Annotated in this window: 53 protein-coding genes, 1 other RNA gene and 1 pseudogene (2 of these 55 only partly in view); 22 read left to right on the top strand and 33 right to left on the bottom strand. The window is 71.4% G+C overall.

What is annotated here, in order from left to right:
- From flhA to ssrA, 12 genes are all read right to left on the bottom strand, one after another.
- Positions 1 to 837 carry the beginning of a flagellar biosynthesis protein FlhA gene (gene flhA / locus ACFSC0_RS02490; protein ID WP_377280708.1) on the bottom strand. The gene continues 1,209 nt to the left of window position 1, outside the view, so the window shows 837 of its 2,046 coding nt (coding positions 1-837); the start codon lies at positions 835 to 837; its stop codon lies off the left edge, out of view.
- A gap of 47 nt (positions 838 to 884) precedes the next feature.
- Positions 885 to 1,742 carry a class A beta-lactamase gene (bla, locus tag ACFSC0_RS02485; protein ID WP_377280693.1) on the bottom strand — a complete coding sequence of 286 codons (858 nt, stop codon included), beginning with the start codon at positions 1,740 to 1,742 and terminating at the stop codon, positions 885 to 887.
- A 127-nt stretch (positions 1,743 to 1,869) separates the two neighbouring features.
- Positions 1,870 to 3,243, bottom strand: coding sequence for a sigma-54-dependent transcriptional regulator FlbD (gene flbD / locus ACFSC0_RS02480; RefSeq protein WP_377280694.1), 1,374 nt, complete (start codon positions 3,241 to 3,243; stop codon positions 1,870 to 1,872).
- A 30-nt stretch (positions 3,244 to 3,273) separates the two neighbouring features.
- Positions 3,274 to 3,609 carry a flagellar motor switch protein FliN gene (gene fliN, locus ACFSC0_RS02475; protein WP_377280695.1) on the bottom strand — a complete coding sequence of 112 codons (336 nt, stop codon included), beginning with the start codon at positions 3,607 to 3,609 and terminating at the stop codon, positions 3,274 to 3,276.
- Positions 3,610 to 3,614: 5 nt separating this feature from the next.
- Entirely contained in the window at positions 3,615 to 4,262 is a 648-nt protein-coding gene (locus ACFSC0_RS02470) for a FliH/SctL family protein (RefSeq protein WP_377280696.1), read from the bottom strand.
- Positions 4,262 to 5,293 (bottom strand): flagellar motor switch protein FliG, encoded by a 1,032-nt coding sequence (gene fliG, locus ACFSC0_RS02465; RefSeq protein ID WP_377280697.1) that lies wholly within the window; start codon positions 5,291 to 5,293, stop codon positions 4,262 to 4,264. The genes ACFSC0_RS02470 and fliG overlap by 1 nt, the downstream gene beginning before the upstream one ends.
- Positions 5,294 to 5,302: 9 nt before the next feature.
- Positions 5,303 to 6,931 (bottom strand): flagellar basal-body MS-ring/collar protein FliF, encoded by a 1,629-nt coding sequence (gene fliF, locus ACFSC0_RS02460; protein ID WP_377280698.1) that lies wholly within the window; start codon positions 6,929 to 6,931, stop codon positions 5,303 to 5,305.
- A gap of 389 nt (positions 6,932 to 7,320) precedes the next feature.
- Entirely contained in the window at positions 7,321 to 9,495 is a 2,175-nt protein-coding gene (locus ACFSC0_RS02455; RefSeq protein WP_377355057.1) for a serine hydrolase domain-containing protein, read from the bottom strand.
- Positions 9,496 to 9,564: 69 nt separating this feature from the next.
- Positions 9,565 to 10,320, bottom strand: a complete 756-nt coding sequence (locus ACFSC0_RS02450) for a C13 family peptidase (RefSeq protein WP_377280934.1) — start codon at positions 10,318 to 10,320, stop codon at positions 9,565 to 9,567.
- A gap of 5 nt (positions 10,321 to 10,325) precedes the next feature.
- Positions 10,326 to 10,796 (bottom strand): PaaI family thioesterase, encoded by a 471-nt coding sequence (locus ACFSC0_RS02445; RefSeq protein ID WP_377280935.1) that lies wholly within the window; start codon positions 10,794 to 10,796, stop codon positions 10,326 to 10,328.
- Between the two features lie 7 nt (positions 10,797 to 10,803).
- The gene (locus ACFSC0_RS02440) at positions 10,804 to 11,298 is read right to left on the bottom strand and encodes an SspB family protein (protein WP_377280936.1); all 495 of its coding nucleotides are present in this window, start codon (positions 11,296 to 11,298) and stop codon (positions 10,804 to 10,806) included.
- 129 nt (positions 11,299 to 11,427) lie between these two features.
- Positions 11,428 to 11,789, bottom strand: a transfer-messenger RNA (tmRNA) gene (gene ssrA / locus ACFSC0_RS02435).
- Between the two features lie 245 nt (positions 11,790 to 12,034).
- Here ssrA and ACFSC0_RS02430 point away from each other — a divergent pair.
- Positions 12,035 to 12,862: an SDR family NAD(P)-dependent oxidoreductase gene (locus ACFSC0_RS02430; RefSeq protein ID WP_377280937.1), complete on the top strand. Its 828-nt coding sequence runs from the start codon at positions 12,035 to 12,037 to the stop codon at positions 12,860 to 12,862.
- Between the two features lie 114 nt (positions 12,863 to 12,976).
- On the opposite strand, the gene ACFSC0_RS02425 is transcribed toward ACFSC0_RS02430, so the two are convergent.
- The 3 genes from ACFSC0_RS02425 to ACFSC0_RS02415 all read right to left on the bottom strand — a co-directional run bounded on the left by ACFSC0_RS02425 (position 12,977) and on the right by ACFSC0_RS02415 (position 15,225).
- Entirely contained in the window at positions 12,977 to 13,909 is a 933-nt protein-coding gene (locus ACFSC0_RS02425) for a hypothetical protein (protein ID WP_377280938.1), read from the bottom strand.
- 10 nt (positions 13,910 to 13,919) lie between these two features.
- A complete protein-coding gene (gene ilvN / locus ACFSC0_RS02420) occupies positions 13,920 to 14,468 on the bottom strand; it encodes an acetolactate synthase small subunit (protein WP_377280939.1) in 549 nt (182 codons plus the stop codon).
- Positions 14,469 to 14,643: 175 nt separating this feature from the next.
- A complete protein-coding gene (locus ACFSC0_RS02415; RefSeq protein ID WP_377280940.1) occupies positions 14,644 to 15,225 on the bottom strand; it encodes an alpha-ketoglutarate-dependent dioxygenase AlkB in 582 nt (193 codons plus the stop codon).
- Between the two features lie 221 nt (positions 15,226 to 15,446).
- On the opposite strand from ACFSC0_RS02415, the gene ACFSC0_RS02410 reads away from it, so the two are divergent.
- From ACFSC0_RS02410 to ACFSC0_RS02400, 3 genes are read left to right on the top strand one after another with little or no spacing between them, the layout of a single operon-like run.
- On the top strand, positions 15,447 to 16,886 hold the full coding sequence (locus ACFSC0_RS02410; RefSeq protein WP_377280941.1) for an amidase: 1,440 nt from the start codon (positions 15,447 to 15,449) through the stop codon (positions 16,884 to 16,886).
- Positions 16,879 to 18,138 carry a D-arabinono-1,4-lactone oxidase gene (locus ACFSC0_RS02405; protein WP_377280942.1) on the top strand — a complete coding sequence of 420 codons (1,260 nt, stop codon included), beginning with the start codon at positions 16,879 to 16,881 and terminating at the stop codon, positions 18,136 to 18,138. The genes ACFSC0_RS02410 and ACFSC0_RS02405 overlap by 8 nt, the downstream gene beginning before the upstream one ends.
- On the top strand, positions 18,135 to 19,292 hold the full coding sequence (locus ACFSC0_RS02400) for a DSD1 family PLP-dependent enzyme (protein WP_377280943.1): 1,158 nt from the start codon (positions 18,135 to 18,137) through the stop codon (positions 19,290 to 19,292). Before ACFSC0_RS02405 ends, ACFSC0_RS02400 begins: the two co-directional genes overlap by 4 nt.
- Before the next feature lie 120 nt (positions 19,293 to 19,412).
- Here ACFSC0_RS02400 and ppk2 read toward each other — a convergent pair whose 3' ends face one another.
- The 4 genes from ppk2 to miaA all read right to left on the bottom strand — a co-directional run bounded on the left by ppk2 (position 19,413) and on the right by miaA (position 24,489).
- The gene (ppk2, locus tag ACFSC0_RS02395) at positions 19,413 to 20,183 is read right to left on the bottom strand and encodes a polyphosphate kinase 2 (RefSeq protein ID WP_377280944.1); all 771 of its coding nucleotides are present in this window, start codon (positions 20,181 to 20,183) and stop codon (positions 19,413 to 19,415) included.
- Positions 20,184 to 20,384: 201 nt separating this feature from the next.
- Entirely contained in the window at positions 20,385 to 21,614 is a 1,230-nt protein-coding gene (locus tag ACFSC0_RS02390; RefSeq protein WP_377280945.1) for an aminotransferase-like domain-containing protein, read from the bottom strand.
- Positions 21,589 to 23,379 carry an acetolactate synthase 3 large subunit gene (locus tag ACFSC0_RS02385; RefSeq protein ID WP_377280946.1) on the bottom strand — a complete coding sequence of 597 codons (1,791 nt, stop codon included), beginning with the start codon at positions 23,377 to 23,379 and terminating at the stop codon, positions 21,589 to 21,591. Before ACFSC0_RS02385 ends, ACFSC0_RS02390 begins: the two co-directional genes overlap by 26 nt.
- 177 nt (positions 23,380 to 23,556) lie before the next feature.
- Entirely contained in the window at positions 23,557 to 24,489 is a 933-nt protein-coding gene (gene miaA / locus ACFSC0_RS02380; RefSeq protein ID WP_377280947.1) for a tRNA (adenosine(37)-N6)-dimethylallyltransferase MiaA, read from the bottom strand.
- Between miaA and serB the strand changes: the two genes are divergently transcribed.
- Both serB and ACFSC0_RS02370 read left to right on the top strand, forming a co-directional pair.
- Positions 24,488 to 25,381: a phosphoserine phosphatase SerB gene (gene serB, locus ACFSC0_RS02375; RefSeq protein WP_377280948.1), complete on the top strand. Its 894-nt coding sequence runs from the start codon at positions 24,488 to 24,490 to the stop codon at positions 25,379 to 25,381. The genes miaA and serB overlap by 2 nt on opposite strands.
- A 49-nt stretch (positions 25,382 to 25,430) precedes the next feature.
- Positions 25,431 to 26,087, top strand: a complete 657-nt coding sequence (locus ACFSC0_RS02370) for an HAD family hydrolase (protein ID WP_377280949.1) — start codon at positions 25,431 to 25,433, stop codon at positions 26,085 to 26,087.
- Positions 26,088 to 26,289: 202 nt separating this feature from the next.
- On the opposite strand, the gene hflC is transcribed toward ACFSC0_RS02370, so the two are convergent.
- Positions 26,290 to 27,180 (bottom strand): protease modulator HflC, encoded by an 891-nt coding sequence (gene hflC / locus ACFSC0_RS02365; protein WP_377280950.1) that lies wholly within the window; start codon positions 27,178 to 27,180, stop codon positions 26,290 to 26,292.
- Complete coding sequence (gene hflK, locus ACFSC0_RS02360) at positions 27,177 to 28,364, bottom strand: FtsH protease activity modulator HflK (RefSeq protein ID WP_377280951.1); 1,188 nt, start codon at positions 28,362 to 28,364, stop codon at positions 27,177 to 27,179. Before hflK ends, hflC begins: the two co-directional genes overlap by 4 nt.
- Positions 28,365 to 28,483: 119 nt before the next feature.
- Here hflK and ACFSC0_RS02355 point away from each other — a divergent pair, with 119 nt between their 5' ends.
- Positions 28,484 to 29,611 (top strand): Mrp/NBP35 family ATP-binding protein, encoded by a 1,128-nt coding sequence (locus ACFSC0_RS02355; RefSeq protein WP_377280952.1) that lies wholly within the window; start codon positions 28,484 to 28,486, stop codon positions 29,609 to 29,611.
- 141 nt (positions 29,612 to 29,752) lie between these two features.
- On the opposite strand, the gene ACFSC0_RS02350 is transcribed toward ACFSC0_RS02355, so the two are convergent.
- Positions 29,753 to 31,198: an MFS transporter gene (locus ACFSC0_RS02350; protein WP_377280953.1), complete on the bottom strand. Its 1,446-nt coding sequence runs from the start codon at positions 31,196 to 31,198 to the stop codon at positions 29,753 to 29,755.
- Positions 31,199 to 31,323: 125 nt separating this feature from the next.
- Positions 31,324 to 32,238, bottom strand: a complete 915-nt coding sequence (locus ACFSC0_RS02345) for an SDR family NAD(P)-dependent oxidoreductase (RefSeq protein ID WP_377280954.1) — start codon at positions 32,236 to 32,238, stop codon at positions 31,324 to 31,326.
- A gap of 348 nt (positions 32,239 to 32,586) precedes the next feature.
- Here ACFSC0_RS02345 and ACFSC0_RS02340 point away from each other — a divergent pair, with 348 nt between their 5' ends.
- From ACFSC0_RS02340 to ACFSC0_RS02325, 4 genes are all read left to right on the top strand, one after another.
- Positions 32,587 to 32,793, top strand: coding sequence for a cold-shock protein (locus ACFSC0_RS02340; protein WP_377280955.1), 207 nt, complete (start codon positions 32,587 to 32,589; stop codon positions 32,791 to 32,793).
- A 220-nt stretch (positions 32,794 to 33,013) separates the two neighbouring features.
- On the top strand, positions 33,014 to 33,211 hold the full coding sequence (locus ACFSC0_RS02335; protein WP_377280956.1) for a DUF2188 domain-containing protein: 198 nt from the start codon (positions 33,014 to 33,016) through the stop codon (positions 33,209 to 33,211).
- 22 nt (positions 33,212 to 33,233) lie between these two features.
- A complete protein-coding gene (locus ACFSC0_RS02330; RefSeq protein ID WP_377280957.1) occupies positions 33,234 to 33,551 on the top strand; it encodes a hypothetical protein in 318 nt (105 codons plus the stop codon).
- A gap of 23 nt (positions 33,552 to 33,574) precedes the next feature.
- Positions 33,575 to 33,853, top strand: coding sequence for a hypothetical protein (locus ACFSC0_RS02325; RefSeq protein WP_377280958.1), 279 nt, complete (start codon positions 33,575 to 33,577; stop codon positions 33,851 to 33,853).
- A 49-nt stretch (positions 33,854 to 33,902) separates the two neighbouring features.
- Here the strand turns inward: ACFSC0_RS02325 and ACFSC0_RS02320 are convergent, their stop codons facing one another.
- The 3 genes from ACFSC0_RS02320 to ACFSC0_RS02310 are packed head-to-tail and all read right to left on the bottom strand — an operon-like array spanning position 33,903 to position 36,738.
- Positions 33,903 to 34,856 carry an efflux RND transporter periplasmic adaptor subunit gene (locus ACFSC0_RS02320; RefSeq protein ID WP_377280959.1) on the bottom strand — a complete coding sequence of 318 codons (954 nt, stop codon included), beginning with the start codon at positions 34,854 to 34,856 and terminating at the stop codon, positions 33,903 to 33,905.
- Between the two features lie 2 nt (positions 34,857 to 34,858).
- Complete coding sequence (locus ACFSC0_RS02315; protein WP_377280960.1) at positions 34,859 to 35,590, bottom strand: ABC transporter ATP-binding protein; 732 nt, start codon at positions 35,588 to 35,590, stop codon at positions 34,859 to 34,861.
- Positions 35,587 to 36,738, bottom strand: coding sequence for an ABC transporter permease (locus ACFSC0_RS02310; protein WP_377280961.1), 1,152 nt, complete (start codon positions 36,736 to 36,738; stop codon positions 35,587 to 35,589). Before ACFSC0_RS02310 ends, ACFSC0_RS02315 begins: the two co-directional genes overlap by 4 nt.
- A 163-nt stretch (positions 36,739 to 36,901) precedes the next feature.
- On the opposite strand from ACFSC0_RS02310, the gene ACFSC0_RS02305 reads away from it, so the two are divergent.
- The 4 genes from ACFSC0_RS02305 (at position 36,902) to ACFSC0_RS02290 (ending at position 41,603) form a co-directional block, all read left to right on the top strand.
- A complete protein-coding gene (locus tag ACFSC0_RS02305) occupies positions 36,902 to 38,971 on the top strand; it encodes a S46 family peptidase (protein WP_377280962.1) in 2,070 nt (689 codons plus the stop codon).
- Between the two features lie 172 nt (positions 38,972 to 39,143).
- Positions 39,144 to 39,545 (top strand): cupin domain-containing protein, encoded by a 402-nt coding sequence (locus ACFSC0_RS02300; RefSeq protein ID WP_377280963.1) that lies wholly within the window; start codon positions 39,144 to 39,146, stop codon positions 39,543 to 39,545.
- Between the two features lie 310 nt (positions 39,546 to 39,855).
- Positions 39,856 to 41,127, top strand: coding sequence for a NupC/NupG family nucleoside CNT transporter (locus ACFSC0_RS02295; RefSeq protein WP_377280964.1), 1,272 nt, complete (start codon positions 39,856 to 39,858; stop codon positions 41,125 to 41,127).
- 11 nt (positions 41,128 to 41,138) lie between these two features.
- Positions 41,139 to 41,603 carry a hypothetical protein gene (locus ACFSC0_RS02290; protein WP_377280965.1) on the top strand — a complete coding sequence of 155 codons (465 nt, stop codon included), beginning with the start codon at positions 41,139 to 41,141 and terminating at the stop codon, positions 41,601 to 41,603.
- A gap of 29 nt (positions 41,604 to 41,632) precedes the next feature.
- On the opposite strand, the gene ACFSC0_RS02285 is transcribed toward ACFSC0_RS02290, so the two are convergent.
- The gene (locus ACFSC0_RS02285) at positions 41,633 to 42,625 is read right to left on the bottom strand and encodes an MsnO8 family LLM class oxidoreductase (RefSeq protein ID WP_377280966.1); all 993 of its coding nucleotides are present in this window, start codon (positions 42,623 to 42,625) and stop codon (positions 41,633 to 41,635) included.
- 332 nt (positions 42,626 to 42,957) lie between these two features.
- Positions 42,958 to 43,425, bottom strand: a complete 468-nt coding sequence (locus ACFSC0_RS02280) for a PaaI family thioesterase (protein WP_377280967.1) — start codon at positions 43,423 to 43,425, stop codon at positions 42,958 to 42,960.
- A 114-nt stretch (positions 43,426 to 43,539) separates the two neighbouring features.
- Between ACFSC0_RS02280 and pcaF the strand changes: the two genes are divergently transcribed.
- The 4 genes and pseudogenes from pcaF to ACFSC0_RS02260 all read left to right on the top strand — a co-directional run bounded on the left by pcaF (position 43,540) and on the right by ACFSC0_RS02260 (position 47,168).
- A complete protein-coding gene (pcaF, locus tag ACFSC0_RS02275) occupies positions 43,540 to 44,748 on the top strand; it encodes a 3-oxoadipyl-CoA thiolase (RefSeq protein WP_377280968.1) in 1,209 nt (402 codons plus the stop codon).
- Positions 44,749 to 44,788: 40 nt separating this feature from the next.
- Positions 44,789 to 45,697: pseudogene (locus ACFSC0_RS02270) on the top strand (DUF5996 family protein); the annotation flags it as partial.
- Positions 45,698 to 45,761: 64 nt separating this feature from the next.
- Positions 45,762 to 46,910, top strand: a complete 1,149-nt coding sequence (locus ACFSC0_RS02265; RefSeq protein ID WP_377280969.1) for an acyl-CoA dehydrogenase family protein — start codon at positions 45,762 to 45,764, stop codon at positions 46,908 to 46,910.
- Entirely contained in the window at positions 46,911 to 47,168 is a 258-nt protein-coding gene (locus tag ACFSC0_RS02260) for a DUF3253 domain-containing protein (RefSeq protein WP_377280970.1), read from the top strand.
- A 78-nt stretch (positions 47,169 to 47,246) separates the two neighbouring features.
- Here ACFSC0_RS02260 and ACFSC0_RS02255 read toward each other — a convergent pair whose 3' ends face one another.
- Together ACFSC0_RS02255 and ACFSC0_RS02250 are read right to left on the bottom strand one after the other, a co-directional pair.
- Positions 47,247 to 47,582: a hypothetical protein gene (locus tag ACFSC0_RS02255; RefSeq protein WP_377280971.1), complete on the bottom strand. Its 336-nt coding sequence runs from the start codon at positions 47,580 to 47,582 to the stop codon at positions 47,247 to 47,249.
- A gap of 119 nt (positions 47,583 to 47,701) precedes the next feature.
- Entirely contained in the window at positions 47,702 to 48,073 is a 372-nt protein-coding gene (locus tag ACFSC0_RS02250; protein ID WP_377280972.1) for a hypothetical protein, read from the bottom strand.
- A gap of 92 nt (positions 48,074 to 48,165) precedes the next feature.
- Here ACFSC0_RS02250 and ACFSC0_RS02245 point away from each other — a divergent pair, with 92 nt between their 5' ends.
- The 3 genes from ACFSC0_RS02245 (at position 48,166) to ACFSC0_RS02235 (ending at position 50,917) form a co-directional block, all read left to right on the top strand.
- Positions 48,166 to 48,750, top strand: a complete 585-nt coding sequence (locus tag ACFSC0_RS02245) for a uracil-DNA glycosylase family protein (RefSeq protein WP_377280973.1) — start codon at positions 48,166 to 48,168, stop codon at positions 48,748 to 48,750.
- A complete protein-coding gene (locus tag ACFSC0_RS02240) occupies positions 48,747 to 49,778 on the top strand; it encodes an alpha/beta hydrolase (protein WP_377280974.1) in 1,032 nt (343 codons plus the stop codon). Before ACFSC0_RS02245 ends, ACFSC0_RS02240 begins: the two co-directional genes overlap by 4 nt.
- A gap of 86 nt (positions 49,779 to 49,864) precedes the next feature.
- A complete protein-coding gene (locus ACFSC0_RS02235) occupies positions 49,865 to 50,917 on the top strand; it encodes a Glu/Leu/Phe/Val dehydrogenase dimerization domain-containing protein (protein ID WP_377280975.1) in 1,053 nt (350 codons plus the stop codon).
- A 12-nt stretch (positions 50,918 to 50,929) separates the two neighbouring features.
- On the opposite strand, the gene ACFSC0_RS02230 is transcribed toward ACFSC0_RS02235, so the two are convergent.
- The 3 genes from ACFSC0_RS02230 to ACFSC0_RS02220 all read right to left on the bottom strand — a co-directional run.
- A complete protein-coding gene (locus ACFSC0_RS02230) occupies positions 50,930 to 51,928 on the bottom strand; it encodes an ABC transporter ATP-binding protein (RefSeq protein ID WP_377280976.1) in 999 nt (332 codons plus the stop codon).
- The gene (locus ACFSC0_RS02225) at positions 51,925 to 53,514 is read right to left on the bottom strand and encodes an ABC transporter permease (protein WP_377280977.1); all 1,590 of its coding nucleotides are present in this window, start codon (positions 53,512 to 53,514) and stop codon (positions 51,925 to 51,927) included. Before ACFSC0_RS02225 ends, ACFSC0_RS02230 begins: the two co-directional genes overlap by 4 nt.
- Positions 53,515 to 53,677: 163 nt before the next feature.
- Positions 53,678 to 54,015, bottom strand: the 3' end of a protein-coding gene (locus ACFSC0_RS02220) for an extracellular solute-binding protein (protein WP_377280978.1). The gene runs 736 nt beyond the window's last position; 338 of the gene's 1,074 nt are visible here — the last part of the coding sequence; the start codon falls outside the window, past its right edge; its stop codon occupies positions 53,678 to 53,680.

Raw genomic sequence — 54,015 nt, 5'->3', positions numbered from 1 at the left:
CGAGACCGGGTTCATGGCCAGCTGGGTGACCAGCGCCTTGTCCGCCGCGCCCTCGACGCCCGCCTTGGAGACCAGCAGGCCGGCGGCGATGGAGATGACCAGCGCCGGGATCTGGCTGACCAGGCCGTCGCCGATGGTCATCAGGGTGTAGGTGGAGGCCGCGACGCTCAGCGGCACATCGTGCTGCAGCACGCCGATGAGGATGCCGCCGACCACGTTGATGGCCACGATCATCAGGCCGGCGATGGCGTCGCCGCGCACGAACTTGCTGGCGCCATCCATCGCCCCGAAGAAGGTCGACTCCTGCTCCAGCTCCTTGCGGCGCTTCTTGGCCTCGGACTCGTCGATCAGCCCGGCCGAGAGGTCGGCGTCGATGGCCATCTGCTTGCCCGGCAGGCTGTCCAGGGTGAAGCGGGCCGAGACCTCGGCGATCCGGCCCGAGCCCTTGGTGATGACAACGAAGTTCACGATCACCAGGATGACGAAGACGATCACCCCGATGACGTAGTTGCCGCCCATCATCAGGTTGCCGAAGGTCTCGATGATCTTGCCGGCCCCGTGGGCGCCCTCGTGGCCGTGGCTGAGGATCAGCCGCGTCGAGGCGATGTTCAGGCCCAGCCGGAACAGGGTGGTGACCAGCAGCACCGTCGGGAAGGCGGTGAACTCCAGCGGCTTCTTCATCAGAAGAGCGGTCATCAGGATCAGCACCGCGCTGGTCACCGAGAGCGACAGCAGCGCGTCCAGCAGGAAGGCCGGGATCGGCAGGATCAGCAGGACGATGATGCCGACGACGCCGAGGGCCAGCGCCACCTCGCCACGCGCCACCCAGCCCCACATCTCTCGCGGGGTGGGGCGTTGGCCGGGAACGGCGCCGACGTCGGCCATCAGGCGGCGCCTGCGAGCGTCCGGGCGACCAGGGCGCCGACCTCGGCGTGGATCGCCTCCCGCGCCTCCAGCGGCGCGGCGGCCTCGGTGAGGTAGCAGGTCACGACGATCGGCGGCCCGGCCGGCGGCCAGAAGACGGCGATGTCGTTGGTCGAGCCGTTCATCCCGGTGCCGGTCTTGTCGGCGGCGCGCCAGCCGGCCGGCAGGTCCTTGCGCAGGCGGCGCACGCCCGACGGCGAGGCGACCATCCAGCCGACCAGCTTCTCGCGGAAGGGGGCGGGCAGGGCCTCGCCCAGGGCGATCTTCTGGAGCGTGCCGGCCATGGCGCGGGGGCTGGTGGTGTCGCGCGGATCGCCCTTGATGGCGGTGTTGAGATCGAGCTCGTAACGGTCGAGCCGGGTGACCCTGTCGCCCAGGCTGGTCGTGTAGGCGGTGAAGCCGGCGGGACCGCCGATGGTCTTCAGCAGCAGGTTGGCGGCCGGGTTGTCGGACACCTCGACGACGGCCTGGCAGGCCTCGCCCACGGTGATCGAGCCCATGGGAAGGTGCTTCTCGCTCACCGGGGCGTGGCTCAGCATGTCCGCCTTGGTCAGCGCCAGGGGCCGGTCGAGCTTCTCCTCTCCGCGGTCGACGCGGGCCAGCACGGCCGCGGCCAGCACCGCCTTGAAGCTCGAGCACATGGCGAACCGCTCGTCCGGCCGGTGCGCCAGCGCGCGCTTCGTGCCGGGAACGAAGGCGTAGACGCCCAGCCGCCCGCCCGAGCGCTTCTCGAGCGCCGCGAGCTCGCTCTCCGCCGCCAGCGCAGCGCCCGGCGCCAGGGCCGCGAGGCCGGCCAGCACTGTGCGACGACGAATCATCCTTCGACCTTTCCCCGCTTGTGGGGCGAGGGTTGGGTGAGGGGCGCGCGGCCGCAAGGCCGCGCCCGGCGCGCAGCGCCGGAAAGCTGGGGATGCGCGGACGCCCCCCTTACCCAACCCTCGGTCCTCACGCCGCGTTGCTCCCGACCCCGCCCTGGGGCGCGGGGACGGCGACGCCGGCTTCGGAATATTCCTTCAGCTTGTTGCGCAGGGTGCGGATGGAGATGCCGAGGATGGTGGCCGCGTGGGTGCGGTTGCCCAGGCAGTGGGACAGGGTGTCGAGGATCAGCTGCTGCTCCATCGCCGCCACCGTCTGGCCGACGAAGGCGCGGCTGGCGCTCTCGGCGGCCTGGTAGGCGACCTGGGCGGCGCGCGAGCCGGCGTCGGCGGGGGCCAGGGGCTGGCCGTCCGGCAGCCGGATGGCGGTCTCCTCGAGCTCCGGGCCGGAGGACAGCAGCACCGCGCGGTGGATGGCGTTCTCCAGCTCGCGCACGTTGCCGGGCCAGCGGTGGGCGGCCAGCCGCCGCTTGGCCTCGGCCGAGATCGGCCTTTCGGGCCCGCCGTTGGCGGCGGCGTACTTCTTGGCGAAGAACTCGGCCAGCGCCACCACGTCGCCCGGCCGCTCGCGCAGCGGCGGGATGCGCAGGTTCACGACGTTCAGCCGGTAGAGCAGGTCCTCGCGGAAGGTCCCGTCCTTCACCGCCTGCGCCAGGTCGCGGTTAGAGGTGGCGAGGATGCGGATGTCGACCTTCACGGGCTTGGCGCCGCCGACCCGGTCGATCTCCCGCTCCTGGATGGCGCGCAGCAGCTTGGCCTGCAGACGGGCGTCCATCTCGCTGATCTCGTCCAGCAGCAGGGTGCCGCCGTTGGCCTCCTCGAACTTGCCGATCCGCCGGGCCAGCGCGCCGGTGAAGGCGCCCTTCTCGTGGCCGAACAGCTCGCTTTCCAGCAGGTTCTCGGGGATCGCCGCGCAGTTGACCGAGATGAACGGCCGGGCCGAGCGGCGAGACTTGGCATGGACGTAGCGGGCGATGACCTCCTTACCGACGCCGCTCTCGCCGGTGATCAGGATCGAGGCGTCGGAGGCGGCGACCTGGTCGGCGAGCTGGATGACCTGCTGCATGCAGGGGTCGCGCACCACCATCGGCCGGTTGTCGTCGGAGACGGCGGCCAGCACGGCGGCGATCAGCTGGGCTTCGGGGGGAAGGGGGATGAACTCCTTGGCGCCGGCCCGGATCGCGGCCGCGGCGCGGTCGGCGTCGGCGGCGACGCCGCAGGCCACCACCGGCACGTGGATCCGCTCGGCCTCGTTGGCCTCGATCAGGCCGCGGATGTCGAGGTCGTAGTCGACCATCAAGAGGTCCGCGCCCTGTCCCGCGCGCAGGGCGTGGGTGGCCGCCTCGATGCTCTCGACGTGGCTCACCTTGGCGCCCGCGCTCATCGCCATCTTCACGGCGGCGGCGAGTTGCCCGTTCAGTTTTCCGACGACCAGAAGCCGCATGTTCGAATCTCCCTACTCAGCCGTCGCGGATCACGCGCTGGCGTCGCCGTCCTTGATGATTTCGGTCATGGTCACGCCCAGCCGGTCGTCGACGATGACCACCTCGCCGCGGGCGACGAGGCGGTTGTTCACGTAGATGTCGATGGCCTCGCCGACCTTGCGGTCGAGCTCGAGGACGCTGCCGGAGTTGAGCTGCAGCAGCTGGGCGACCGACATCGAGGCCCGTCCCAGCACCGCCGAGATGGACACCGGCACGTCGAAGACGGGGGCCAGGTCGGTGGCGGTCTTCTCGCCCTCCACCTCCGGCATGGGGACGGGCAGCTGGTCGCCGGGCCCGAAGTCTTCGAGTTTGAGGTCGTCGCTCATGGACATCAGCCTTGGCCGGGAATGAGGGGTTCGGCGTGCAGGCCCTCGGCGGCCAGGGCCGCCTCCAGGGCCTGGGCCACGCGGGCGGCGGCGGCGGCGGGGTCGAACGCCGCCGAGCCGTCGCCGAAATCGAGGGTGAACTGGGCGCCGACATAGCCGGGCGCCGGGCGCACGACGATCTGGCCGCCGTAGCCGATCGCCTGGGCGGTGTCGGAGAGGGCCGCCTGCAGCGCCTCGACCAGGTCCGGGGCGGCCATGACCACCAGCCGGGGCGCGGCCTCGATCTCGCGGGCGAGGGTCTCGATGGCCGCCTGGGCGGGGGCCTGCGGGAAGCGGGCGAGGGCGGCGTCGGCGATGGCGCGGGCGCAGGCCAGCGCCAGTTCGGCCGAGCCGACCCGGTGCTCGTGGGCCACGGCGGCCAGGCCGGGCAGGGCCGCCTGGGCCGCCTGGGCGATCTGCGACAGGGCCTGGGCCTGCAGGGCCGCCATGCTGGCCAGCGCGGCGCGCTCGCCCTCGGCGTAGGCGGCGGCGCGGATCGCCTCCACCTCCTCGGCGGGGAACAGCCGCTTCGGCCGCGGGGCGGCGTAGGCGATGCCGCCGGCGTCGTCGAACACCGTGTCGAAGTCGAACTTGCGGGGGGCGGAGCCGGTCATCAGTAGATCAGCTCGTCGTCGCCGCCGGCGCCGGCCAGCATGATCTCGCCCTTGGCGGCCAGGTCCTTTGCGACCTGCACCATCGCCATCTGGGCCTGGTCGACGTCGCGCAGCCGGACCGGCCCCATGGTCTCCATGTCCTCGCGCATGATCTTGGCGGCCCGCTCGGACATGTTGGAGAAGAACATTTCGCGCAGCGCGTCCGACGAGCCCTTCAGGGCCAGCGCCAGCTGGTCCTTGTCGACGCTGCGCAGCAGGGTCTGGACGCCGCCCGGGTCGAGCTTGGAGAGGTCCTCGAAGACGAACATCAGGGCCCGGATGCGCTCGGCGCTCTCGCGGTTGCGCTCCTCGAGGGCGCCGATGAACCGGGCCTCGGTCTGGCGGTCGAAGGCGTTGAAGATGTCGGCCATCATCTCGTGGCTGTCGCGCTTCGAGGTGCGGGCCAGGTTCGACATGAACTCGGTGCGCAGGGTCTGCTCGATCTTGTCGAGGATCTCGCGCTGCACCGGCTCCATGCGCAGCATGCGCATGACGCACTCCAGGGCGAAGTCCTCGGGCAGGGCGGCCAGCACCCGGGCGGCGTGCTCGCTCTTCACCTTGGAGAGGACGACGGCGACGGTCTGCGGGTATTCGTTCTTGAGGTAGTTGGCGAGCACGGCCTCGTTCACGTTGCCGAGCTTGTCCCACATGGTCCGACCCGCGGGGCCGCGGATCTCCTCCATCAGGGCTTCCACCCGCTCCGGCGGCATGACGGCGGCCAGCAGCCGCTGGGTCTGCTCGAAGCTGCCCATGATCGCCCCGCCGCCGGAGAGGCCGGCGACGAACTCGACCAGCAGCTCCTCGACGGCGGCGGACGAGACCGTGCCCAGGCTCGCCATCGCCTGGGAGACCTCCTTGATCTCCTCCTCGTCCAGCGACTCCCAGATGGCGGTGTGCTCTTCGCCGAGCGCGAGCAGCACCACCGCCGCCTTTTCGGGGCCGGAGAGTCGGGTCGGATCGGTGATGGCCTTCAATTTACCTCGGGCGCTCATCGCCCGCCTCTACGCGGTGTCATGAAGCCAGCCACGGAGGATGGAGACGCTCTCCTCCGGATGGCGGTCGACGAATTCGGCGACCCGCTTGACCGAGCTCGCCTTCACCTGGCCCTCGATGCGGGCGATATCGATGCCGTTGTCCTGGTCGGGGCCGGCCAGGGCCAAAGTCTCGGCCGGGCCCGCCTCGACCATCCGCTGGCCGCCGCCCCCGGGGCCGCCGCCCTGGTTCGCCGCGGACAGGAAGCCGCCGGAGGCCTGGCCCGAGGTCACGCCCTTCACCAGCGGCCGGGCCACGAAGAAGGTCATCAGCATCGCGACCAGTCCCAGGATGGCCAGCTCGACGGCGCGGATGATGTCGTTCTTGTCGAAGCCCAGCAGCGGGTTGGCGGCCTCGGTCCCGCCGGCCTCGGCGGTCGAGGGGAAGCGGACGTTGACCACCGTCACCTGGTCGCCGCGCTCGGCGTCGAAGCCGACGGCGGCGCGGACCAGCTGCTCGATGCGCTGCATCTCCTCGGCCGAGCGCGGGGTGTATTCGCCCGGCTGGCCGTCGGCGCCCGGAGCGGTCGCGCCGTCGACGGCGACCGCGACCGAGATCCGCTTCACCTCGCCGGGCTCCTTCACCTCGGTGCGCAGGGTCTTGCTGATCTCGTAGTTGGTGGTCGATTCCGACCGGCCGGAATTGGAGCTGTTGGTGGCCTCGCCGAAGTCGCCCGCCCCGCCGGGGATGTTGGCCGAGGCGCTGACCGCGCCATTCTCGTCGGCCTGGTTCTCGGCGGCGGTCTCTTCGACGGTCTGCTCGGAGCGGACCACCTGGCCGTCGGGATCGAAGGTCTCCTGCTGGACGGTCACCTTGGCCAGGTCCAGCTCGGCGGTGACGTTGACGCGGCTCTTGCCGGGACCGACGACGCCCTCGACGAGGCCCTTCACGGTCTTGGCGATGCGCTGCTCGATCTCGCTCTTGCGGTCGTCGGCGGCGGCGCCGGCGAAGCCTTCCTGGCCGCCGGAGAGGGTCTTGGCGTGCTGGTCGACGACGGTGACCCGCTCGGGCTTCAGGTTGGGCACGGCGCCGGCGATCAGGTTCTGGACGGCGCGCACCTGGTCGGGGCTCGGCTCGCGGCCGCCGACGGCGATGGTCACCGAGGCGGACGGCTGTTCGGACTCCTCCTCGAACAGCTGGCGCTTGGGCAGCACCAGGTGGACGCGGGCGGTGGTGACCCCGTTCAGGCTCATGATGGTGCGGGCGAGCTCGCCTTCCAGGGCGCGCTGCTTGTTGAGTTGCTGGACGAAGTCGGTCTGGCCGAGGGCGTTGGCCTCGTCGAAGATCTCGTAGCCCACCGAGCCGGAGGTCGGCAGGCCCTTGCTCGACAGCATCAGGCGGGTGGCGGCGACCTCGTCGCGGGGCACCAGGATGGTCGAGCCGTCGCCCTTCAGCTCGTACTTCACGCCGGCCTGGTCGAGGGCCTGGGTGATGCTCCCGGCCTCCTTCAGGTCCAGGTTCGAATAGAGCAGCGCCTTGGGCTCGCGCAGGCCCAGCGTCAGGGCCACGAGCACGGCGGCGACGCCGGCCCCGATCCCCAGGATCGCCGCCAGCCGCCCGATGCCGAATCGCTGAATCGCCCCCGATAGCGGATTCAAACCCTGCGCCCCTTCCCCCGATCGCGGAGGGAGCACTGACTCTGCCCACCGCTAGGCAGCTTTTACCCAGTCCATGGTAAACGACTTGTTTAAGGTCTGGCTTAACGGACCAGTTTCGCCTGCGACCAAGCCGCCTCACTCCTTGCCCTACCTCCCGCCGCTTCGCGGGGGAGGGGGACCAGTCGCCGAGCGCAGCGAAGAGCGACTGGTGGAGGGGGCGGGCCGCCTGCGCCGCGCCTCCACCGAGTGCAGATTAAAGCGATCCATAACGCCGCGCTTGTGGCCCGCCCCCTCCACCCCCCGCTCTTCAGCCGGCGTGCGCCGGCTTCGGCGGGCGGTCCCCCTCCCGCCGCTTCGCGGGGGAGGTAGGAGCCGCGTGGAGGCGGCGTCTACCCCCAGGGCGTCAGCGCGCCCCAGTTGAACAGCACGATCGAGAAGGCGGCGTAGATCAGGGTGGTGATCGTGAAGGCGAACTTGCGCCCTGGCGACCAGGAGTCCACCCGCCGCCCGCCCTGCCAGATGACCGGGACCAGCACCAGGGTGACCACGGTCAGCAGGGCCGCGAACAGGGCGCAGGCCGAGGCGATGATCAGGGTCGCCCCGGGCCAGTTGTAGACGACGTTGGCGATGTCGCGGGTCTGCGCGACCCAGGCCCCGAACAGCCCCATGGAGATCAGCCACAGCAGCGCCTGGGTGTTCTGGATCAGGCTGGCCCGCCCCTGGATGGCGCTCTCGCGGTGCTCGCGCTGCATCCGCCGCAGGATGCCGCCGAGGGTGGCGATCGCCGCCAGCGCGGTGAGCAGCGCCAGCAGTCCCAGGACCATGGGCTGCTTCATCAGGCCCGCCCGCTCGAGCAGGGCGGCGTTGGAGCTGGTCTGCAGGCTGGTCGCGCGGCCGTCCTGGAAGGCGAACTGCAGCCGGTCCTCGCCGGTCACCGCAACGAAGCGCCCCTGGGCCGGATCGCCCTCGGGGACGAACAGCCGGGGGGCGTCCAGCCCGGCGGCGCTCAGCATCAGCCGCCCGTCCGGCGTCACCCGCACCTGCGCGCCCGACTGGAAGAGCATCACGAAGCCCTCCAGCCCCCGGTGCGCCCGGCGCGAGGCGATGTAGTAGCCGGCGAACCGCTCGGCCTGGTCGGCCAGGTCCGGGGAGCCGGGCCGCGGCGGCGGCGGCGCGGGGGCGTAGAACTGCTGCACAACCTGGTCGGCCAGGTCCTGGGTGAGCCGGGCCCCGGTCTCGGTGTTGGCGCTGACGAAGATCCCCAGGCCCAGCTGCGGGACCAGCGTCATGTTGGACATGAACGACAGCGTCGCCCCGTCGTGCCCGTAGCCGGTGTAGCCGCCGGGCAGGGCGTACTGGATGAAGCCGTGCGCCCAGCCGTTGATCCCCGGGGGCGTCCGGCGGAGCGGCGTCTGGAACAGCTGGGCCGTGCGCGGCGAGTAGATCACCGCCCCGTCGAGCGTCCCGCCGTTCAGGATCATCTGCATGTAGCGCGCCATGTCGCCCGCCGTGGACGAGGCCGAGCCGGCCGGGGCGACGTGGCCGACGTATTCGAAGCTGCGCGGCGCAAAGCCGGTCGGCGTCCAGCGGTAGGCCTGGCTGACGTGCTGGGCGAGCGCCGGGGCCATCGGGGCCGGCAGGTCCTTCAGGCTCGGCCGCGGCTCGCGGAAGGTGGTGCGGGTGAGGGCCAGCGGGACGGTGATCCGCTCCTCGACCAGCCGCTCGAAAGGCGCCTGCGAGACGTGCGAAGCCGCCGCCCCGGCCAGGCCGACGCCGTAGTTGGAGTAGCTTGAGCGCGCGCCCGGCGGGGCGACGCGGCGCGGCCGCTCCTGCTGCAGGTAGGTGAGCAGCGGCCGCTCGCGGCCGGGGCGTTGCTCGAACAGGTGGCCGAGGGCCCGGTCCTCGAACCCGGCCGAGTGGTCCATCAGATGGCGGACCAGGATCTCCTGCTGGAAGCCCTGGTCGGGGACCCGCAGCCGCTGGGGCAGGTAGAGGTTGATCGGCGTGTCGAGGCGGATGCGGCCGGCCTCGACCTCGCGCATCAGGACGATCCAGGTGAAGGTCTTGGAGATCGAGCCGATGCGGAACAGCGTCTGGTCGGGATCGACGCGCCGGCCCTGTGCCAGGTCGGCGTAGCCGTAGCCCTTCTTCAGGGCCAGCTGGCCGTTCTGCACCACCGAGACGGTGACGCCGGCGATGTGGTCGCGGGCCATGGCGGTCTTCACCACCCCGTCGACGAAGGCCTCCAGCTCGGCCGGCGCGATCGGCTGGCCGGGGGCGAGGCGCGCGCCGGTCGGCAGGGTCGGGAGCGGCGCTGCGGGCGCAAGGCCGGCCGCCGCCGTGGTCGGGGCCGGGCCGGCGGCCGGCGCGGCGGCCGGGGCGGCCGGGCGCGGCCGGGGCGCCTTCGGCGCGGGCGGGTTCGGAACCGGGGTGCTGGCCACGGGCGGCGCGGCCGGCGCAGGCGCCGGGCCGGTCGCGTCCGGCGCCGGCTGCGCCGGAGCGGGCGGTGCGACGGACAGGGCGGCGAACAGCGCGGTGAAGACCGCTGTAGCGAGGGGACGCATCGCGCGAAATCCATCGTGGCGGCGGGAGATTGCGACCGTAGGGTGCTTCGCCGGGCCGTCAAAGGCCGGCTAGTTGTCGCGCCCGAAGCTCAACAGCGGCAGCACCGGGCCCACCTCGGCGCCCATGTAGACCTGCGGCTCGGAGGGCGGGCTGGCGCCCTCCTTCTTCTCGCGTTCGGCGACGCAGCGCCGCACGACCGCGGCCAGGGCCGGGAAGCTCGAGCTGGTTGCGATCGACTGCAGGAAGCACTCGTCGAAATAGGGATAGCGGTCGGCCTCGCCGCAGCCGAACGAAGTGCGGTCGGGCCGGGCGGCGGTCAGGATCATCCGGTTCGGCGCGGCCAGGTGCGGCACGAACACGCCGGAGAAGCAGGCCGAGACGACGACCACGGTCGGCTTGGTCCCGCAGGCCCGGTCGAGCATGGCCGCGACCACAGGCGGCGGCAGGATCCGCTCGCCGATCACCACGCCCTGCGGCACCCCATGGGAGGTCACGTAAAACAGGCAGCCCTCGGCCTCGCGCGCGGCCAGGTCGCTGAGCGTCTCGTAGATGCGCCGCGGATCGGACGGCTGCGGCCGGGTGTCGGCGTAGCGCTCGGGCCGGACCGAGAACTGGCGGATGCGGCTGGGCTCGAAGCCGGCGCGCACCAGGGCCTGGGAGACGTCACGGCGGGCGTTGTCGAAGGCCTCGGTGGGGCCGCCGCCGGAGCCCTTCCAGTCGCCCGCGACGACCACCGCCGCCCAGTCGGAGAAGGGACCCGCCAGCGCGGGGCCGGCCCAGAGGAGGGCCAGGCTGAGGAGCAGCGCGCCGAGCCGGACGCGCACGCCTGCTACTTCTTGTAGCTCTGGAACGGGGTCGGGATCGCCGTCCCCGTGGCCTTGGCCAGCAGCCGCCCGTCCGGATCGTAGAGCTCGCCCTCAGTGAAGGCGACGCGGGAGCCCCAGCGGGCGACGCGGCCGATCCCGCGGATCTTCCCCGGCATGGCCGGACGGAAGAAGGTGGTCTTCATCTCTGCGGTGGGGGCCACGTGGGTCATCCCCGAGGCGACCATGCAGGCCACCGACATGCATTCGTCCAGCATGGCGCAGAGATAGCCGCCCTGGATCTGCTTCATCGGGTTCAGCAGCAGCTCGGCCTTGGCCTCGAACTCCACCTCGACGGACTTCTCCGCCTGGCTGACCGCGACCATCCGGAAGCCCAGGGTCTGGGAGCCGGTGGGCTGGTTCTTGGTCCTGAGGAACCGCTGGAGAATCGCCTCGTCGGTGAGGGCTGCGCTCTCCTGGGAGGCGACGTCGGTCATTCAGGCCTCATTTCTTGCGGAACTGGTCGAGGGAGACGACCTTGGTCGGCGGCTCGCCGGAGGGCGGCTCGCCTTCCGGCTGCGGGGCGGCCTCGGGGGCGGCGCCCGCCTCTTCCAGGGCGGCCGCGGACGGCGGCTCGAATTGCAGCAGGAACTGCACCGACGGGTCGTAGAAGCGGGTCACGGCCGCGTAGGGGATCGACAGCCACTTCGGCTGGCCGCCGAACCGCAGCGTCACCGAGAAGAAGGTCTCGCCCGGCGCCAGGTCCCAGTACTGGTGCTGCAGGACGATGGTCATCTCGTCCGGGTATTTGGCCAAGAGGTCCGGCGGGCCGGAGACGCCCGGCGCGTCGGTCTTGAAGGTGATGTAGAAGTGGTGCGCGCCCGGCAGCCCGCCGGGGGCGGCGGCGCGCTTCAGCGCAGCCTTGACGACGCCGCGCAGGGCCTCCTGCGCCATGGCCTCGTAGTGCATCAGATCCTGAGCCGGGGGCTCCTGGGCCATCACTGTCACCGCGGGAGGAAACGGACGCCTAAAAGGTAGCGTCTGCGTTGCGCCGCGCAAGGCGGCATGACGCGCTGCGGCAAGGAGTTTTCCGCGCTGTGGCGGCGTCGGCGCGATCCGGAGAGAGAAGGTGGGGGCTTCTGTTGCCAGGCGCCCCCGGGCCCCGCCTGGCGCTGCTAAGACACCAGGGCTTTAGGTCGACTACCGTCGCACCGCTTACGCGGCGAGGCGGATGTCTTCAGCGAAGTTATCGTTCGCAGTTAGTTTAAGACCCGAAACGGTGGGTCAGGCCGGGAGAAAGCAACGCCTTTAGACGTCTGTCGATGCTGATCGGCCCCGCACAGCTCCGGCGATAACCCGGAAGAAGATTTGGTGGAGCCGCCGGGAATCGCACCCGGGTCCAGTCCGCTTATTACGCGCGCGTTTATCCCCATAGTCCGGTCGCCCGGACAGGAGTGAATATAGGGGATCGGGGTTTCCATTTGAAGGACCCCCCCGCCGAAGGACGTCCGCGGCCTCCTTAGACCTCTCCCCCCGCTTGCGGGGGGAGAGGGTTGGGTGAGGAGGGTGTCGGGGACGACCTCCGACGCCTGGGACGGCCCCGCCGCCCGGGCCTCCCTCACCCTACCCTCTCCCTCCGCCCTGCGGAGGGAGAGGTCTCGATGGCGTTGGCGCCGCCCGGCCGCGGGGCTAGCCTTCCGCCATTCAACGACAAGAGCATTTGGAGGAGACGACGATGGCGGGACGTCTGGCCGGAAAGGTCTGCATCATCACCGGCGCGAGCCGGGGCCTGGGACAATATTGCGCGGTGGGCTACGGGCGCGAGGGGGCCAAGGTGGTGGTCGCCGCCCGCACCGAGAACGTCACCGACGAGCGGCTGCCCGGCACCATCTACGACACCGCCCGGCTGGTCGAAGAGGCCGGCGGCGAGGCCCTGCCGCTGGTCTGCAATGTCGCCGACATGGAGAGCGTCGAGCAGATGGTCGAGCAGGTGCTGGCCAAGTGGGGCCGCATCGACGTGCTGATGACCAACGCGGCCGTTCAGCCGGCCGGCTTCATCTCGACCATCAAGCCCAAGTCCTGGGAGCTGGAATTCAACATCAACGTCCACGGGCCCTTCCGCTGCATCCGCGCGGCGCTGCCGACCATGCAGGCCCAGAAGTCGGGCTCGATCATCAACATCTCCTCGATCGCGGCCACCGGCGGCTCCCACTACGGGGCGACCAAGCGGGCCATCGAGTCCATGACCATCGGCCTGGCCCGCGAGCTCAAGGACCAGGGCATCGCGGTCAACGCCATGAAGCCGGTCGGGGCCATCGAGACCCCCGGCCTGCTGTTCGGCCGGCCGCAGTCCCAGCGGCCCGGCGGCCAGGCCCGACCCGAACTGCCCAAGCCCGACTCCTACGTCGAGGCGGCGGTCATCCTGGCGGCGGCGACGCCGGACGCCATCACCGGCCAGGTGCTCAACGACGCCCAGATCGTCGAGCGCTACGCCGCCCCCGAACTGAAGGACCGTTTCCGCGCCGAGAACCCGCAGAACTGGGTCGCGGCGATGACGGCGTAGGGGTTCGCGCCGGCTCATCCGTCATCCCGGACGGCCTGCAAGGCCGATCCGGGACCCAGAGTCCCCGGAGGCTGGGTCCCGGCTCTTCGGCCGGGATGACGGACACGTTGAAAGCTACCGCTCGGTCCCCGCCGCGCCGGTCGCAGCGTTGGGCGCGGCGGCGGCGCCTTCCTCGGTCCGGTTCGGCTCCGGCGTGAAGCTGGGCGCCTGGGCGCGGTTGGTGCGGGCGGCCTGCAGCCGGCCGCCGCTCTCGATCAGCTGGTTGTAGGCGGTGCGCGCGCGGGAGAAGTCGGCGCCGCGCGGGAACAGCACGTCGAAGCGGGTGTCGTGGCCCAGGGCCGCCTTGACCGCCGCCTCCAGCGCATCGGCCACCTGGCCGATCTCGGCCCGGTCGCAGGCCCGGCGCAGCGAGACGGACCGCCCGGGGACCATCAGCGTGACGTCGTAGGCCGTGCCCTCCACGCAGATGGCGTCGGCGGTGTCCTCGGCCTCGGTCACCCGCACCTCGCGCGGGGCCGACCACATGTCGTGGTTCCGAAGCGCCCGCAGCTGGGCGGCTGCGCCTTCCGGCAGCTCGGCGTTGATGTCGACGCGGCGGGCGATGCCCGGCTCGCAGCAGGCCAGCCCCGCCCGCGCCTGGACGAAGGCCTTGTCGTCCTGCCGGACCACCACCCGGGTCACCATCTGGCGCACGCTGCCGGAGGGGCGGACCCAGACCTCGAGGATCATCTCGTCGCCGCGTAGCACCTGCCACTGCAGGGGCGGCAGGCCCCAGAGGCGGTAGAGGTTGGCGTCGACGCCGTTGTCGACGGCGGTCATCCGCTCGCGCCGGCCCGCGCGCCGGCCGCCCAGCGGGTCGAGCACCTCGGCCGCGACGGGCCATTCGCCGTCCCACCAGTCCTGGGCGTCAGGGGCGGGGTAGGGCCACGGCTGGACGGGACCGGCCGGCTCGGCGGGCTCGGACGAGCGGCGGGAGAAGAATTGCGCCTCGGCGGACGAGGCGAGGATCAGGAGCGGGACCAGGGCATAGGCGAAGAGCCGGGCCAAGGGCGCCTCCTCACATCGCTTCGGCCCCCCGGGTGATGGAAAGCACGCCCGTGCGCGAGAGTTCCACCAAACCCAGCGGCCGCATCAGCTCCACGAAGGCGTCGATCTTGTTGGGCGCGCCGGAGACCTCGAACACGAAGCTCTCGTGGGTGGTGTCGATCACCCGGGCCCGGAAGATGTCGGAAACCCGAAGCGCCTCGACCCGCTCGGCGCCGCTGCTCTTCACCTTCACCAGGGCGAGCTCGCGCTCCAGGCCGTTGGGGTCGCGGGTCACGTCCTGGACCTCGCGCACCGAGACCATCTTCTCCAGCTGCGCCTCGATCTGGCCGAGCACGTGCGGCGTGCCGCGGGTGACGATGGTCACCCGGCTGGTGTGCGCGCGCCGGTCGGTCTCGGCGACCGTCAGGCTCTCGATGTTGTAGCCGCGCGCCGCGAACAGGCCGACCAGCCGGTGCAGCACGCCCGGCTCGTTGTCCACCAGCACCGCGAAGGTCGCGAGGTTCTCCGCCTCCTCCTCGTGAGCGAGCTCGTAGACGGATCCGGGTTGCGGGTCGGGCATGGCGGTCCTTCCGATAGGTCGGCGGAGGGGTGTCATATGGCGCGGCTGGGAGCAAGGGCCGGACCCTATTCCCGTCATCCCGGACGCGCCGCAGGCGCGATCCGGGACCCAGAATGCTGCGCGGCGAGATCTGGGTCCCGGCTCTCCGCTTCGCTTCGGCCGGGATGACGGTGGCTTAGCCCCGCCTCGGCCGCAGGGTGCGGAAGGTCACCGAGTAGCGCAGCGCCTCGACCGGCGGGATGGAGTGCTCCCATTCCCGGCGCGCGGGGCCATCGATGAGGTAGGCGGAGCGGGGCTCCACCGTGAGCGACGCGCGGTCGAAGCCGCCCTCGCGGCGGCGGCGCAGGCGGAACAGGCCGGGCGCGGCCAGCGAGACGCCGATCACCTTGTCGAAGTCCGGCCGGTCCTTGTGCCAGCCGATGCCGGCGCCCGGCGGGTACTGGCTGACCATCACGTGCTCGAGGGTCTCCGGGGCGAGCCCCGCGAACGCCGCCGCCCGCTCGCGAAGCGGCAGCAGGAACACGGGCACCTCCTCGGCGCGGCCGAGCCCGCCGCCGTTGAAGTCGTAGCGCCAGCCGAAGGAGACGACGCGTCGCTTGCCGAGGAAGCCGTGGAACTCGAAGGCCTTGAACGCCAGCGCCTCGAACTCGCCGATCAGCGCCTGCTCCTCCTCGGCGCCGATCAGCTCCGGCTGATAGCGGAAGCCCTCCGGCAGCTGCGGCGGCGCATCGAACAGGCTGGGTTGGGCGAGGGCCATGGGCGGGATGTGGGGGGCGGCCGCGTCAATTTCATCCGCTCATCCGGCGTAGGCCGGGACCCAGAATGGCGGACGCAGAGGCGGGCTCCATCCCCGCAGCGCTCATCCAGCCACGACGGAGCCTTGGATCCTGGGTCCCGGTCTCCGCCGGGATGAGCGGTGGGCAATTTCCCCAGCGTCACGCGTGACAGCGCCGCTCATCCGGCGCTTAACTTCGGATCATGCGGTTCGACGAATACGCCGCCCACGACGGGCTCGGCCTGGCCGAGCTGGTCCGCAAGGGCGAGGTCACCGCCGCCGAGCTGGTCGAGGCGGCCATCGAGGGGATCGAGCGGCTCAATCCCCGCCTCAACGCCGTGGTCTACAAGGCCTACGACGAGGCGCGGGAGGCCGCGCGGGGGCCGTTGTCCGGCCCCTTCGCCGGCGTGCCCTTCCTGATCAAGGACCTGGGCCTGGAGGTGAAGGGCTGGCCCCGCACCTCCGGCAGCCGGTTCGCGCCCGAGGCGCCGGACCGGCGCGACAGCGAGCTGGTGAGCCGCTACCGCGCCGCCGGCGTCGTCCTGGTCGGCAAGACCAACACGCCCGAGTACGGGATTCCCGGCGTCACCAACTCCCATCGCCTCGGCCCTTGCGGCAATCCCTGGAACCCGGAGCACATCTCCGGCGGATCGTCCGGCGGGGCGGCCTCGGCGACCGCGGCGGGGATCGTGCCGCTGGCGCACGCCAGCGACGGCCTGGGCTCGATCCGCATCCCGGCCGCCTGCTGCGGCCTCGTCGGCCTGAAGGTCACCCGCGACCGCAACCCGAACGGGCCGGACGACTACGACCGGGCCATCGGCTTCTCCGTCGACCATGTGGTCAGCCGCACGGTGCGGGACAGCGCCGCGATGCTCGACGCCACCGGCTATCCGGAGGACGACAGCCCCTACGCCCCGCCGCCCAAGACCCGGCCCTACGTCACCGAGGTTGCCACGCCGCCGGGCCGGCTGCGCATCGGCTTCTCCAGCCGCACGGCCTCGGGCCGGCCGATCGATCCGGAGGTGCAGGCCGCCTTCGAGGAGGTGGTGAAGCTGCTCGAGGGCCTCGGCCACGAGCTCGTGCCGCACGACATCGACATCGACTGGCGCAGGCTCTACCGCGCTCAGGGCCGGGTCTCGGCGGGCAATTTCTCCGCCGGCATGAAGCGCCGCATCGAGGCCCTGGGGCGCGAGCCCGAGCCGCATGAACTCGGCCCCCTGGCCCGCCGCGCCTACGAGGCGGGCATGCGGATCAGCGCCCAGGAAGCGATGTGGGGCTGGCAGGAGCTGCGGGCGATGAACCGGCAGATCCTGAAGAGCCTCGCCCCCTTCGACGTCTACTTCCAGCCGGTGCTCGGCACGCCGCCGCCGAGGCTCGACGAGCTCGACCCGACCGGGAGCGATCTCGAGGCGTTCGACAAGGCGCAGGGCCGCCACTTCCCGTTCACGCCGCCGTTCAACTTCACCGGCCAGCCCTCCATGTCGCTGCCGCTGGCCTGGAGCGCCTCGGGCCTGCCGCTCGGGATGATGTTCACCGGCCGCTACGCCGACGAGGCCACGCTGTTCCGTCTCGCCGCCCAGCTGGAGGAGGCCCGGCCCTGGGCGGGCCGGCGTCCCGCGATGGCCGCGCTCGCGCATGCCTGAGTGGCGCAACTGGTCCGGCAGCGTCGTCGCCCAGCCGGCCGAGATCGCGAAACCGAAGACCGAGGCCGAGCTCGCGGCGGCGGTCCGCCGTGCGCCGCGGCTGCGGGTGGCCGGCTCCGGCCACTCGTTCACGCCGCTCTGCGAGACGGGCGGCACGCTCGTCTCGCTCGCCGAGCTGGAGGGGACGCTGCAGGTCGCGCCCGACCGCCGCACCGCCTGGGCCCCGGCCGGCTGGTCGCTGGACCGGCTGACCCGCGCCCTCTGGGACGAGGGGCTGTGCCTGCCCAACCAGGGCGACATCAACAACCAGGCGCTGGCCGGCGCGCTCGCCACCGGCACTCACGGCACGGGCGGCGAGCTGAAGAGCCTCTCCAACATCGCCCGGCGCTTTAGGCTGATGCTGGCGGACGGGAGCGTCGTCACCTGCGGCGAGGGTGAGCGGGACGAGCTCTTCCAGGCCCAGCGCCTGTCCCTCGGACTGTTCGGCGTCGCGCTCGCCGTCGAGATCGAGGTCACGCCGGCCTACTTCCTCGAGGAGCGGATCGAGCGGCGGCCGATGGAAGAGGTGCTGGAGGGCTTCGTCGGCTGGGCCGGCGAGCGCCGCCACGCTGAATTCTGGATCTTCCCCCACTCCGACACCGCCATCGTCAAGTTCCTCCACCCGGCCGAGGACGAGGGCGGCTTCAAGGAGCCGGGGCAGGTGGACGAGACGGTCTTCCGCCTCTGCTGCGAGCTCTCCGCCGCCGCCCCGAAGTTCACCGCCACCTTGCAGAAGCTGCTGGTCCGCGGCTCGGGCAGGACCCGGCGCGTCGGGCCGGCGCACCGCATCTTCCCCTCCGACCGCACCGTGCCGTTCGAGGAGATGGAATACGAGCTGCCGCGCGAGGCGGGGCTTGCCGCCCTCTCCGAAGCCATCGGCTGGATCCGCAAGAACGACCTGCCGGTGACCTTCCCCTTCGAGTTCCGCTGGACGGCGGCGGACGACATCTGGATGTCGCCGTTCAACCGCGGCGACTGCGCCTCGGTCTCCATGCACCAGTTCGCCCGGATGCCCTGGCAGGACCTGTTCCGCGAGGGCGAAGCGATCTTCCGCGCCGCCGGCGGGCGGCCGCACTGGGGCAAGCGCCACAACCTGACGCGGGACGAGGTGGACCTTCTCTATCCGGCCGCCGAGCGGTTCCGGCAGGTGCGCCGCGACCACGATCCCGAGGGCAAGTTCCTCAACCCGCACCTTTCGGAGCTGTTCTCGTGAGCGTGTCCGCCGACTGGAAGCTGCACGGCCACCTGATCGGCCGCCAGGGCTCGCGCCGCTCGCTCAACACGCCGGCCCTGGTCCTCGACCTGGAGGCGCTCGACGCCAACATCGCCACGATGGCCGATCTCGCGGCCAAGCGGGGCGTGAACCTTCGGCCCCACGCCAAGACCCACAAGAGCGTCGACATCGCCAAGCGCCAGATCGCCGCCGGCGCCGTCGGCCAATGCTGCGCCAAGCTCGGCGAGGCCGAGGCGCTGGCCGAAGGCGGGATCTCGGGGATCCTGATCACCTCGCCGGTTGTGTCGGCGCCGGCGGTGGAGCGGCTCATCGCCCTGAACGGGCGCTGCGAAGGCCTGATGGTCACCGCCGACCACCCGGACGCGGTGGACGCCCTGGCGCGCGCCGCCCAGGCCGCCGGCCAGACCCTGTCGGTGGTGGTGGACGTCGATCCCGGCCTGCGCCGCACCGGCGTCGCCTCGGCCGCAGACGCGGTGGCGCTGGCGAGGCGCATCCAGGGCCATCCCGCCCTCCGCTACGCCGGGGTGCAGTTCTACTGCGGCTCCGAGCAGCACATCGAGAGCTTCGCCGAGCGCCGCGCCGCCATCGAGGAGCGCACCGCCTATCTCCGCACCGTCCTGGACGCGCTCGCCGAAGCCGGCGCGCCGGCGCCGCTGGTCACCGGCGGCGGCACCGGCACCCACCGGATCGACCTGGACTTACGCGTCTTCACCGAGCTGCAGGTGGGCTCCTACGTCTTCATGGACCGCCAGTACCTGGACTGCGACCTGACCGGCGCCAACGCCGAGCAGGGCGCGCCCTACCGCACTTCCTTGATGGTCGACGCCCGGGTGGTCAGCGCCAATGCGCCGGGCCTGGCCACCGTCGACGCCGGCTTCAAGGCCTTCGCCACCGACGGCGGCCCGCCGCCGATCCTCTCGGGCGCGGACGGCGCCCGCTACGCCTTCATGGGCGACGAGCATGGCGCGGTGATCGGGCCGGAGAAGACCACGCGCCTGCCGCTGGACGCCCTGGTCACCTTCGCCGTGCCGCACTGCGACCCGACGGTGAACCTCTACGACAGCTATCACGTGGTGAGGGACGACACCCTGGTCGACATCTGGCCGATTTCGGCGCGCGGCCGGTCCAGGTGACGAGACGGGCCGGGTCCTTTCGAAGGGCTCGTTCTAAGGACCCGGCCCGCAAACCTGTCCCGACTGGAGACGCTGAGATCAGGTTGAGGGACGGGTTGCACGATCGGCGCCGCCGTTCCGCTAGGGCGCCAGCCGCCCGTCGCCGATCGCCGCCGGCTCGAAACGGAACAGGATCTCGGGATCGGGCGGGGCGATCTTGTCCTTCAGCTCCGGGCAGGCCAGGAGCCGGAGCAGGTGCCGCGCCACCGCCAACCGCGCCTGCTTCTTGCTGTCGGCCCGCACGCACCACCAGGGCGCCTCGTCGGTGTCGGTGCGGCCCAGCGTCTCGTCACGGGCGGCGGAATAGTTGGCCCAACGCTCCTGGGCGACGGCGTCCAGAGGCGAGATCTTCAGCCGCTTCACCGGGTCGGTCCGCCGCTTCTCCAGCCGCTGCGCCTGCTCGTCCTTGGAGATGTCGAGCCAGTACTTCACGACGATCATCCCGGAATCGACCAGCATCTGCTCGACCACCGGCGCCTCGCGCAGGAACTGCGCCTGCTCCTCAGGCGTGGAGAAGCCCATCACCTTCTCGACGCCGCCGCGGTTGTACCAGGAGCGGTTGAAGATCACCCATTCGCCGGCCGCCGGCAGGTGGGCCATGTAGCGCTGGAAGAACCACTGGCTCTTCTCCTGATCGCTGGGCTTGGGCAGGGCGACCACGCGCGTGTTGCGGATGGAGAGGTTCTCCACCAGCCGCTTGATGGTGCCGTCTTTGCCGGCCGCGTCCCGCCCCTCGAAGATCACCAGCACCTTCTGGCCCTGCTCGGCGCTCCAGATGCGGGTCGTGACGAGGTCGACCTGCAGGGCTTCGAGGGCGGCGGCGGGATCTTCGGCGTCTGCGTCGCGGGGCATGGGGCGGGTCTCCTTCTCTTGCCAATTCCTCCCCTGCGAAGCGGGGGAGAGGGACCGCCCGCCGAGCGCAGCGAAGAGCGGGTGGGGGAGGGGGCGAGCCCCATCGACGGCGCTGGCGGCCTGCCCTCTCCACCACGCGCTCTTCGCTTCGCTCGGCCCGTGGTCCCCCTCTCCCATGAATGGGAGAGGAAAGGTCGGGGTTCACGGCCCCGCGATCAGCCGCGCCAGCCGCTTCACGCCTTCGTCGATCTGCGCCTCGGTGGGCAGCGAATAGCTGAGCCGGATGGTGTTCGGCTGGGCCCCGGTCGCGAAGAACGGCGCGCCGGGGACGAAGGCGACGCGTTCGGTGGCAAGGCCCCTGGCCAGCAGCTCGGCGCCGTCGAGCCCCTCCGGCAGGGTCAGCCAGACGAACATGCCGCCCTCCGGCTCGGTCCAGGTGACGCCGGCCGGCATGTGGCGGGCCAGCGCCGCACACATGGCCTGGCCCTTGGCGCGGTAGGCCAGGCGCAGGCGCGAGAGGTGCTGGTCGTAGCCCTCCTGCACCGCCTCGCAGGCGGCGAGCTGGTTGAGGGTCGAGACGTGCAGGTCGCAGCCCTGCTTGAGCAGCACCAGCTTCTCGATGGCGGCGGCGGGGCCGCAGATCCAGCCGATCCGCAGGGCCGGCGCCAAGGTCTTGGAGAAGGTGCCGCAGAGCAGGGTGCGGGCGGCCTCGATGGAGCCGGCGCGGGCGATGTCCAGCGCCAGCAGGGGCGGGCGCGCCTCGCCCTCGAAGCGCAGCTCGCGGTAGGCGGCGTCCTCCACCAGGACGAAGTCGCGGGCCTCGGCCAGGTCCAGCAGGGCCTCGCGCTCGGCGAGCGTCAGGCTGGCCCCGGTGGGATTGGCGTAGTCGGGGACGACGTAGCCGAGCGCCGGGGCGGCGCCCGCCTCGACCTCCTCGCGGTCCAGATAAGCGGGCTCGTAGGCGTTGAACGCCTGCAGCGCGCCCAGGTAGGTCGGCCGGTCCACGAGCACGGCGTCGCCCGGCGAGATCAGCAGCTTGCCGATCAGGTCCAGCGCCTGCTGCGAGCCGGCGGTGATCAGGACGTTGGCCTCGGTGCAGGGCGCGCCCCATCGCCCCATCCGCTCCACGATCCAGCGGCGCAGGGCCGGCAGCCCCTCGCTGACCGTGTACTGCAGCGCCTGGCCGGCCAGGGCCGGATCGGCGAGCTGTCGTTGGACCGCCGCTCCGATCTCCTCCGCAGGGAACAGCGCCGGGTCCGGGATGCCGCCGGCGAAGGAGAGGATGTCCGGCTGGTCCAGGAGCTTCAGCAGCTCGCGGATCTCCGAGGCCTTCACCCGGCCCATGCGCCCGGAGAGCCGCGCCGCCCAGTCGAGCGGCGCGGGGCGGGGCTCGGGCTCTTCGGCCCTAGACGAGGCGCTTGCCGGCGTCATCGATGATCGAGCCGAGATCGCGGGCCTCTTCGGCCATGATCATCTCGTTGTGCGCCTTGCCGGACGGGATCATCGGGAAGCAGTTCTCTTCCTTGGTCACCCGACAGTCGAACAGCACCGGCTTGTTGACGCTGATCATCTCTCGGATGGCGTCGTCCAGCTCGTCCGGCTTCTCGGCCCGGATGCCGACGCAGCCGAACGCTTCGGCCATCTTCACGAAGTCCGGCAGGCTGGCCGAATAGGAGTGCGAGTAGCGCTCCCCGTGCAGCAGCTGCTGCCACTGGCGCACCATCCCCATCCACTCGTTGTTGAGGATGAAGATCTTGATCGGCAGGTCGTGCTGAACGGCCGTCGACATCTCCTGCATGGTCATCTGCACGGACGCGTCGCCGGCGATGTCGATGACCAGGGCGTCCGGGTGGGCGATCTGCACGCCCACGGCGGCGGGCAGGCCGTAGCCCATGGTTCCCAGGCCCCCGGAGGTCATCCAGCGGTTCGGTTCCTCGAAGTGGAAGAACTGGGCCGCCCACATCTGGTGCTGGCCGACCTCGGTGGTGACGTAGACGTCCTTGCCGCGGGTCAGCTCGTAGAGGCGCTGGATGGCGTACTGCGGCTTGATCAGCTTGTCGTCCTGCCGGTAGCGGAAGGAGTCCCGCGCCCGCCAGCCCTCGATCTGGCGCCACCATTCGGCCAGGGCGCCCTGGTCGACGGAAAGGTTGCGGCCCTTCCAGGCGGCGATCAGGTCTTCCAGCACCTGGCCGGCGTCGCCGACGATGCCGACGTCGGCGCGCACGTTCTTGCCGATGGAGCTGGCGTCGATGTCGATGTGGATCTTGCGCGAGCCGGGCGCGAAGGCGTCCAGCCGGCCGGTCACCCGGTCGTCGAAGCGGGCCCCGACAGCGATCATCACGTCGCAGTCATGCATGGCGTTGTTGGCCTCGAATGAGCCGTGCATCCCGACCATGCCCAGCCACTTGCGGTCGGAGGCGGGGAAGGCGCCCAGGCCCATCAGCGTCGAGGTGACCGGGCAGCCCAGCATCTCGGCGAACTCGCGCAGCGCCGCGGCCGCCTTCGGCCCGGCGTTGATCACGCCGCCGCCGGTGTAGAGGATCGGCCGGCGGGCCGAGGCGATCAGCGCGACCGCCTCGGCGATCTTGGCCGGCTCGCCGCGGGTGCGCGGGGCGTAGTTGTGGGCGTGGACGACCTCGGCCGGGCCCTTGTAGGCCGCCTTGCCGAACTGGACGTCCTTGGGGATGTCGATGACCACCGGGCCGGGCCGGCCGCTGGTGGCGATGTGGAACGCCTCGTGGATGATCCGCGGCAGGTCGGCGACGTCCTTCACCAGGTAGTTGTGCTTGGTGCAGGGCCGGGTGATGCCGATGGTGTCGCACTCCTGGAAGGCGTCGGTGCCGATCAGGTGCGTGGCGACCTGGCCGGTGATGACGATCATCGGGATGGAGTCCATCAGCGCATCGACGATGCCGGTGACGGCGTTGGTCGCGCCCGGGCCGGAGGTCACCAGCACGACGCCCGGCTTGCCGGTGGAGCGGGCGTAGCCCTCGGCCGCGTGGGTCGCGCCCTGCTCGTGGCGGACCAGCACGTGCCGCAGCTTCGGCTCGGCGAACAGCGCATCGTAGATCGGCAGCACCGCCCCGCCCGGATAGCCGAACAGCACCTCGACGCCCTGGTCGAGAAGCGCGCGGACCACGATCTCGGCCCCGGTCAGGGTTTCGGCGTCGGCTTCGATGGTCTGATGGGCGGTCATTGGGCAGGCCTTGAGGGGAAGGATTGGGCAACAAAAAAGGCCCGCGAAGGGCCTGGTGCAAGCGACCGTGCTCGGTCCTGACAGGGGTCAGGCCGTTACCGGTCGCCTCGAAACTACAAGCATCTCGCGCACGAGATTTCTCTCCAACTGAGCTGGAACGGTCATCGCATGCCGCCTTCAAGGCGTCAAGGCAGGCTCCAGCGCAAGAAACTGCCTCCATTGCGCCTCCGGCTCCAGGGCGGTGATGCGCGGCCAGCCGGCCATCCGATGCCGCAGCCAGGTGGTCTGGCGCTTCACGTAGCGGCGGGTCTCGCGCTGGGCGGCCGCCAGCGCCTCTTGCAGGCTGGCGCGGCCGGCGACGTGGTCGGCGAGTTCGCGGACGCCCACCGCCTTCATGGCCGGCAGCTCGGGCGCCAGGCCGCGGGCCATGAGCGCCCGGACCTCGTCCAACGCGCCGTTGGCGACCATCCATTCGAGGCGGGCGTCGCAGCGGTCGTAAAGCGCCGGGCGCGGCGGCTCCAGGACGACGCCGCGCCAGCTTCCGGGCGCCAGCACGGGCCGGGTGCGCGCCTGCCACTCGGTGAGGGAGACCCCGGTCGCTGCGTGCACCTCCCACGCCCGGCACAGGCGCTGGCGGTCGCCGGGCGCGATCCGGGCCGCCGCCTCGTGATCGACGCCCGCCAGCGTTTGCCGGAAAGCATCCTCGCCGAGCGCATCGTATGTCGCGGCGGTCTCGGCGCGGACCTCGGGGGGAACCTCCGGCACGTCGGCCAGGCCCTCGGTCAGGGCGGCGAAGTAGAGGCCCGTGCCGCCGGCGACGATGGCCGGGCGGCCGCGCGCCAGGATCTCGGCGATCAGCGGTTCGGCGGCCCGAACCCAGCGTCCGACCGACCAGGCCTCGGCGGCGTCGGCGATCCCCATCAGGTGGTGCGGCGCTTCGCCCTGCAGCTCCGTCGGCGAGGGGCGGGCGGTCAGCACCTGCAGGTCGCGGTAGAGCTGCATGGAGTCGGCGCCGACGACCTCGCCGCCGGTCTCGCGCGCAAGCCTGGCCGCAAGGGCGGACTTGCCGCTTGCGGTCGGGCCGGCGATCAGCCAGATGCGGGGCTCCATGCAGCTCGCCCTCACCGTCGTCGGCCCCGAGCGCGACGCCCTCGCTTTCGGCCAGTCCAGGATCCTCGCAGCGCTGAAGGACGTGCGCGCCCGCGTCAAGGAGCCTCGGCCCCTCGGCGAGGCCGCCGTCGACCTGATCCTCGACGCCGCCGACCTTTCCGAAGTCCGCGCCGCGGCCCTGCAGGCCATCGACGGCGCGCCCGTCGACATCGCCGTCCAGCCGCTGGAGGGCCGCCGCAAGCGGCTGTTCGTGGCCGACATGGACTCCACCATCATCGGCTGCGAGTGCCTGGACGAGCTGGCCGACTACGCCGGCAAGAAGGCCGAGATCGCCGCGATCACCGAGCGGGCCATGCGCGGCGAGCTGGAGTTCGAGGGCGCCCTGCGCGAACGGGTGGCGATGCTGAAGGGGCTCTCCGTGAGCGCTCTGCAGTCGGCCTACGACGAGCGGGTGCAGCTCAACCCCGGCGCCCGGACCCTGGTCCGCACGATGGCGCAGAACGGGACCCGCTGCCTGCTGGTCTCCGGCGGCTTCACCTTCTTCACCTCGCGCGTCGCCGAGGCCGCCGGCTTCCACGCCCAGCGGGCCAACACCCTGGGCGAAGGGGAGGGGGCGCTGACCGGCCTGGTCGGCGAGCCGATCCTCGGCCGCGAGGCCAAGCTCGCGGCGCTCACCGAGGAGGCGGCGGCGCTCGGCCTGGAGCTCTCCGCCGCCATGGCCGTCGGCGACGGGGCCAACGACCTGGCGATGATCAAGGCCGCGGGCCTCGGGGTCGCCTACCGCGCCAAGCCGATCGTGGCGGCCGAGGCCGACGCCAAGGTCGACTTCGCCGACCTGACCGCGCTGCTCTATTTCCAGGGCTACCGCGCCGAAGAGTTCGTAACGGACTGACGCAACGGTTGATTTCCCGCACGGGCCGAACGCCGTTACAGGCCCGGCCATGAGCCTGCCGAGACCCGTCCGCGCCGTCGTCTTCGACATGGACGGCCTGCTCTGCGACACCGAGAGCGTCTACCGAGACGCGATGATCGCCACCGCCGCCGAGCGCGGCCACGATTTCCCGCTCGCCCTCTTCCAGTCGATGATCGGCCTGCCGTACGAGGCCAGCGACCGGCGGATGCGCGACCATTTCGGCGATGACTATCCGATCCCGGAGTTCAACGCCCGGGTCGGCGAGCTGGTCGCCGCCGCCTGCGAGGCCGGCATCCCGCTGAAGGGCGGCGTCGTCGAGCTGCTGGACCACCTGGACGCGCTGGCCCTGCCGCGGGCCATCGCCACCTCGTCCAGCCACCGCGCGGTCGAAGCCCACCTGGGCCTCTCCGGCGTCATCCCGAGGTTCACCGCCATCGTCGCCCGCGGGGACTACGCCCGCGGCAAGCCCGATCCCGACCCGTTCCTGGTGGCGGCCGAACGCCTCGGCGTTGCGCCCGAGCACTGCCTGGCGCTGGAGGATTCCCACAACGGCGTCCGCGCCGCGTCCTCGGCCGGGATGATGACCATCATGGTTCCCGACCTGCTCGAGGCCACGGACGAGATGTGCGGCCTGTGCGTCCGCATCGCCCGCGACCTGCACGAGGTGAGGGAGCTGCTCCGCTAAGATCCTCCCCCGCAGGGGGAGGGGGACCGCGAAGCGGTGGAGGGGGTTCGCAAGCCCCGAGGTGGAGGTTCAGGCGCCGCTGAGTCAGCGCCCTTGAACCCCCTCAGTCGCTTCGCGACAGCTCCCCCTGTGGGGGAGCATCTTCACCGAAAACCGCCGGTGACTGGTTGGGCGCGAGCCCTACCTGTCACCCATCACCCCGCTAGCCGCCGGGCCCGCGCTCGAAGTAGCGGAAGAACTCGCTGTCGGGGGACAGGACCATGGTCGTGTCGCCCTGGCCGAAGGCGGCCTCGTAGGCCTGCATCGAGCGGTAGAAGCTGGCGAAGCCGGCGTCGCGGCCGAAGCTGTCGGCGAAGACGCGGGTCCGCTGGGCGTCGCCTTCGCCTCGGGTGCGCTCGGCCTCCTCGGTGGCGGTGGCCAGGGTGATCGAGACCTCCTTGTCGGCCGAGGCGATGATCTCGCGCTTGCGCTGCTCGCCCTGGGCGCGGATCTGGGCCGCCTCCTGCTGACGCGAGGTCTGCATGCGGCGGAACACGGCCGCCTGGTTGGCCTGGGGCAGGTCGGCGCGCTTGATCCTAACGTCGATGATCTGGATGCCGAGCCGCGAGCTCTCCGCCCGGGTCGCCACGTCCCGCTGGATGCGCTGCATCAGCTGGCCGCGCCGGCCGGAGATGATGTCCGTCGACGTGGCGGTGCCGAGCACCTGGCGCAGCGACGAGTTCACCAGCCGCTCGATGCGGTCGGCGGCGATCCGCTCCTCCCGCAGGGTGCGGAAGTACTGCAGCGGATCGTCGATGCGGTAGCGGACGAAGGCGTCAACCACCAGCCGCTCCTGGTCGGCGGCGATGATCTCTTCCTGCTGGGCCTCGAGGGAGAGGTTCCGCTTGTCGAGCTTCACCACGTTCTCGAGGAAGGGGACCTTCATCTTCAGGCCGGCGTTGGGCGAGCCCGGCTGGTTCACCACCCGCACCGGCTCGCCGAGCCGCAGGACGATGGCCTGCTCGCGCTGCTCGACCACGTAGAAGGTGTTGAACATCAGGATCAGCAGGGCGACGGCGCCGATCGCCCAGACGGTGTAGCGGCGGTTGTTCATCGCTGCGTCCCCTGCTCGGCGGCCGGGGCGGCCGGCGCGGCCTGGGCCTGCGGGGCGGCCGGCGCGGCGGCGGTCCCGGACCTCGGCCGGAACACGTCGGGCGGCAGGATGATGGGCGCGCTCGCGCCCTGGCTGTCGATCACCACCTTGTTGGACTTCTCCAGCACCCTCTGCATCGTCTCGATGTAGAGCCGCTCGCGGGTCACGCCCGGCGCACGGGAGTACTCGTTGTAGATCTGGTTGAACCTGGCCGCCTCACCGAGCGCCTCGCGGACGGACTGCTCGCGGTAGGCCTGCGCAGCCTGGACGATGCGCGAGGCGTCGCCCTTGGCCTCGTTGACCACCCGGTTGCGGTAGGTGTTGGCCTCGTTGATGGCGCTCTCGGCGTCCTGGCCGGCGGTGGCCACCTCGCGGAAGGCGGCGACCACTTCCGACGGCGGGTTGGCCGAGCGGATCTGGACTTCCACAACGGTCAGCCCGCTGTTCCAGTAGTCGAGGGTGCGCTGCATCAGTTCGGCCGCCTGGGCCTGAACCGCGCCGCGGCCGGTGGTCAGGATGGCGGTCAGCGGGGTCTTGCCGACCACCTCGCGCATGGCGCTTTCGGCGACGGCCTTCACCGCCGCCTCCTGGTCGCGGACGTTGAACACGAACTTGTCGGCCTCGGAGACCCGCCAGGTCACGGCGAAATCCAGGTCGACGATGTTCTCGTCGCCGGTGAGCATCAGGCTCTCTTCGGGCAGGTCGCCGCGGTTGGAGCCGCCGACCATCGACTGGTTCAGGTTGGTGACGCCGACCTTCTCCACCCGTTCGATCGGGCCCGGCAGGTGATAGCGCAGGCCGGGCAGCTCGACGCGGCTGAAGCGGCCGAAGGTGGTCACCACCGCCTGCTCGTGCGGCTGCACGACGTAGAAGCCCGACAGGGCCCACAGCGCAAAGGCGATCCCCGCCACGGCCGCGACGGCGGCCGGGCGCACGCCCTCGCCGCCGGGACCGCCGAAGAAGCGCCTCAGGCGTTCGTTGATACGCTCGAACTGGGCCGAAAAGTCGGGCCCGTCCGGGCGCCGCGGTCCGCGCGGTCCGCCGGTGGGCCGCCGGGGCGTCCGGTTCTCGCGCCGATCCCCGTCGTCGTCGCCGGACGGCGGCGAGCCCCATGGGCCGGGGTTGGCGTTGTCATTCCAGGGCATTCAGGTCGCGTCGTCTCTTTTTTCTCGGCGCGGCCGCCTCGCGGCCAGGGCGGCCTTGTAAACCGGCGCTGCCCGCCGGATATGAGGCCCGAGCGCAGGCAAAGCAAGACAAAGGGTTCATGTCCGAGACGGCTGCCCCCGACCGCGCCGCCGTCCTGGCGGCCCTCGATCAGGTGATCGACCCCAAGTCCGGCAAGGGCCTGGCCAGCGCCGGCCTCGTGCGCGGGCTGGTGCTGAAGCCCGAGCGGGCGGCCTTCGTGCTGGAGGTCGATCCGCAGGACGTGCCCACCTACACGCCGGTCCGCCAGGCGGCCGAACAGGCGCTGGCGGCCGTGCCCGGCGTGGCCAAGGCGCAGGTCGTGCTGACCGCCGAGGCCAGCGCCGCCCCGCCGGCCCCCGGCGTCACCCGCGTCCGCAAGGGCGCCCAGGTGCCCGAGGATCCGCAGGCCCGTCCCGTCCAGCAGCCCGGCGCAAAACGGCCCGAGCATGTGCGCCGCCTTGTCGCGGTCGCCAGCGGCAAGGGCGGGGTCGGCAAATCGACGGTGGCGGTCAACCTGGCCGCCGCCCTGGCCCGACAGGGCCTGCGCACCGGCTTCCTCGACGCCGACGTCTACGGTCCGTCGGGACCGCGCATGCTGGGCGTCGACGGCGAGCCGGCCTTCCTAGAGGGCAAGATCGAGCCGCTGGAGGCCTGGGGCCTGAAGGTGATGTCCATCGGCTTCATGGTCGACGAGGGCCGGGCGATGATCTGGCGGGGGCCGATGGCCACGTCCGCCGTCCGCCAGATGCTGCACGACGTGCGCTGGGGGACCGCCGAGGCGCCGCTCGACGTGCTGGTCCTCGACCTGCCGCCCGGCACCGGCGACATCCAGCTGGAGCTCGTCCAGAAGCAGAAGCTCGACGGGGTGGTGGTGGTCTCCACGCCCCAGGAGATATCCCTGATCGACGTGCGGCGGGCCGTCTCGATGTACCAGAAGACCGGGGCGCGGATCCTCGGGCTGGTCGAGAACATGGCCTACTTCCCGGACCCGGCCACCGGCACGCCGATCCCGATCTTCGGGGCCGGCGGGGCGGCCGCCGAGGCCGAGCGGCTGGACGTGCCGCTGCTGGCCGAGATCCCCATCGACGTCGCCCTTCGCCAGGCCTGCGACGACGGCCGCCCGCTGGTCGCCACCGCCCCCGACAGCGCGCCCTCGAAGGCGTTCCGCGCGATGGCCCAGGCGGTGATGGCCCAGCTCAGGGATTAAATTCTCCGCTCGTCCCGGGCGGAGGCCGGGACCCAGAGTGGCGGGCTCAGATGCGGGCGCCAGCCAGCGCAGCGCTCATCCAGCGACCGCCTCGCTCTGGATCTGGGTCCCGGCCTTCGCCGGGATGAACGGCTGAAATAGTCACCCCCGCGACGGCTCCACCAGCGGCGAGGCGACGCCCGGTTCGGCGGGGTCCAGGGTGTCGAGCACCGGCGCCTGGTCGTAGGCGGCGCCTTCGCGCTCGTCGAGCAGGCGGCGGATCTCGGCGGTGCGCTCCGGGCCCAGGCGGTAGCCGATCATGCAGAAGCCGCCGAGCATCACGAACACGATCGGCCCGATCAGGTAGGCCAGCTCCAGCCCGCGAATGGCCTCCGGGGTGTTCACCGCGCCCGCCTTGGCCTGATAGCCGACCTGCTCCAGCACCATGAAGGTCAGCCAGATCGAGAAGGCCCCGGCGATCTTGTTGGTCAGGGTGGTCAGCGCATACAGAAGGCCGCTGCGCTCCTTGCCCTGCTCGAGGCGCACCTCGTCGGCCACGTCGGCGGTCATCGCCCGCAGCAGCACGGTGAAGCCCGCGGCCAGGAAGCCGGCGACGAACATCGGGAAGATGCCGACGATGACGCTGCCCTTCGGGATCGCCATCAGGCAGATCAGGATCAGGCTGTAGCCCGTGGTGGCGACCATCACCGCCCGATGCTTGCTGATCCTCATGGCCAGGCGGCCCATCAGGGGCGCGCCCACGAAGCCGGCGGCGATGTAGACCATCAGCAGCAGCGAGGCCTCGGACGTCGAGAACCCGCGGCTGTCGGTGAAGAAGAACATGTAGACCGCGGCCATCCAGCCGGGGCCCAGCGCCAGCAGCAGGTCCGCCAGCAGGATCCGGCCCATGGTCGGGCGGGCGATCAGCGACCAGTACTCGCGCAGCTGGAACTTGTGGCCCTTCACCTCGGGGGCGATGTACTCGGGCGTCTTCCAGACCACCGCGAACACCGCCAGCGGGGTCAGCGCCAGGATGAACCAGCCCATGCCGGGCACGCCGAGCGCCTCCTCGTCGAAGCCGAGCAGCTTGACCACCATCGGCATGGTGAGCACCAGCACCGAGCCGGCGACGCCCACCGCGGCCATCACGCCGAAGATCCGCGCCCGCTCGTTGTAGGTCTTGGCCAGCGTCGCGCCCCAGGCGGCGTGCGACAGGTGAAGCATCGAGGTGCCGAGGTACATGACCAGCAGCCAGGTCATGATGTAGGCCAGCGAGACCCCCTGCGGGGCCATGAACAGCATGTAGATGGCGGCCATCAGCACCGGCGCGCCGGCGACGGTCCAGATCCGGTAGCGGCCCCAGCGCGTCTTGGTGCGGTCCATCGCCAGGCCCAGCAGAGGATCGAGCGGGATGTCGATCAGCCGGATGAGGGCGAAGGCGGCGCCCACCACGCCCAGCTCCACGCCCAGGTTCCGGGCGAAGTACTGCGGCAGGTAGACGCCGATCGCGATCGTCACCGCCGACAGCGGCAGGCTGGTGGCGGCGAAGGCCAGCACGACGGTGAGAGCCAGCGGTGCATGCTTCGCGGGCGCGTTCGATGGGGCCAAGTGGCGTCTCCTCAACCTAACGGCGGCGCCTCTGGCCGGACGCTTGCCGGCGGTAAGTTACGCGCGATCACCTAGCCCGACGCAAGGGGATTCGAGCGACCGTGTTATCCGGCCGCTCCACCGCCTCAGGAGCCCTGCGTCTCCTGCATCTTGCGGAAGAACTTCTGGCTCTGCTCGCCCGCCATCTGGTAGGCCTGCTGCCCCGCCGGGTCGGTGATCTTGGTCCAGTTGTCGCGGACCTCCTCCACCGACAGCCCCTTGTCGCCCAGGTAGACGCCCTCGGTCTCGTAGATGCGCGCCACGGCGAAGGCGCCGGCGCCGGCCGTCAGGATGGTCCCGGTGGGGGCCTCTTCCGAGCAGAGATAGACGACCCCGGGGGTGACGTACTCCGGCTTCAGCCGCTCCAGCATCTGCGGAGGCATCAGGTTCTCGGTCATCCGCGTGGCGGCGACCGGGCTGATGGCGTTGACGTGGATGTTGTTCTTCTGGCCCTCGAGCCGCAGCGTGTTCATGAAGCCGATCACGCCGAGCTTGGCCGCGCCGTAGTTGGACTGGCCGAAGTTGCCGTACATGCCCGACGACGAGGTGGTGACCACGATCCGCCCGTAGTTCTGGGCCCGCATGATCTCCCAGACGGCCTTGGCGGGCTTCACCGTGCCCATCAGGTGGACGTCGAGGACCACCTCGAAATCGGCCAGCTCCATCTTGGCGAAGGTCTTGTCCCGCAGGATGCCGGCGTTGGCGACCAGGATGTCGATCCGGCCCCACTGGTCCATCGCCTGCTTGACCATGTGGGCGACGCCGGCGTCGTCGGCGACGGAGGAGCCGTTGGCGATGGCCTCGCCGCCGGCCGCCTTGATCTCCTCGACCACCTTCATCGCCGCCTCGGAGCCGCCGCCCGAGCCGTCGACCGAGCCGCCCAGGTCGTTGACGACCACCTTGGCGCCCCTGCGGGCCAGCTCCAGCGCGTGCTGGCGGCCCAGGCCCCCGCCTGCGCCGGTGACGATGGCGACGCGGTTCTCGAAGCGGATATCGGCCATGGAGGAGATCTCCCGTGTGTCCAGGGGTGAGGGTCGGCGCGGGTTAGTCCTGGGCGGGGGAGGGCGTCAAGCGGCGCGAAGAGGAGGTCGAGCTGGGCTGTCTCATCTCAGTGAAATCAACCGGATACCTGACAGTACAGCTATCGGCGAAAAGAATTTCCAGAAACAGCTTGCCTGATCTGACCAGACCTGCGACATTCTCTGCATCGAATATCGTTTTGGTTCGGCGGCTCTCTACTCGATTTTCAGATCGGGCTTCCGGGACTACCCACGACCTCTCCGAAAATTTGATCGCAGCGTCGCTCTTTGGCGCGGCGAATATCTATGCCCGGAAAGGGAAATACAAAGATGATCGGCACTGTGAAGTGGTTCAACGCCACCAAGGGCTTCGGTTTCATTCAACCGGACGAAGGCGGCGCGGACGTGTTCGTGCACATCTCGGCCGTCGAACGCGCCGGCCTCGGCTCGATCCACGAAGGCCAGAAGCTGAGCTTCGAGCTGGAGCGCGACAAGCGCAGCGGCAAGATGTCGGCCGGCCAACTGCAGAGCGCCTAAGGCTCCGAACCGAACAGAAGATCAGGCCGGCCCAGCGCCGGCCTGATTTTTTTGGCCTCGACTTCGCCTGTCCGCCCCGCGATTTGACGGCTACGCCCGGAAATCAGGGCGACAATGGCGAAGATTGACTATAGATTAACTTGATACACGCCCGCTTCAGGCGCCGCTCACCGGCGCCGCTCGCGTGTCGGCGGCTAAGCCGCCCGAAAGGCGTCACCAAGTGTCATCTCGCGACGGGCCCGACCGGACCATCTTCAATGTATCGCCGCACGACGGCGGTTGGGCGGTGGAGCACGAGGGCCTCTTCAGCGACCACTCCCGCGACAAGGAAGTCGCCAAGGCCGCGGCGAACAAGCGGGCCAGGGCCTCGCAGGACGCCGGACGGCCGTGCAAGGTCCTGGTCTGGGGCGAGTACTAGGCCGTATCGCCGGGAGGGGCCGATGAGCGTCGAATCCCGGAAGATCGACGGCGCCTTCACCCCCGGCTTCTGGACCGTCCAGGTCCGGCTGCGCGGCCAGGCGGCCGGCCCGCGCTACCTCTGCCACGCCGCCAGCGACCGCCAGGCCCGCGGCCTCGCGCTCGGTCTTGCGCGGAAGCAGGCGGGATCGCACGGCTACGCCTATCGTCGCCTGTCGGCCCCGCCGCAGAGCCCGCTGCCGGGCCCCGGCGAGGTCATCGAAATCCAGAGCGGCCACCTCTGGCGCCAGCTGCAGGCGCTGAGGGTGGGCTACGACCGCCTCGACCCCCAATCCGACTAGCCGAGAACCGAAGGAGACCGACCATGCCGCCCGCCCAATCCGCCAGATCCGCGCCCGCGCCCCGCAAGCGGGGCACGGTGGCCGCCCACTTCCGCGAAGCCATCGGCAAGGCCCTCGAGGAGGGGGCGGGCCAGGACGACATGACCCTGCGCCTGACCCTGTCCGACTTCTCCGAACTCAAGCGCGACGGCTCGGTCGCGGTGGAGGACATCAGCTTCAAGGGCGGCGAAATGCGCTACCTCGGGGTGAAGGTCACCGGCGGCGGCGTCGACGCCAGCCGGCTGGACACGGCCGGCGCCTGACCTCAGGGGCTCGCCTCGTCCCGCGTCCCGCGCAGCGCGGGGGAGCTAGCTACCTTTGCGCCACATCGGTGCGCATGAACTTCACCAGCACCCGCTGGCCGATCAGGAAGGGTGTGTCGTCGGCGCTGACGACCACCTCCACGACCCGGTCGTCGGCCCGCTCGGTGGGATCGTCGGACTGCAGCTTGCGGGCGCCGAACATGCCCGCCCGGCGCACCACCCGGCCGGAGTAGACCTTCGAAGGATCGCCCTCCGGGGAGAGCTGCACGGCCTGGCCGATGGTCACCGAGGGCAGCGCCAGCTCGGCCACCTCGGCCCGGACGATGCGGGCGCCGGCCGGCTCCAGGTCGAACATGTTCGACACGTTCAGGGTCGAGGCGCCCGCGCCGGGGTTGGCCTGGCGGCGGACGATCCGCCCGTCGGCCGGGGCGCGGATGATGGTCAGCTCCAGCTCATAGTTGGCCTGGGCGAGGCGGGCCTGGGCGGTGGCGATGGCCGCGCGCTGGGCGGCGAGGCTCGCCTCGGCCTGGCGGATCGCGTCGGCGGCCTGGTCGAGCTTCTGGCCGGCGACGAAATTCGAGGCCGACAGCGATTTCAGCCGCTCGTGCTCGCGCCGGGCGGTGGAGAGCTCCACCTCGGTCATCGCGATCTGGGCCCGGGCCTGGTTCAGCTCGGCCAGCGCCCGCTGGGCGTTCAGCCGCTGCTGGTCGTCCTCGAGCCTGGCCAGCGCCTGTCCGCGGGTGACCGTATCGCCCTCGTGGACATAGACCTCCCGCACGATGCCGGCGGTCCGCGCCGCGACCTGGATCAGCCCGCCTTCCACATCGGCCTTGCCGTTGGCGACGGCCACATAGGGGCTGGGCGGGGCGGCCTTGGCGGCGGCGGCGGCCGCCTCGTCCTTCTTGGCCTTGGCCTGGCCGGAATAGACCACCACGCCCACGCCGAGGAGGACGGCGAACAGGGCGATCAGCCAGACGGGGCGGCGGCGAAGGAAGGCGAACATGGTCAGGCTCCGATGAGCGCGGGCTTGGCGAGCGCGGCGGCGGGCTGGCCGGTGCGCCGGTCGCTGGTGATGCGCCCGTCCTCCAGATGGATGATGCGGTCGGCGTAGGCTTCCAGGCGGGTGTCGTGGGTGACGCAGATCACCGCCGCCCCGTGCTCCTTGGCGGCCCGGTGCAAGAGCTTGATCACCACCTGGCCGTTCTCGCCGTCCAGGGCCGAGGTGGGCTCGTCGGCGAACAGCAGCTTGGGATCCTTGGCGATGGCCCGGGCGATGGCCACCCGCTGCTTCTCGCCGCCGGACAGCTCGGCGGGCCGCTGGTGCATGCGCGGTCCCAGGCCCACCTCCTCCAGCGCCGCGGCGGCCTTGCGGCGGGCCTGCTCGGGCGTCAGCCCGCAGTACTTCAGCACCGTGGTGACCTGCTGCAGGGCCGTCAGCGCCGAGAACAGGTTGAAGCCCTGGAAGATGAAGCCGCAGTGGTCGAGGCGGAACCGGTCGATCCGCGCGGGCCTCAGGTCCCAGAGCTCTTGGCCAAGCGCCGTCACCTGGCCGGCGTCGGGCTTCAGCAGGCCCGACAGGGTGGCGACCAGGGTCGACTTGCCCGAGCCGGACGGGCCCATCACCATGGTCACGTCGCCGTGCAGCGCGTCGAAGTCGACCGCCTTCAGCACCTCGATGTGGGTGCGGCCGGTCTTGAACCGCTTGGAGAGGCCGGTGGCGGAAAGCGCGATGCTCATCTCAACAGGTCCGCAGGCTGGCTCTTCTTCAGGACGCCCAGCGCCATCAGGCCGGAGACCAGGGCGATGAACAGCAGGAGGACGGTGACGCCGATCACCGCCGCGGGCGGGTAGTTCATCGGCAGGCCCGCGCTGCGCCCGAGCAGGGTGACGCCGGCGGTGAAGACGGTGGTCGCCAGCAGGCCCACGACGCCGACCCAGAACGACAGCTCCAGGACCACCATGCGCAGGCTGGGCATCGAGACGCCCAGGGCCCGAAGGCTGGCGAACTCCTTGATGTTGGCCAGGATCGCGCCGCGAAGCGTCTGGGACGTGATGCCGAGGCCGATCAGGAAGCCGAGGAAGACGGAGAACCCGAGCATCACGCCGATGATCTGCTCGCTCATTAGCGCCTCCTCGTTGGCGCGGGCGAGCTCGGGGCGGGTCCAGGCCCTGTAGGCGCCGCCTGACCTGGCGTTGAGCTGGTCGCGGACCAGGTCGGCCTTGGCCGGGTCCTTCAGGCTGACCATCAGCGGGCCGGTCCGAGCGTTCCCGGCCGCGCCGACGCCGAACCCGAGGAGGCGCATGCTGTCCCGCGACATCACCACCGAGGCCTGATTGATGTCCGCGTAGCCGGTGAGGAGGGCCCGCACCTTCACCGTCTTGCCGTTGATCGAGGCGTTGTCGCCCAGCTTCACGCCCAGCCGCGCCTGCGCCGTCTCGTCGATGGCGACGGCGTAAGGCTCCAGGAGGGCGATGCGCACGCTCTCGGGATAGTCGACGGGCAGGGTGACCGCGCCGGGACGGGGGTCGACCATGCGGATGGCGACGAACTGGGTGACCCGCTTCGCCTCGCCCTTTGGCTGGTTCATCCACATGCCGCCGTTGCCTTCGAAGCTGGCGACTTCCACCACCTCCGGGTGCATGTAGATCTGCGGCTGGATGCGCCGGGGCAGGCCCACGTTGCCGCCGTTGATCAGCGCCTCGGCCTTCGGCGCCAGGATGATCACGTCGGCCCGGGAGCGGTCGATGGTGGCGGTGACCGAGCGGACGATGCCGGAGAACATGCCGACCTGCGCCAGGATCAGCAGGCCGGAGAAGGCCAGCGCGATCACCGCGGCCATGTAGCGTCGCCACTCGTAGATCAACGTGGCCAGCGCCAGCGACATCGCCTCCCCCTCTAGTTGTGCGGACTATCGCAAGCGGCCAGGGCGGGCGCGAGTTAAATCGAGGTAACGGGCGCCGCGCCGTCTGGCCACGCTGCTTCGGTGCAGCTACAGGAAAGCCCAATCCGGGGACGAAATTGCGCCCCGCCGCTGTTCGGGAACACGAATGAACCCCAAGCTCTTCGCCGCCGCCAGCGCGGCCGCCCTGGTCTCTTTCGCCGCGCCCGCCCTCGCCGACGAGGGCATGTGGACCTTCGACAACTTCCCCTCGGCTGAGGTCGAGAAGGCCTACGGCGTGAAGATCGACAAGCGCTGGCTGGACACGGTGCAGGCCGCCTCCGTGCGCCTGACCAGCGGCTGCTCGGCCTCGGTGGTCTCCGGCGAGGGCCTGGTGATGACCAACGACCACTGCGTCATCGACTGCCAGCAGGCGCTGTCCACGGCCGAGCAGGACTATGTGAAGAACGGGTTCGTGCCCGCCGGCCGCAGCGAAGAGCGCACCTGCCCGGGCATGCAGGCCGAGATCCTGACGTCGATCAGCGACGTGACCGGCGAGATCAACGCGGCGACGGCCGGCAAGACCGGCGGCGACTTCATCCGCGCCCGCGACGCGGCCATCGCAGAGGCGGAGTCGGCGGCCTGCGCCAAGGACTCCGCGACCGAGCGCTGCCAGGTCGTCAGCCTCTACCGGGGCGGCCAGTACAAGCTCTACAAGTACCGCAAGTACGCCGACGTGCGGCTGGCGTTCGCGCCGGAGTACGCCAGCGCCTTCTTCGGCGGCGATCCCGACAACTTCAACTTCCCCCGCTTCAACCTCGATGCCGCCTTCCTGCGGCTCTACGAGAACGGCAAGCCGGCCCGCACGCCCCAGCACCTGACCTGGGTCGCCCGCGCGCCCAAGGAGGGCGAGCCGGTGTTCGTCTCCGGCAACCCCGGCTCCACCGACCGGCTGATGACCGTCTCGCAGCTGGAGACCCAGCGCGACCTGGCCATCCCCATCGCCCAGCTGCAGCGCTCGGAGCTGCGCGGCCGGCTGCTGCAGTTCTCGGCCGAGAACGCCGAGCACAAGCGGATCGCCCTCGACACCCTCACCGGCGTCGAGAACAGCTTCAAGGTCTTCTACGGCCGCCAGTTCGCCCTGAACGACAAGGCCTTCATGGACGCCAAGCGGGCCTCCGAGGCCGAGCTGAAGGCCAAGGTCGCGGCCGATCCGAAGCTGGCCGCCGAGGTCGGCGACCCCTGGGGCGAGATCGACAAGGCGCAGGCCGCCTACGCCGAGCACTTCCTGCGCTATCGCCAGCTGGAGACGGCCCCGACGACCTCCGACCTCTTCGCCTACGCCCGGGCCCTGGTGCGCGGCGCCCAGGAGCGGGCCAAGCCCGCGGCCGAGCGGCTGCCGGAGTTCGGCGAGGCCCGCCTGCCGCTGCTCGAAAAGCAGCTGCTGGACGCCCAGCCGGTGGAAGCGCCGCTCGAGGAGCTGGCGCTCGCCTACTGGCTCTCCAAGACCCGCGAGTACCTGCTGACCGACGATCCGGCCGTGAAGCTGCTGCTCGGCAAGGAGAGCCCCGAGGCGCTCGCCGAGCGGCTCGCCACGACCAGCAAGCTCGCCGATCCGGCCGTGCGCAAGGCGCTCTGGGACGGCGGGCTGGCCGCCGTCCAGGCGTCCGACGATCCGATGATCCAGCTGGTGCTGCGCACCGACCCGGCCGCCCGCGCCGCCCGCAGCGCCTGGGAGAGCCAGGTGAGCGGCCCGATCGACCGCGCGGCCGAGAAGATCGCCAAGGCCCGCTTCGCGGTCTACGGCGACGCGGTCTACCCGGACGCCACCTTCACCGCCCGCCTGTCCTACGGAAAGGTCGCCGGCTGGACCCACCGGGGCCAGACGGTCCCGGCCTTCACCGACTTCGCCGGCCTCTACGACCGGGCGACGGGCGCCGAGCCCTACCAGCTCGCCCCGCGGTGGGGCCAGGCCCAGTCCAAGCTGAACCCGAAGACGGTGTTCAACTTCGTCACCACCAACGACATCATCGGCGGCAACTCCGGCTCGCCGGTGGTCAACGCCAAGGGCGAGGTGCTGGGCGCGGCCTTCGACGGCAACATCCACTCGCTGGGCGGCAACTACGGCTACGACGGCACGGCCAACCGCACCGTGGTGGTCTCCACCGCGGCGATCACCGAAGCCCTGGACAAGGTCTACGGCCAGCAGGCGCTGCTGAAGGAGCTGAAGGCCCGCTGACTGGCGGGGATGGGTGACAGCTAGCGCTTCGCGCAACCAGTCACCGAGGATCGTCGGTGACTGGTTGGGCCGTCCGGCGGACGGGCCTACCTGTCACCTTTGCGAGGCTTGACGCCGGCCCGCCAGACCTGCCTCTGAACCTCTCCGCCTGCCCAGCCGCGAAAGGACCGTCATGAAGGGCTTCGTCGAGAACATCGAGAAACTGACGACGGAGAACGGCGACTTCCGCCGCGTGCTCTACACCGGGGCCAACCTCCAGCTGGTGCTGATGAGCCTGAAGCCCGGCGAGGAGATCGGCGAGGAGGTGCACGACGACCGCGACCAGTTCTTCCGCTTCGAGTCCGGCGCCGGCGAGGTGTTCATCGACGGCGTCCGCCACGAGGTGGAGGACGACGACGCGGTGATCGTCCCGGCTGGGGCCCGGCACAACGTGCGCAACGCGGGCGGCCAGCCGCTGCAGTTCTACACCCTCTACGGCCCGCCCGAGCACCGCGACCGCGTGGTCCACAAGACCAAGGCCGACTCCGACCGCGACCACGACAACGACCACTTCGACGGCAAGACGACGGAGTAGGGGCGCCGCTCAGCGGGTCGGAGGCGGGGCCGCGTAGGCCTCGTCACAAAAGTACTCCGCTCATCCCGGCGAACGCCGGGACCCAGGTCCTGGACTCAGACGTGGCTGGATAGCCGCTGAGGATGGTGGAAGGCGATTTTGCGCCCGCCAATGGGTCCCGGCATTCGCCGGGATGAGCGGGTGTTGTGCGTTCATCGGTGGCGCCGGCGTCGCTGACAGGCCCGCGGCGACGCTTCGCCTTGCCGGGGCCCGCCCCGATCCTTCAAATCCACGGGAGCGCGGCCGAATCGGCGCCGCGCAGGGGCGGGGCATGTTCGGACCGGAGAATGCGCAGAGCCTGGTCGGGCTGTCCCTGACCCTTGGCGTCTGCTGGGCGCTGTCGGACGACCGGCGCAGGTTTCCCTGGCGGCTGGCGCTGGGGGCGATCGCCGTGCAGATCGGCCTCGTCCTCTTGCTGTTCGGCCTGCCGGGGTCGCAAGCCGCCGTTGCGGCGGTGAACTCGGTGGTGGACGGCCTGGCGGCCGCGACCTCCACCGGCGCCCAGTTCGTGTTCGGCTACATGGCCGGCGGGGCCCAGCCCTACCCGGTGTCCAACCAGGGGGCGCTGTTCGTCTTCGCCTTCCAGGTGCTGCCGCTGATCCTGGTGATCTCGGCGCTGTCGGCCCTGCTCTGGCACTGGAAGATCCTGAAGTGGATCACCCAGGGCTTCGGCCTGCTCTTCCAGCGGACCATGGGTCTGGGCGGCGCCTCGGCCCTGGCGGTGGCGGTGAACATCTTCGTCGGCATGATCGAGAGTCCGATCGTCATCCGGGCCTACCTGGACAAGCTGACCCGCTCGGAGCTCTTCCTGATGATGGTGGTGGGCCTGGCCACCGTCGCCGGCTCGACCATGGTCGCCTACGCCACCATCCTGCGTCCCGTGCTGCCGGACGCGGCGGCCCACGTGCTCGCCGCCTCGATCATCTCGGCCCCGGCCGGGGTGCTGCTGGCCCGGATCATGGTGCCGGAGAAGCCGGGGCAGGGCGGCGCCCACGCCGACTACCGCTCGCTGCTCAAGTACGACAGCTCCATCGACGCCATCAGCAAGGGGACCATGGACGGCCTGTCGGTGGTGCTGAACATCAGCGCCATCCTGATCGTCTTCGTCGCCTTCGTGGCCATCGCCAACGGCCTGCTGGGCGCCTTCCCGGACGTCGCCGGCGGCCCGCTCACCGTCGAACGCATCCTCGGCGTGATCTTCGCGCCGCTGGCCTGGGCCCTCGGCGTCGAGTGGAGCGAGGCCGGGACGGCCGGCTACCTGCTGGGCGTCAAGCTGATGCTCACCGAGTTCATCGCCTTCATCCAGCTGGGCGCCGTGCCGCCCGAAGAGATGGGCGAGCGGACCCGCACCATCATGACCTACGCCCTCTGCGGCTTCGCCAATGTCGGCTCGGTCGGGATCACCGTCACCGGGATGGGCGTGCTGATGCCCGAGCGCCGCAGCGAGATCATCGGGCTGGTCTGGAAGGCGCTGCTGGCCGGCTTCCTCGCCACCTGCATGACCGCCTCCCTGGTCGGCGCCATGCCGAGCGGCCTGTTCTGAGGAGCCGATCAATGAAGTCCCTGCTCGCCGCCCTCGCGCTGGTCCTGACCCCCGCCCTCGCCGCGGCGCAGGACTTCACCGTCGTCGGCCTCGACGGCAAGGCCAGGACCCTGACCGCCGCCCAGATGGCCGACATGCCCCGGGAAAGCGTCAAGCTCGCCGGCAAGAAGACTTATGAGGGCCCGGTGCTCGCCTACGTCCTGCGCGAGGCCGGCGCTCCGTCCGGCGCGCGCCTGCACGGGCCGGCCATGCGCACCTACGTCGTCGTCCGCGCCAAGGACGGCTTCGCCGCCGTTCTCTCACTCGCCGAGACCGACAAGGACTTCTCGAACGGCCTCGCCATCCTCGCCGACAAGGTGGACGGCCAGCCCCTCTCCGAGCGCGACGGCCCCTACCGCCTCGTCGTCGACGGCGACCTCAAGGGCTCCCGCAGCGTCTGGGGCGCGACCAGCGCCGAGCTGAAGACGGCGGACTAGCCTTCCCTTCCTTCAACGGGAGGGAAGGTTCAGCCCTTGATCAGTTCCAGGGAGCGGATGCGCGTGGCGAGGCTCGGACCCGTGGCCATGACGAACACCTCGTCGGCGCCCGTCTGCGCCGCCTTCTCCTCCAGCCGGGCGCGCACGAACCCCGGGGCGCCCGCCAGGCTGCGGGCTTCGATCGCGGCCAGGGCGGGAGAGCCGGCGTGTTCGGCGAGGAAGGCCTCCGCCGCCTCGACGGTGCGGAACCGCTGCCGGCGGCCCATGCTGGTGGCGAGCTGCGAGGCCCGCCGCGGGGCGTCCAGCCGGCGCGCCTCCTCGGCCGTGTCCGCCGCCAGCGCGGCGGTCGCCACGCCCGCCCAGGGCGCGTCGAGGAACGGCCCCGGCCGGAAGGCGGCGCGGTAGGCGGCCACCGCCGGCCCGCCGTCGGCCCGGGCGATGAACTCGGCGAAGACCATCCCCACGCCCGACGCGCCCGCCCAGGCGGCGCTCTCGGCCGAGGAGCAGAGCATGAAGAGCTGCGGGTGGGAGGGGCCCGAGGGGTTGGCGCGGATGTCGTGCGCCGGATGCTCCGGCCCGATGGGCGCCTTGCCCGTGGCGTCCAGCAGCCAGGCGGCCAGCAGGGCGAAGTAGTGCTCGAACGCCTCCGAGCCGGAGGAGCGCAGCGCGCCCGCCGTGCGCGGGTCCGTCCCCAGCGCCCGGCCGACGCCCAGGTCGATGCGGCCGGGGGCCAGCGCCTCCAGTTCCATGAACACCTCGGCCACCTTCAGCGGCGAGTAGTTGACCAGCATTACCCCGCCGGAGCCCAGCCGGATGCGGCTCGTCGCCTGGGTCAGCGCCGCGATCAGGATCTCCGGCGCGGGCGAGCCCAGTCCGCCGATGTTGTGGTGCTCGGCCACCCAGAAGCGGTGGTAGCCGCACCGCTCGGCCGCCTTCGCCACCTCGATGCTCTCGCGCACCGCCTGCGCCTGGGTGGCGTCGCCGGTGACGGGGGACAGGTCGAGGACGGAAAGCAGGGCCACGAGGATCGATGTATGGCGCCGCTCACCGACGGGGAAGGGCGGTACGCGGAACCAAGCGCGCCGGAAGATTCGACACGAAGACCACAAAGACCACAAAGAGCACGAAGACGACTGAGGCGCTCAATCGCCGCGTCCTCAATCCACGCGCGGCGGGCGCGCGCACTCGGCCCTTCGTGGTCTTTGTGGTCTTGGTGTTCAACCAGCTGCCGTCGGGCGAGCCCTGTGCTGGCCGGTGACGGGTTGGGGCGCGGAGCGGCCCTACCTGTCACCTTTCGCGGATGTCTGGTCGGGGTGACAGGTAGCGCCTGGGGCGCAACCAGTCACCGACGACTTCAGCTCCGCTTGGTGCGCGGGCCGGTCTTCTTGATGACCGCGGAGAAGCTCATCACCGGGTCGGCACCCGTGGTGATCATCCCCCGCACGAATACCATGGAGCGGCCGGCCTTGACCACCTCGCCGGTGGCTTCGACCAGGGCGCCCTCGGGCACCGAGCCCACGAACTCGCCATTGAAGGTGGCGGTGACGCTGTGGCTCTCGGTCAGCACGTCTCTCGCGATCACGAACAGCGCGAAATCGGCGAAGGTCATGATGCAGCCGCCGTGCATGAAGCCGCCGCCGTTCATGTGCTTCTTCTCGGCCCGGAAGGCGCAGCGCGGCCGCCCGTCGGCGTCCTTGCGCCAGTAGAAGGGGCCGGCGTGGTCCTCGAACGGGTCGCCGCCCACGAAGTGGTTCCAGCCGGCGAATTCGCCCTCGGTGATGGTCTCCAGGCCCCAGACTTCGCCCTGTTCGCCGCCGTCCATGGAAATCCCCTCTCGTCCCGGTGCGCGAAGCGTTTGCGGGCGCCCGGTTCCGCTACTAGTTTGCCGCCGAATTTCGAACAGCCGGCCGCGCGGGGTAGTCGGCGAGGAGCGATGATGCAAGGCCGTACCGTCTATCTCTGCACCGGGATCCGCACGCCGATCGGCCGCTACGGCGGCGCGCTGGCCAAGGTGCGCGCCGACGATCTGGCCGCCCATCCGCTCAGGGCGCTGATGGAAGCCCTGCCCAAGGTCGACTGGGAGGACCTGGACGAGGTGGTCTACGGCTGCGTGAACCAGGCCGGCGAGGACAACCGCAACGTCGCCCGCATGGCCCTGTTGCTGGCCGGCCTGCCGAGCTCGGTGCCGGGCCTGACGGTCAACCGCCTCTGCGCCTCGGGCCTGGACGCCACCATCACCGGCGCCCGCTCCATCGCCACGGGCGAGGCCGACCTCGTCATCACCGGCGGCGTCGAGAGCATGACCCGCGCGCCCTTTGTGATGGGCAAGGCCGACAGCGCCTTCTCCCGCAGCGCCGAGATCTTCGACACCACCATCGGCTGGCGGTTCGTGAACCCGAAGATGCAGAAGGACTACGGCGTGGACTCCATGCCGGAGACCGCCGAGAACGTCGCCACCGACTACCAGATCGCCCGGGACGACCAGGACGCCTTCGCCCTGCGCAGCCAGCAGCGGGTCGGCAAGGCCCGCGAGCGCGGCTTCTTCGACGGCGAGATCAGCCCGGTCACCATCAAGGACCGCAAGGGCGACGTCGTCGTGGCGCAGGACGAGCATCCGCGCCCCGACACCAGCCTGGACGCCCTGAAGGGCCTGAAGCCCATCGTCCGCCCCGACGGCACGGTCACCGCCGGCAACGCCTCGGGCGTCAACGACGGCGCGGCGGCCCTGCTGCTGGCGTCCGAGGAGGCGGTGAAGAAGTACGGCCTGGAGCCCATCGCCCGCATCGAAGCCGGCGCGGCCGGCGGCGTCGCCCCGCGGATCATGGGCGTCGGTCCCGTGCCCGCGGTGGAGAAGCTCTGCGCCCGCCTGGGGATCAGCCCGCGCGATTTCGACGTGGTCGAGCTCAACGAAGCCTTTGCCGCCCAGGCCCTGGCCTGCACCCGCTCCTGGGGCCTGCCCGACGACGCCGAGCACGTGAATTCCAACGGCGGCGCCATCGCCATCGGCCACCCGCTCGGCGCCTCCGGCGCGCGCCTGGCGCTCACCGCCGCCCGCTCGCTGAAGGAACGCGGCGGCGAGCGGGCGCTGGCCACCATGTGCGTCGGGGTCGGCCAGGGCTCGGCCATGGCGCTGGCGAAGGTGTAGGGCCACGGCCGGGGCCGACCCGCGCGACTGGCCGCCGCTCCCTTACGCGGCGTGGAAGGACACCTGCCGCACGCTCCACCTGTTCACCCAGGTGGTCGGGAAGGTGCGGCTGGCGCAGACGCCCTGGTTGAACCACTCCTGGCAGGCGCCGCTCTACGTCAGCGCCCGCGGTCTGACCACGGGACCGGTCACCCACGGCCGGCGCCTGTTCGACATCGAGTTCGACTTCGTCGACCAGCAGCTGAGGTTCCGCACCGACGTGGCGCTGGCGGACCTGCCGCTCGGCCCCATGTCGGTCGCCGCCTTCCATGAGGCGGTGCTGGGCGCGCTCGCAGAGCTCGCCGTCCCGGTGGCCATTCATGGCGCGCCGAACGAGCTGCCGGAGGCGGTCCCGTTCGCCGAGGACGTCGCGCCGCGCGTCTACGATCCGGGCCAGGTCCTGGCCTTCTGGCGCGCGCTCGTTCAGGCCGATCGGGTGATGAAGCTGTTCCGCACCGGCTTCCTGGGCAAGGCCAGCCCGGTGCACTTCTTCTGGGGCAGCTTCGACCTTGCGGTGACCCGCTTTTCAGGCCGGGCCGCCCCGCCGCACCCGGGCGGGGTGCCGAACCTGCCGGACGCGGTGGCCCGCGAAGCCTACTCCCACGAAGTCAGCAGCGCCGGCTTCTGGCCCGGCGGGCCGGGCGCGGAGGAGCCGGTGTTCTATTCCTACGCCTATCCAGAGCCGGCCGGCTTCCGCGACGCGCCCGTCGCGCCGGCGGCGGCGCGCTACGACACTGGGCTCGGCGAATTCCTGTTGCCCTACGAGGCCGTGCGGACGGCGGCCGATCCGGACGCCGAGCTGATGGCCTTCCTGACCTCCACCTACGAGGCGGCGGCCAACGCCGGCCGGTGGGACCGCGCGGCGCTGGAGTGCGATTTCGGCGAGCCCCGCCGTCCGCGGCCCGTCTAGCCGGCCTTGCACAGGGCCCGGCGCTGGACCAAAACGGCGCAAACGACAGACCGGGACCGCCCCAATGCCTCTCGACATGGATACCCGCACCCAGCTGGTGGACACCGTCCGCCGGTTCGTCTCCGAGCGGCTGCGCCCGCTGGAAGCCCAGGTGGCCGAGCAGGACGCGGTGCCCGAGGACGTGCTGGAGGAGATGAAGGGGCTGGGCCTCTACGGCCTGTCGATCCCCGCCGAATACGGCGGCCTGGACCTGTCCATGGAGGACGAGTGCCTGGTGGCCATCGAGCTCGGCCGGACCAGCCCGGCCTTCCGCTCGGCCTTCGGCACCAACGTGGGCATCGGCTCCCAGGGCCTGGTCATGTTCGGCACCGAGGAGCAGAAGGCCAAGTACCTGCCCGGCATCGCCTCCGGCGAGATCGTCACCTCCTTCGCTTTGACCGAGCCGGAGGCGGGCTCCGACAGCGCCAACGTTCAGTTGCGCGCCGAGCGCCAGGGCGACGTCTACGTCCTGAACGGCGCCAAGCGGTTCATCACCAACGCCAACCGGGCCCACCTCTTCACGGTGATGGCGAGGTCCGATCCGTCCAAGCCGGGCGCCGGCGGCGTCTCGGCCTTCCTGGTGGAGCGCAACTCCCCGGGCCTGTCGGTGGGCAGACCTGAGAAGAAGATGGGCCAGCAGGGCGCCCACATCTGCGACGTCATCTTCGACAACGTCCGGGTGCCGGTGGAGAACCGCCTCGGCGAGGAAGGGCAGGGCTTCCGCGTCGCCATGCAGGTGCTGGACCGCGGCCGGCTGCACATCTCGGCCGTCTGCGTCGGCGTCTCCGAGCGGCTGATCGCCGACTGCGTGGCCTACGCCTCCGAGCGCAAGCAGTTCGGCCAGCCGATCGCCGGCTTCCAGCTGATCCAGGGGATGATCGCCGACTCCAAGACCGAGTCCATGGCGGCCAAGGCCCTGACCATGGAGACCGCCCGCAAGCGCGACGCCGGCGAAAGCGTCACCATGGAGGCCGCCGCCGCCAAGTACTTCGCTTCCGAGATGGTGGGGAAGGTCGCCGACCGGGCGGTGCAGATCTTCGGCGGCGCCGGCTACGTCGCCGACCACGGCATCGAGCGCTTCTACCGCGACGTGCGGATCTTCCGCATCTACGAGGGCACCAGCCAGATCCAGCAGGTGGTCATCGCCCGCGAGACCCTGAAGCGGGGCGGCTAGATGAGCGCCGAGGTGGAGGCCGCGATCTTCGACCTCCTGGGCAAGCTGCCGCCCGGCAAGTCGGTCTCGCCGGAGGAGGTCGCCCGCGCGGTCGACCCCAACGGCTGGCGCCGCGAACTCGGCAAGGTGCGCCCCGTCGCCGTGGGCCTGGCCCGCGCCGGCAAGCTGGTCATCACCCGCCACGGCAAGCCGGCCGATCCGGAGAAGTTCAAGGGCGTCTGGCGGATGCGGCTGCCGGATGAGGCCCAGGAGGGGTGACAGGTAGCGCCCTGCGGGCGCAACCAGTCACCAACGCCCGCCGGTGACTGGTTGGGCGCAGCCCTACCTGTCACCCAGCTAGCTGACGTTCGCCGCGACCTTCGGCAGGGGCGCGAACGAGCCGACCTGCAGCACGGGACCGCCCGCCTTCGCCGGCTGCAAGGTCCCGCTGACCAGCACCCGACGGCCGACGAACCGGCGCGGATCGCCGCCGGGGAAGGCGAGCGCGAGCCTCTGGCCGGCGCCGCCGCACAGCGGCCGCTCCAACTGCAGGGCGAACTGAGGGCCGCGTGCGGTGAGAACGCCCTTAAGCGTGTTCACACCTGGCGACAGCGCCTGGCAGCCTTCGGTCGCGGCCGCGGCGGGCCAGGCGACAAGCACCGCTCCCAACGCTCCGAGGTATCTCCCGCTCATCTCCAAGCTCTCATCTCGTCATCCCGGGCGGCCGAAGGACCGACCCGGGACCCAGGTTTCCTGCACCGCTGCTGGGTCCCGGCTCTCCGCTCCGCTCCGGCCGGGATGACGGGAGGGTGTCAGGACGGGTTGGCCGCCTTGTAGGCCTTCACGGCCGCGTTGTAGGCGGCGCCGACCTTTTCCTTGTCCGACTGGTTGGCGGAGACCTGGCGCTGGGCCCGGTCGGCGATGGAGGAATCGAACGCGACCTTCTTGGCCTTGGCCTCGTCCTTCTTCGCCTTGGCCTCGGCCAGGACGCAGGTCTGGAAGGCGTCCGAGGCCTTGATGAAGTCCACGGTCTGCTGCTTGGCGGCGGTCAGGGCCTCGACGCTGGCCGAGGCGGCCTGGCTGTCGATGGCCGGCGCTTCGGGCCGCGTGCAGGCCTCCTGGGCGAGGGCCGGGCCGGCGAGGGCGGCGGCGGCCAGCGCGCCGATCATCAGGTGACGGTTCATGGGGGCTCCGTAAGCGACCTTTCGCCTTCCCAGCATGCCGAGAGATTGGGCGCAACCGTGGCGAGGACGCCGGCCGACACTACATCCGCCCCATGTCCCTTCCGGCCCTCCTCGACGAGATCCGCGCCTGCCGGGCCTGCGCCGGTGAGCTGGCGCACGAGCCGCGGCCGGTGGTGCGGGTCAGCGAGGCGACGCGGCTGCTGATCTGCGGCCAGGCGCCGGGGCGGCGGGTGCACGAGAGCGGGCTGCCGTTCGACGATCCCTCGGGCGACCGCCTGCGCCAATGGCTGGGGGTGGACCGGGCCGCCTTCTACGGCCATCCGGCCATCGGCGTCGCGGCCATGGCCTTCTGTTTTCCGGGCACCGATCCCAAGGGCGGCGACTATCCGCCGATGCCGGTCTGCGCGCAGCTGTGGCGGCCCCGGCTGCTGGCCAGCCTGCCGAACGTGGAGCTCACCCTGCTGGTGGGCTCCTACGCCCAGGCCTGGGCGCTGAAGGGGCGCGTGAAGGCGAACATGACCGAGACGGTTCGGGCCTGGCGCGACTACCTGCCGGCCTATCTGCCGCTGCCGCATCCGTCCTGGCGCAACACCGGCTGGCTGAAGCGCAATCCTTGGTTCGACGACGAAGTGACGCCCTTCCTTCGCGGGCGCGTGCAGGACATCATCGGGACATGAGGCGGCTCATTGTCCTGATCGCAGCCTTGATGCTGACCGGCTGCGCCCCCCTGCTGGCCCAGCGGCCCGGCGACCCGCCCGAGTGGTTCAAGGGCCCCTACGTCGCCGGCGAGACCTTCGTCAGCTTCGACGGCGCCCCGCTCGGCCTGACCACCTGGCTGCCGCCGGAGGGCGAGCCCTGGGCGGTGATCGTCGGCGTGCACGGCATGAACGACTACGCCAACGCCTTCCACTTCGCCGGGGAATACTGGGCCGAGCAGGGGATCGCCACCTACGCCTACGACCAGCGCGGCTTCGGCCGCTCGCCGAATCGGGGCGTCTGGGGCGGCGACGAGACGATGGTGGAGGACCTGCGCGCCGTCACCGCCTTCGTGCGCAGGAAGCATCCCGATGCGGTCATCGCGGTGATGGGCGAGAGCATGGGCGGGGCGATCGCCATCAAGGCCTTCGCCTCCAGCCGCCCGCCGGACGCCGACCGGCTGATCCTCTCCGCCCCGGCCGTCTGGGGCTGGTCCAGCCAGCCGCTGCCCTACAAGACCGCGCTGTGGCTGGCGGCGCACGTGACCGGCTCGAAGGTCTACACCCCGCCCAGCTGGATCACCCGCAAGATCCAGGCGAGCGACAACCGCGACGAGCTGATCGCCATGGGCAAGGACCCGCTGATGATCTGGGGCGCGCGGAGCGACACCCTCTACCACCTGGTCAGCGCGATGGACTCCGGCCTCCAGGGCATCGACGAGGTGGAGGCGCCGATCCTCTATCTCTACGGGGCCAACGACGAGATCATCCCCAAGAGGCCCAGCTTCAAGGCGGCGGCCCAGCTCAAGCCTTCCGACCGCACCGCCTACTACCGGCGCGGCTACCACCTGCTGATGCGCGACAAACAGCGGCAGGTGGTGTTCGACGACGTGGTCGCCTGGCTGAAGGATGCGCAGGGGCCGCTGCCCTCGGGCGCGCCCGCCATTCCGCGCCGTGAACGCGAGCGCGAGCCGGACCGCAGGGTTGTGGCCGCGGGCCGGGGAGCGTAGAGGCGGAGCCTCCCCCCGTCGCAAGGGCGTTCCACGGAAATGGCCGCCGGCGACACGAACGCGCTCAAAAGTCCCGATTTGAAGACATGACCCTGTTCGACTCCGCCGCCTTCGAAGGCCACGAAGGCGTGCACGCCTTTTTCGATCCCGCCAGCGGCCTCAAGGCCATCGTCGCCGTGCACTCCACCGCGCGCGGCCCGGCGGCGGGCGGCTGCCGCATGTGGCCCTACGCCAGCGCCGAGGCGGCGCTGGAGGACGCCCTGCGCCTCTCCCGGGCCATGTCCTACAAGAACGCCATGGCCGATCTGGAGCTGGGCGGCGGCAAGGCGGTGGTGATCGGCGATCCGCGCACCGCCAAGACCCCGGCGCTGTTCGAGGCGTTCGGGGCGGCGGTGGACTCGCTCGGCGGGCGCTACTGGACGGCCGAGGACGTCGGCGTCTCGCCCGCCGACCTGGCCCACGCCCGCAAACGCTCCACCTTCGTGGCCGGCCTGGACCACCACCCCGCCGCCTCGGGCGATCCGAGCCCCGTCACCGCCGAGGGCGTGTTCCGCGGCGTGCGCCTCTGCGTCGCCCGTGCGCTGGGCAAGGAATTGTCGCAGGTCACGGTGGCCATCCAGGGCGTCGGCCACGTGGGCGCCTACCTGGCGGAGAAGCTTCACGCCGCCGGTGCGAGGCTGATCATCGCCGACGTGAACGCCGCCGCCGTCGAGGCCGTGGCCGCCCGCACCGGCGCCCAGGTCGTGCCGCCGGACGCCATCTGCGAGGCCGAGGCCGACGTCTTCGCGCCCTGCGCCCTGGGCGGGGCGATCAGCGCCAGGACCCTGCCGCGGCTGAAGGCCAAGGTGATCGCCGGGGGGGCGAACAACCAGCTCTCCGGGCCGGAGGCCGGCCGGGCCCTGTTCGAGAAGGGCCTGCTCTACGCCCCCGACTACGTGATCAACGGCGGCGGCATCATCAACGTGGCCGGCGAGATCCGCGCCATCGCCCGGGGCGAGGCCTTCGACCCCGCCTGGGTCGCCGCCAAGCTCGACCGGCTGACCCAGACGCTGGAAGAGGTCCTCGACCGCAGCCTCTCCGAGGCCCGCCCCACCCACGAGATCGCCGACGAGATGGCGCGGGAGCGGTTGCGGCGCTGAGGCTGACCTCCCCTAAAGGGGAGGGAAGGCGCGCGCGAACTGCGGGTCGATCTTCACCCGCACCGTCTCGCCGACGCTCGGCGCGGAGGCGAGCGGAACCCGCGCGCTCGCGCGCACGCCGCCGGCCTCCAGCGCGACCACCGCCGCCGCGCCGGCGAAGCGGACCTCCTCGACCCGCACCGCGGCGCCTTCGCTCCCGATCGCCAGTCCCTCGGGCCGGACCATCAGCACCCCGTCGCGCGCCGGCGCGGGGCCGAACGCCGTCCCGCCGGCCTCGATCGGCAGGATGTTGATGTCGCCGAGCAGGCGCGCGGCGGCGAGGCTCACCGGCTCCAGGAAGCACTCCCGCGGCGCGCCGGTCTGCAGGATCTTGCCGGCCTCCATCAGCGCCAGGGAGTCCGAGGTCAGCATGGCGTCCTCGGCGTCGTGTGTGACGATCAGGGCGGCCTTGCCGGCGGCGCGCAGGGCCGACAGCGTCGCTTCGCGCACCTCGGTACGCAGCGGCCCGTCCAGGCCGGAGAAGGGCTCGTCGAGCAGGATGGCGGCGGGGTCGCGGGCCAGCGCCCTCGCCAGGGCCACCCGCTGCTGTTCGCCGCCGGACAGCGCGCTCGGCCAGGCGTCGGCCCGATGGGCCAGGCGCACGCGCTCGAGCTGGACGAGCGCCCGCTCGCGCCGCTCGGCCTTGGGCCGGCCGGAAAGGCCGAAGGCGACGTTCTCGGCCACCGTCAGGTGCGGGAACAGGGCGTAATCCTGGAACACCAGCCCGACGTCGCGGCCCTCGGGCGGCACGTGCACGCCAGGCGCCGACAGCAGCCGTTCGCCCGCCCGCACTTCGCCCCCATCGACCGGCTCAAGTCCGGCCACGCAGCGCAGCAGGGTGCTCTTGCCGCAGCCGGACGGGCCCAGCAGGCCGGTGATGCGGCCGGGCTCCAGCGAAAGGCTCGCGCCGTCCACGGCGACCGTGCGGCCGTAGACGCGGCGTACGCCGCGGGCTTCGAGGACGACGCTCATCCGTGGCCGCCGGGGCGCGAGGCCATCACCTGGCGGGACAGGACGACCATCGCCGGCGCGGCGATGAGCACGATGGCCAGCGCCGGCCAGGCGGCCTCGGCCAGCCGCTCGTCGGAGGCGTAGCGGTCGGCCAGCACCGCCAGGGTGTCGAAGTTGAAGGGCCGCAGGATCAGGGTGGCGGGCAGCTCCTTGACCACGTCAACGAAGACCAGCAGGGCGGCGGTCCAGAGGGAGGCGGAGGCCAGCGGGACGTGCACCCTGCGCACCGCGCCGGCCTCGCTCTCGCCGAGGCTGCGGGCCGCCCGGTCCATGGAGGGGGTGATGCGCGCCAGGCCGGCGTCGATCGGCTCCAGCGCCGCGGCCATCAGCCGGGCGGCGTAGGCCAGCACCAGCAGGCCCAGGCCCGCCACCGCACCGTTCGCGCCCTTCCAGATCAGGGCGGCGGGCGCCAGGAGGCCCACGGCCATCACCGCGCCCGGCGTGGCGTAGCCCAGACTGACCAGCCGCTGGGCGAGCTTCCTGCCGCGGCCCCCGAAGGCGATGACGGCGGCCAGGCCCACGGTCAGCAGGGCGCCGGCCATGCCCAGCCCCAGCGTCACGCCGCCGGCGCGCGCGATCCGGGGCAGCTCGGGCGAGATGGAGGCGCCCTTCCAGGCCAGCCAGCCGGCCGGCAGCAGCAGGGCGACGATGAGCAGCAGCAGGCAGAAGCCGCTCGCCGCCCAGGCCGCCGGCCCGCGCAGGGGCACTTCCGTCAGGGTGCGCCAGCGGGCGCTGGCGGCGGCGTAGCCCTGCTCGCGCCGGCCCAGCCGCTCGATCCACAAGAGCACCGCCGCGGTCCCCAGGAGGATCAGCGAGATCCGCGCCGCCGAGCCCGGGGCGCCGTAGGTCGACCAGGCGCGGACCACGCCGGTGGTCAGGGTCTGCACGCCGAGGAAGTTCACCGCCCCGTAGTCGGCCAGGGTCTCCATCACCGCCAGGGCCGCGCCGGCGGCCAGGGCCGGCCGGGCGAGCGGCAGGGCGACCCGCCGGAACGCGTCCCAGGGGGTGGAGCCCAGGCTGCGCGCCGCCTCGAGCGCGCAGACGGACTGGCTGACAAACGCCGCCCGGGCGGTCAGGTAGACATAGGGGTAGAAGGCGCAGGAGAGGATGGCGGCGGCCCCTGGCAGGCTGCGGATCTCGAACGGCCACCAGGCCATCCCGGCGTCCCGCAACACCGTGCGGACCGGGCCTGCGATGTCCAGCAGGTCGGCGTAGGCGTAGGCCAGCGCGTAGGCCGGCGCGGCCAGCGGCAGGGCCAGCGCCCAGGCGAACACGTCGCGCCCCGGGAAGCGGTGCATCACCACCAGCCAGGCCGCCGCCGCGCCCAGGGCGCAGGCGCCCACCGCCACGAGGCTCGCGAGCACGGCGGAGTCGCGCGCGTAGCGCAGGATCACCTCGGCCGGGATCGCCGCGCTGGCCGGCCGCGTCAGCGCCAGCCACACCACCGCGAGCAGCGGCGCGAGCGCCAGCGCCGCGGCGATCAGCGCGCCGATGCGTAAGGGCGAGAGGGCGAACGCAGGCGCGGAAGGGGAGGTCGCTGCGGTCAAGCGATCCTTCTCCTCCCCCCTTGGGGGAGGGGGACCACGAAGTGGTGGAGGGGGCTTTCGGCCGCGGTTGCGGTCCGCGTCTCGTCAGAGGCGGCGCAGGCCCCCTCCACGGCCTTCCGCGGTCCCCCTCCCCCAGGGGGGGAGGAGAGGAGCTGCCTCGTTCTCACCGCCAGCCCGCCCGGTCGAAGATCGCCTGGGCCTCGGCCTGGCGACGGCCGTAGACGGCGACCGGCATCGGGTCGGCCCTGAAGTCGGCGAAGGCGGCGACCTGCGGCGGCGTCTCGACGCCCGCCGCGACCGGGAACTCGTTGTTGGCCCCGGCGAAGATCTTCTGCGCCTCAGGCGTGGTCAGGAAGCGGAGGAACTGCTCGGCCTGGGCGCGGTTGGGCGCGTTCCGGGCGATCCCGGCGCCGGAGATGTTCACGTGCGTCCCCTGGCCGGCGAGATCCGGGAAGCTCAGCGTCACCGCCTCGGCCACCCGCTTGTCCGCCTCGGCCTCGG

Source organism: Phenylobacterium terrae (genome assembly GCF_042681205.1).
In the GTDB taxonomy this organism is placed as follows: Bacteria; Pseudomonadota; Alphaproteobacteria; order Caulobacterales; family Caulobacteraceae; genus Phenylobacterium; species Phenylobacterium terrae.
This window is presented reverse-complemented; position numbering and strand designations above follow the sequence as displayed.

What these genes read in the sequence shown, in the direction of transcription:
- hflC (WP_377280950.1), bottom strand. Translation starts at nt 27,180, where the DNA reads ATGAACAACCGCCGCTACACCGTCTGGGCGATCGGCGCCGTCGCCCTG.
- ACFSC0_RS02390 (WP_377280945.1), bottom strand. Translation starts at nt 21,614, where the DNA reads ATGACGCCGGCAAGCGCCTCGTCTAGGGCCGAAGAGCCCGAGCCCCGC.
- pcaF (WP_377280968.1), top strand. Translation starts at nt 43,540, where the DNA reads ATGCAAGGCCGTACCGTCTATCTCTGCACCGGGATCCGCACGCCGATC.
- ACFSC0_RS02310 (WP_377280961.1), bottom strand. Translation starts at nt 36,738, where the DNA reads ATGTCGCTGGCGCTGGCCACGTTGATCTACGAGTGGCGACGCTACATG.
- ACFSC0_RS02245 (WP_377280973.1), top strand. Translation starts at nt 48,166, where the DNA reads ATGTCCCTTCCGGCCCTCCTCGACGAGATCCGCGCCTGCCGGGCCTGC.
- ACFSC0_RS02265 (WP_377280969.1), top strand. Translation starts at nt 45,762, where the DNA reads ATGCCTCTCGACATGGATACCCGCACCCAGCTGGTGGACACCGTCCGC.
- ACFSC0_RS02260 (WP_377280970.1), top strand. Translation starts at nt 46,911, where the DNA reads ATGAGCGCCGAGGTGGAGGCCGCGATCTTCGACCTCCTGGGCAAGCTG.
- ACFSC0_RS02300 (WP_377280963.1), top strand. Translation starts at nt 39,144, where the DNA reads ATGAAGGGCTTCGTCGAGAACATCGAGAAACTGACGACGGAGAACGGC.
- ACFSC0_RS02320 (WP_377280959.1), bottom strand. Translation starts at nt 34,856, where the DNA reads ATGTTCGCCTTCCTTCGCCGCCGCCCCGTCTGGCTGATCGCCCTGTTC.
- ACFSC0_RS02305 (WP_377280962.1), top strand. Translation starts at nt 36,902, where the DNA reads ATGAACCCCAAGCTCTTCGCCGCCGCCAGCGCGGCCGCCCTGGTCTCT.
- fliN (WP_377280695.1), bottom strand. Translation starts at nt 3,609, where the DNA reads ATGAGCGACGACCTCAAACTCGAAGACTTCGGGCCCGGCGACCAGCTG.
- ACFSC0_RS02295 (WP_377280964.1), top strand. Translation starts at nt 39,856, where the DNA reads ATGTTCGGACCGGAGAATGCGCAGAGCCTGGTCGGGCTGTCCCTGACC.
- flbD (WP_377280694.1), bottom strand. Translation starts at nt 3,243, where the DNA reads ATGCGGCTTCTGGTCGTCGGAAAACTGAACGGGCAACTCGCCGCCGCC.
- ACFSC0_RS02430 (WP_377280937.1), top strand. Translation starts at nt 12,035, where the DNA reads ATGGCGGGACGTCTGGCCGGAAAGGTCTGCATCATCACCGGCGCGAGC.
- bla (WP_377280693.1), bottom strand. Translation starts at nt 1,742, where the DNA reads ATGATTCGTCGTCGCACAGTGCTGGCCGGCCTCGCGGCCCTGGCGCCG.
- ppk2 (WP_377280944.1), bottom strand. Translation starts at nt 20,183, where the DNA reads ATGCCCCGCGACGCAGACGCCGAAGATCCCGCCGCCGCCCTCGAAGCC.
- hflK (WP_377280951.1), bottom strand. Translation starts at nt 28,364, where the DNA reads ATGCCCTGGAATGACAACGCCAACCCCGGCCCATGGGGCTCGCCGCCG.
- ACFSC0_RS02440 (WP_377280936.1), bottom strand. Translation starts at nt 11,298, where the DNA reads ATGGCCCAGGAGCCCCCGGCTCAGGATCTGATGCACTACGAGGCCATG.
- ACFSC0_RS02280 (WP_377280967.1), bottom strand. Translation starts at nt 43,425, where the DNA reads ATGGACGGCGGCGAACAGGGCGAAGTCTGGGGCCTGGAGACCATCACC.
- ACFSC0_RS02240 (WP_377280974.1), top strand. Translation starts at nt 48,747, where the DNA reads ATGAGGCGGCTCATTGTCCTGATCGCAGCCTTGATGCTGACCGGCTGC.
- ACFSC0_RS02255 (WP_377280971.1), bottom strand. Translation starts at nt 47,582, where the DNA reads ATGAGCGGGAGATACCTCGGAGCGTTGGGAGCGGTGCTTGTCGCCTGG.
- ACFSC0_RS02345 (WP_377280954.1), bottom strand. Translation starts at nt 32,238, where the DNA reads ATGGCCGATATCCGCTTCGAGAACCGCGTCGCCATCGTCACCGGCGCA.
- ACFSC0_RS02415 (WP_377280940.1), bottom strand. Translation starts at nt 15,225, where the DNA reads ATGGCCCTCGCCCAACCCAGCCTGTTCGATGCGCCGCCGCAGCTGCCG.
- serB (WP_377280948.1), top strand. Translation starts at nt 24,488, where the DNA reads ATGCAGCTCGCCCTCACCGTCGTCGGCCCCGAGCGCGACGCCCTCGCT.
- ACFSC0_RS02355 (WP_377280952.1), top strand. Translation starts at nt 28,484, where the DNA reads ATGTCCGAGACGGCTGCCCCCGACCGCGCCGCCGTCCTGGCGGCCCTC.
- ACFSC0_RS02455 (WP_377355057.1), bottom strand. Translation starts at nt 9,495, where the DNA reads ATGCGTCCCCTCGCTACAGCGGTCTTCACCGCGCTGTTCGCCGCCCTG.
- ACFSC0_RS02470 (WP_377280696.1), bottom strand. Translation starts at nt 4,262, where the DNA reads ATGACCGGCTCCGCCCCCCGCAAGTTCGACTTCGACACGGTGTTCGAC.
- ACFSC0_RS02315 (WP_377280960.1), bottom strand. Translation starts at nt 35,590, where the DNA reads ATGAGCATCGCGCTTTCCGCCACCGGCCTCTCCAAGCGGTTCAAGACC.
- ACFSC0_RS02340 (WP_377280955.1), top strand. Translation starts at nt 32,587, where the DNA reads ATGATCGGCACTGTGAAGTGGTTCAACGCCACCAAGGGCTTCGGTTTC.
- ilvN (WP_377280939.1), bottom strand. Translation starts at nt 14,468, where the DNA reads ATGCCCGACCCGCAACCCGGATCCGTCTACGAGCTCGCTCACGAGGAG.
- fliG (WP_377280697.1), bottom strand. Translation starts at nt 5,293, where the DNA reads ATGAGCGCCCGAGGTAAATTGAAGGCCATCACCGATCCGACCCGACTC.
- ACFSC0_RS02235 (WP_377280975.1), top strand. Translation starts at nt 49,865, where the DNA reads ATGACCCTGTTCGACTCCGCCGCCTTCGAAGGCCACGAAGGCGTGCAC.
- ACFSC0_RS02230 (WP_377280976.1), bottom strand. Translation starts at nt 51,928, where the DNA reads ATGAGCGTCGTCCTCGAAGCCCGCGGCGTACGCCGCGTCTACGGCCGC.
- ACFSC0_RS02325 (WP_377280958.1), top strand. Translation starts at nt 33,575, where the DNA reads ATGCCGCCCGCCCAATCCGCCAGATCCGCGCCCGCGCCCCGCAAGCGG.
- ACFSC0_RS02410 (WP_377280941.1), top strand. Translation starts at nt 15,447, where the DNA reads ATGCGGTTCGACGAATACGCCGCCCACGACGGGCTCGGCCTGGCCGAG.
- ACFSC0_RS02250 (WP_377280972.1), bottom strand. Translation starts at nt 48,073, where the DNA reads ATGAACCGTCACCTGATGATCGGCGCGCTGGCCGCCGCCGCCCTCGCC.
- ACFSC0_RS02445 (WP_377280935.1), bottom strand. Translation starts at nt 10,796, where the DNA reads ATGACCGACGTCGCCTCCCAGGAGAGCGCAGCCCTCACCGACGAGGCG.
- ACFSC0_RS02370 (WP_377280949.1), top strand. Translation starts at nt 25,431, where the DNA reads ATGAGCCTGCCGAGACCCGTCCGCGCCGTCGTCTTCGACATGGACGGC.
- ACFSC0_RS02385 (WP_377280946.1), bottom strand. Translation starts at nt 23,379, where the DNA reads ATGACCGCCCATCAGACCATCGAAGCCGACGCCGAAACCCTGACCGGG.
- miaA (WP_377280947.1), bottom strand. Translation starts at nt 24,489, where the DNA reads ATGGAGCCCCGCATCTGGCTGATCGCCGGCCCGACCGCAAGCGGCAAG.
- ACFSC0_RS02330 (WP_377280957.1), top strand. Translation starts at nt 33,234, where the DNA reads ATGAGCGTCGAATCCCGGAAGATCGACGGCGCCTTCACCCCCGGCTTC.
- ACFSC0_RS02290 (WP_377280965.1), top strand. Translation starts at nt 41,139, where the DNA reads ATGAAGTCCCTGCTCGCCGCCCTCGCGCTGGTCCTGACCCCCGCCCTC.
- ACFSC0_RS02405 (WP_377280942.1), top strand. Translation starts at nt 16,879, where the DNA reads ATGCCTGAGTGGCGCAACTGGTCCGGCAGCGTCGTCGCCCAGCCGGCC.